Source organism: Hyalangium gracile (assembly GCF_020103725.1).
Lineage (GTDB): Bacteria > Myxococcota > Myxococcia > Myxococcales > Myxococcaceae > Hyalangium > Hyalangium gracile.
The window spans coordinates 115,343-171,847 of the sequence record NZ_JAHXBG010000015.1; the positions used below are offsets into that span (position 1 = coordinate 115,343).

The 56,505-nt window shown below is 68.7% G+C and carries 52 protein-coding genes and 2 tRNA genes (2 of these 54 only partly in view); 20 read left to right on the plus strand and 34 right to left on the minus strand.

Going from position 1 to position 56,505, the window contains the following annotated elements; all coding sequences use genetic code 11:
- The 3 genes from KY572_RS28225 to KY572_RS28235 all read right to left on the minus strand — a co-directional run.
- On the minus strand, positions 1–2,562 hold the start of the coding sequence (locus KY572_RS28225) for a DNA repair ATPase (RefSeq protein WP_224246089.1). 2,952 nt of this gene lie to the left of the window's left edge; only the first 2,562 of its 5,514 coding nucleotides appear in the window; the start codon lies at positions 2,560–2,562; its stop codon lies off the left edge, out of view.
- Positions 2,563–2,677: 115 nt separating this feature from the next.
- Positions 2,678–4,900 carry an SPFH domain-containing protein gene (locus KY572_RS28230; protein WP_224246090.1) on the minus strand — a complete coding sequence of 741 codons (2,223 nt, stop codon included), beginning with the start codon at positions 4,898–4,900 and terminating at the stop codon, positions 2,678–2,680.
- 113 nt (positions 4,901–5,013) lie between these two features.
- Positions 5,014–5,874, minus strand: coding sequence for a hypothetical protein (locus KY572_RS28235; RefSeq protein WP_224246091.1), 861 nt, complete (start codon positions 5,872–5,874; stop codon positions 5,014–5,016).
- Positions 5,875–6,022: 148 nt separating this feature from the next.
- On the opposite strand from KY572_RS28235, the gene KY572_RS28240 reads away from it, so the two are divergent.
- Positions 6,023–7,057: a DNA topoisomerase IB gene (locus KY572_RS28240; protein ID WP_224246092.1), complete on the plus strand. Its 1,035-nt coding sequence runs from the start codon at positions 6,023–6,025 to the stop codon at positions 7,055–7,057.
- A 116-nt stretch (positions 7,058–7,173) separates the two neighbouring features.
- Here KY572_RS28240 and KY572_RS28245 read toward each other — a convergent pair whose 3' ends face one another.
- Positions 7,174–8,736: a sensor histidine kinase gene (locus KY572_RS28245; RefSeq protein WP_224246093.1), complete on the minus strand. Its 1,563-nt coding sequence runs from the start codon at positions 8,734–8,736 to the stop codon at positions 7,174–7,176.
- Complete coding sequence (locus KY572_RS28250) at positions 8,733–9,407, minus strand: response regulator transcription factor (RefSeq protein ID WP_224246094.1); 675 nt, start codon at positions 9,405–9,407, stop codon at positions 8,733–8,735. The genes KY572_RS28245 and KY572_RS28250 overlap by 4 nt, the downstream gene beginning before the upstream one ends.
- A gap of 168 nt (positions 9,408–9,575) precedes the next feature.
- Here KY572_RS28250 and KY572_RS28255 point away from each other — a divergent pair, with 168 nt between their 5' ends.
- Entirely contained in the window at positions 9,576–10,577 is a 1,002-nt protein-coding gene (locus KY572_RS28255) for a hypothetical protein (protein WP_224246095.1), read from the plus strand.
- Positions 10,578–10,655: 78 nt separating this feature from the next.
- Here the strand turns inward: KY572_RS28255 and KY572_RS28260 are convergent, their stop codons facing one another.
- Both KY572_RS28260 and KY572_RS28265 read right to left on the minus strand, forming a co-directional pair.
- Positions 10,656–11,414, minus strand: a complete 759-nt coding sequence (locus KY572_RS28260) for a hypothetical protein (RefSeq protein ID WP_224246096.1) — start codon at positions 11,412–11,414, stop codon at positions 10,656–10,658.
- Between the two features lie 24 nt (positions 11,415–11,438).
- Entirely contained in the window at positions 11,439–14,690 is a 3,252-nt protein-coding gene (locus tag KY572_RS28265) for a TonB-dependent receptor (RefSeq protein WP_317987912.1), read from the minus strand.
- 188 nt (positions 14,691–14,878) lie between these two features.
- On the opposite strand from KY572_RS28265, the gene ppk1 reads away from it, so the two are divergent.
- The gene (ppk1, locus tag KY572_RS28270) at positions 14,879–17,044 is read left to right on the plus strand and encodes a polyphosphate kinase 1 (protein WP_224246097.1); all 2,166 of its coding nucleotides are present in this window, start codon (positions 14,879–14,881) and stop codon (positions 17,042–17,044) included.
- Between the two features lie 13 nt (positions 17,045–17,057).
- On the opposite strand, the gene KY572_RS28275 is transcribed toward ppk1, so the two are convergent.
- Positions 17,058–18,035 (minus strand): NAD-dependent epimerase/dehydratase family protein, encoded by a 978-nt coding sequence (locus tag KY572_RS28275; RefSeq protein WP_224246098.1) that lies wholly within the window; start codon positions 18,033–18,035, stop codon positions 17,058–17,060.
- 106 nt (positions 18,036–18,141) lie between these two features.
- Here KY572_RS28275 and KY572_RS28280 point away from each other — a divergent pair, with 106 nt between their 5' ends.
- The 3 genes from KY572_RS28280 to KY572_RS28290 all read left to right on the plus strand — a co-directional run bounded on the left by KY572_RS28280 (position 18,142) and on the right by KY572_RS28290 (position 19,763).
- Complete coding sequence (locus KY572_RS28280; RefSeq protein ID WP_224246099.1) at positions 18,142–18,789, plus strand: TetR/AcrR family transcriptional regulator; 648 nt, start codon at positions 18,142–18,144, stop codon at positions 18,787–18,789.
- Positions 18,790–18,867: 78 nt separating this feature from the next.
- Entirely contained in the window at positions 18,868–19,578 is a 711-nt protein-coding gene (locus tag KY572_RS28285; protein WP_224246100.1) for a 2OG-Fe(II) oxygenase, read from the plus strand.
- Positions 19,579–19,616: 38 nt separating this feature from the next.
- On the plus strand, positions 19,617–19,763 hold the full coding sequence (locus KY572_RS28290) for a hypothetical protein (RefSeq protein WP_224246101.1): 147 nt from the start codon (positions 19,617–19,619) through the stop codon (positions 19,761–19,763).
- Positions 19,764–19,790: 27 nt separating this feature from the next.
- On the opposite strand, the gene KY572_RS28295 is transcribed toward KY572_RS28290, so the two are convergent.
- The 8 genes from KY572_RS28295 to murJ form a co-directional block, all read right to left on the minus strand.
- Complete coding sequence (locus KY572_RS28295; RefSeq protein WP_224246102.1) at positions 19,791–20,303, minus strand: SRPBCC family protein; 513 nt, start codon at positions 20,301–20,303, stop codon at positions 19,791–19,793.
- Positions 20,287–20,622: an ArsR/SmtB family transcription factor gene (locus KY572_RS28300; protein WP_224246103.1), complete on the minus strand. Its 336-nt coding sequence runs from the start codon at positions 20,620–20,622 to the stop codon at positions 20,287–20,289. Before KY572_RS28300 ends, KY572_RS28295 begins: the two co-directional genes overlap by 17 nt.
- A 79-nt stretch (positions 20,623–20,701) precedes the next feature.
- Positions 20,702–20,839: a hypothetical protein gene (locus KY572_RS28305; protein WP_224246104.1), complete on the minus strand. Its 138-nt coding sequence runs from the start codon at positions 20,837–20,839 to the stop codon at positions 20,702–20,704.
- 449 nt (positions 20,840–21,288) lie between these two features.
- Positions 21,289–22,659 (minus strand): serine/threonine protein kinase, encoded by a 1,371-nt coding sequence (locus tag KY572_RS28310; RefSeq protein WP_224246105.1) that lies wholly within the window; start codon positions 22,657–22,659, stop codon positions 21,289–21,291.
- Positions 22,660–22,849: 190 nt separating this feature from the next.
- Positions 22,850–22,923, minus strand: a tRNA-Met gene (locus KY572_RS28315).
- Between the two features lie 75 nt (positions 22,924–22,998).
- Positions 22,999–23,072: transfer RNA gene (locus KY572_RS28320), tRNA-Met, on the minus strand.
- A gap of 66 nt (positions 23,073–23,138) precedes the next feature.
- Positions 23,139–25,205: a S1 RNA-binding domain-containing protein gene (locus KY572_RS28325; protein ID WP_224246106.1), complete on the minus strand. Its 2,067-nt coding sequence runs from the start codon at positions 25,203–25,205 to the stop codon at positions 23,139–23,141.
- Between the two features lie 216 nt (positions 25,206–25,421).
- The gene (gene murJ, locus KY572_RS28330; RefSeq protein ID WP_224246213.1) at positions 25,422–27,038 is read right to left on the minus strand and encodes a murein biosynthesis integral membrane protein MurJ; all 1,617 of its coding nucleotides are present in this window, start codon (positions 27,036–27,038) and stop codon (positions 25,422–25,424) included.
- Positions 27,039–27,201: 163 nt separating this feature from the next.
- Here murJ and KY572_RS28335 point away from each other — a divergent pair, with 163 nt between their 5' ends.
- The 5 genes from KY572_RS28335 (at position 27,202) to KY572_RS28355 (ending at position 32,606) form a co-directional block, all read left to right on the plus strand.
- On the plus strand, positions 27,202–27,690 hold the full coding sequence (locus KY572_RS28335; RefSeq protein WP_224246107.1) for a ferritin family protein: 489 nt from the start codon (positions 27,202–27,204) through the stop codon (positions 27,688–27,690).
- Positions 27,691–27,717: 27 nt separating this feature from the next.
- On the plus strand, positions 27,718–28,584 hold the full coding sequence (locus KY572_RS28340; protein ID WP_224246108.1) for a family 1 encapsulin nanocompartment shell protein: 867 nt from the start codon (positions 27,718–27,720) through the stop codon (positions 28,582–28,584).
- A 22-nt stretch (positions 28,585–28,606) separates the two neighbouring features.
- A complete protein-coding gene (locus KY572_RS28345) occupies positions 28,607–30,058 on the plus strand; it encodes a sigma-54-dependent transcriptional regulator (protein WP_224246109.1) in 1,452 nt (483 codons plus the stop codon).
- A gap of 73 nt (positions 30,059–30,131) precedes the next feature.
- Positions 30,132–31,166, plus strand: coding sequence for a M23 family metallopeptidase (locus tag KY572_RS28350; protein ID WP_224246110.1), 1,035 nt, complete (start codon positions 30,132–30,134; stop codon positions 31,164–31,166).
- Between the two features lie 150 nt (positions 31,167–31,316).
- Positions 31,317–32,606, plus strand: a complete 1,290-nt coding sequence (locus KY572_RS28355; protein WP_224246111.1) for a hypothetical protein — start codon at positions 31,317–31,319, stop codon at positions 32,604–32,606.
- 6 nt (positions 32,607–32,612) lie between these two features.
- Here the strand turns inward: KY572_RS28355 and rsmI are convergent, their stop codons facing one another.
- Both rsmI and KY572_RS28365 read right to left on the minus strand, forming a co-directional pair.
- Positions 32,613–33,440 carry a 16S rRNA (cytidine(1402)-2'-O)-methyltransferase gene (gene rsmI, locus KY572_RS28360; protein ID WP_224246112.1) on the minus strand — a complete coding sequence of 276 codons (828 nt, stop codon included), beginning with the start codon at positions 33,438–33,440 and terminating at the stop codon, positions 32,613–32,615.
- Positions 33,441–33,443: 3 nt separating this feature from the next.
- The gene (locus KY572_RS28365; RefSeq protein ID WP_224246113.1) at positions 33,444–33,821 is read right to left on the minus strand and encodes a YraN family protein; all 378 of its coding nucleotides are present in this window, start codon (positions 33,819–33,821) and stop codon (positions 33,444–33,446) included.
- Positions 33,822–33,891: 70 nt separating this feature from the next.
- On the opposite strand from KY572_RS28365, the gene KY572_RS28370 reads away from it, so the two are divergent.
- Positions 33,892–34,914 carry a DUF3592 domain-containing protein gene (locus tag KY572_RS28370; RefSeq protein ID WP_224246114.1) on the plus strand — a complete coding sequence of 341 codons (1,023 nt, stop codon included), beginning with the start codon at positions 33,892–33,894 and terminating at the stop codon, positions 34,912–34,914.
- 3 nt (positions 34,915–34,917) lie between these two features.
- On the opposite strand, the gene KY572_RS28375 is transcribed toward KY572_RS28370, so the two are convergent.
- Complete coding sequence (locus tag KY572_RS28375; protein ID WP_224246115.1) at positions 34,918–35,907, minus strand: phosphatidylglycerol lysyltransferase domain-containing protein; 990 nt, start codon at positions 35,905–35,907, stop codon at positions 34,918–34,920.
- A gap of 171 nt (positions 35,908–36,078) precedes the next feature.
- On the opposite strand from KY572_RS28375, the gene KY572_RS28380 reads away from it, so the two are divergent.
- A complete protein-coding gene (locus tag KY572_RS28380; RefSeq protein WP_224246116.1) occupies positions 36,079–37,668 on the plus strand; it encodes a B12-binding domain-containing radical SAM protein in 1,590 nt (529 codons plus the stop codon).
- 24 nt (positions 37,669–37,692) lie between these two features.
- Here KY572_RS28380 and KY572_RS28385 read toward each other — a convergent pair whose 3' ends face one another.
- Positions 37,693–38,319 carry a hypothetical protein gene (locus KY572_RS28385; RefSeq protein WP_224246117.1) on the minus strand — a complete coding sequence of 209 codons (627 nt, stop codon included), beginning with the start codon at positions 38,317–38,319 and terminating at the stop codon, positions 37,693–37,695.
- Between the two features lie 44 nt (positions 38,320–38,363).
- Between KY572_RS28385 and KY572_RS28390 the strand changes: the two genes are divergently transcribed.
- From KY572_RS28390 to KY572_RS28415, 6 genes are read left to right on the plus strand one after another with little or no spacing between them, the layout of a single operon-like run.
- Positions 38,364–39,146 (plus strand): SDR family NAD(P)-dependent oxidoreductase, encoded by a 783-nt coding sequence (locus KY572_RS28390; protein ID WP_224246118.1) that lies wholly within the window; start codon positions 38,364–38,366, stop codon positions 39,144–39,146.
- Between the two features lie 49 nt (positions 39,147–39,195).
- On the plus strand, positions 39,196–40,032 hold the full coding sequence (locus KY572_RS28395; protein ID WP_224246119.1) for a ferritin family protein: 837 nt from the start codon (positions 39,196–39,198) through the stop codon (positions 40,030–40,032).
- Entirely contained in the window at positions 40,032–40,649 is a 618-nt protein-coding gene (locus KY572_RS28400) for a hypothetical protein (protein WP_224246120.1), read from the plus strand. Before KY572_RS28395 ends, KY572_RS28400 begins: the two co-directional genes overlap by 1 nt.
- Complete coding sequence (locus KY572_RS28405) at positions 40,640–41,431, plus strand: lysophospholipid acyltransferase family protein (protein WP_224246121.1); 792 nt, start codon at positions 40,640–40,642, stop codon at positions 41,429–41,431. The genes KY572_RS28400 and KY572_RS28405 overlap by 10 nt, the downstream gene beginning before the upstream one ends.
- Positions 41,428–42,897, plus strand: coding sequence for a radical SAM protein (locus KY572_RS28410; protein WP_224246122.1), 1,470 nt, complete (start codon positions 41,428–41,430; stop codon positions 42,895–42,897). Before KY572_RS28405 ends, KY572_RS28410 begins: the two co-directional genes overlap by 4 nt.
- A gap of 14 nt (positions 42,898–42,911) precedes the next feature.
- A complete protein-coding gene (locus KY572_RS28415; protein WP_224246123.1) occupies positions 42,912–43,916 on the plus strand; it encodes a hypothetical protein in 1,005 nt (334 codons plus the stop codon).
- A 99-nt stretch (positions 43,917–44,015) separates the two neighbouring features.
- On the opposite strand, the gene KY572_RS28420 is transcribed toward KY572_RS28415, so the two are convergent.
- The 7 genes from KY572_RS28420 to rlmN all read right to left on the minus strand — a co-directional run bounded on the left by KY572_RS28420 (position 44,016) and on the right by rlmN (position 49,673).
- Positions 44,016–45,971, minus strand: a complete 1,956-nt coding sequence (locus KY572_RS28420; RefSeq protein ID WP_224246124.1) for an ATP-binding protein — start codon at positions 45,969–45,971, stop codon at positions 44,016–44,018.
- A 107-nt stretch (positions 45,972–46,078) separates the two neighbouring features.
- The gene (gene rplS, locus KY572_RS28425; protein ID WP_224246125.1) at positions 46,079–46,486 is read right to left on the minus strand and encodes a 50S ribosomal protein L19; all 408 of its coding nucleotides are present in this window, start codon (positions 46,484–46,486) and stop codon (positions 46,079–46,081) included.
- Positions 46,487–46,617: 131 nt separating this feature from the next.
- Positions 46,618–47,352 (minus strand): tRNA (guanosine(37)-N1)-methyltransferase TrmD, encoded by a 735-nt coding sequence (gene trmD / locus KY572_RS28430; protein ID WP_224246126.1) that lies wholly within the window; start codon positions 47,350–47,352, stop codon positions 46,618–46,620.
- Positions 47,352–47,879 (minus strand): ribosome maturation factor RimM, encoded by a 528-nt coding sequence (gene rimM, locus KY572_RS28435; protein ID WP_407660009.1) that lies wholly within the window; start codon positions 47,877–47,879, stop codon positions 47,352–47,354. Before rimM ends, trmD begins: the two co-directional genes overlap by 1 nt.
- On the minus strand, positions 47,876–48,169 hold the full coding sequence (locus tag KY572_RS28440; RefSeq protein WP_224246127.1) for a KH domain-containing protein: 294 nt from the start codon (positions 48,167–48,169) through the stop codon (positions 47,876–47,878). The genes rimM and KY572_RS28440 overlap by 4 nt, the downstream gene beginning before the upstream one ends.
- A gap of 22 nt (positions 48,170–48,191) precedes the next feature.
- Positions 48,192–48,449, minus strand: coding sequence for a 30S ribosomal protein S16 (gene rpsP, locus KY572_RS28445; RefSeq protein WP_224246128.1), 258 nt, complete (start codon positions 48,447–48,449; stop codon positions 48,192–48,194).
- 78 nt (positions 48,450–48,527) lie between these two features.
- Positions 48,528–49,673: a 23S rRNA (adenine(2503)-C(2))-methyltransferase RlmN gene (gene rlmN, locus KY572_RS28450; RefSeq protein ID WP_224246214.1), complete on the minus strand. Its 1,146-nt coding sequence runs from the start codon at positions 49,671–49,673 to the stop codon at positions 48,528–48,530.
- 149 nt (positions 49,674–49,822) lie between these two features.
- On the opposite strand from rlmN, the gene KY572_RS28455 reads away from it, so the two are divergent.
- On the plus strand, positions 49,823–50,389 hold the full coding sequence (locus KY572_RS28455) for a nuclear transport factor 2 family protein (RefSeq protein WP_224246129.1): 567 nt from the start codon (positions 49,823–49,825) through the stop codon (positions 50,387–50,389).
- Between the two features lie 47 nt (positions 50,390–50,436).
- Here KY572_RS28455 and ndk read toward each other — a convergent pair whose 3' ends face one another.
- The 7 genes from ndk to KY572_RS28490 form a co-directional block, all read right to left on the minus strand.
- Positions 50,437–50,880 (minus strand): nucleoside-diphosphate kinase, encoded by a 444-nt coding sequence (gene ndk, locus KY572_RS28460; RefSeq protein ID WP_224246130.1) that lies wholly within the window; start codon positions 50,878–50,880, stop codon positions 50,437–50,439.
- Positions 50,881–50,917: 37 nt separating this feature from the next.
- Positions 50,918–51,820, minus strand: coding sequence for a succinate--CoA ligase subunit alpha (gene sucD / locus KY572_RS28465; RefSeq protein WP_224246131.1), 903 nt, complete (start codon positions 51,818–51,820; stop codon positions 50,918–50,920).
- Between the two features lie 35 nt (positions 51,821–51,855).
- Entirely contained in the window at positions 51,856–53,016 is a 1,161-nt protein-coding gene (sucC, locus tag KY572_RS28470; protein WP_224246132.1) for an ADP-forming succinate--CoA ligase subunit beta, read from the minus strand.
- Positions 53,017–53,167: 151 nt separating this feature from the next.
- Positions 53,168–55,165 (minus strand): ATP-binding protein, encoded by a 1,998-nt coding sequence (locus KY572_RS28475; protein ID WP_224246133.1) that lies wholly within the window; start codon positions 55,163–55,165, stop codon positions 53,168–53,170.
- Positions 55,162–55,722 (minus strand): hypothetical protein, encoded by a 561-nt coding sequence (locus KY572_RS28480; RefSeq protein ID WP_224246134.1) that lies wholly within the window; start codon positions 55,720–55,722, stop codon positions 55,162–55,164. The genes KY572_RS28475 and KY572_RS28480 overlap by 4 nt, the downstream gene beginning before the upstream one ends.
- 101 nt (positions 55,723–55,823) lie before the next feature.
- Positions 55,824–56,297, minus strand: coding sequence for a chemotaxis protein CheX (locus KY572_RS28485; protein ID WP_224246135.1), 474 nt, complete (start codon positions 56,295–56,297; stop codon positions 55,824–55,826).
- Positions 56,298–56,302: 5 nt separating this feature from the next.
- Positions 56,303–56,505: the 3' portion of a GspE/PulE family protein gene (locus tag KY572_RS28490; protein WP_224246136.1), read on the minus strand. It continues 1,393 nt past the right edge of the window; 203 of the gene's 1,596 nt are visible here — the last part of the coding sequence; its start codon lies off the right edge, out of view; it ends in the stop codon at positions 56,303–56,305.

A 56,505-nucleotide genomic window follows, 5' to 3' on the forward strand; every position in this document is an offset into this window, starting at 1 on the left:
ATCCCTCAGCGCGCGCAGCGCGTCCTGGCGCGCCGTCTTGATCCGGGACAGCACCTCATCCGACCGGACGCTGTCCTGCAGCTCCATCAGCTGGTCGGCCAGCTGCCGCAGCTTCTGGACCATCGAGTCGGACGCGAAGTACGTGTTCAGCTCGTCGTCCGTCTTGAAGGACTTCCCCCGGCGCTGCACGCCCACGAGGATGCGCTCGGCGGCGCTGAACAGGTTCTGCGCGCGACGCTGACGCTCGTCCACCAGCGCCTGCTTCTTGGCGCCGAACGCCTCCAGCAGCTCCTCACGCTTCTGGGTGATGGGCCCCAGGAACTCGTCGAACTCGCCGAAGCGGCCCTCCAGCTCCTCGAGCTGGACGGTGATGCGGGACAGGCCCTCGTCGCACTTCTCGGGCGAGTCCGCCACCGCCAGGCCGCTCTCGATGTTCTGCGTGAGCAGCTTGAACTGGGCGCCGAACTCCGCGCGCTTCTCGCGGCCCACCAGCTCCTTGCGCTTCACCTGGAGCCCGGCGCGCACCCGGTTGAGCCGGGAGAACAGCTCGGACACACCCTCCAGGATCTTCGCGCGCGCCAGCGGATCACCCACCTGGAGCCCGCCCACCACCTCGCCCAGCACCTCCAGGCCCTTGCCCACCGTCTCGATGTCCTCGGCGAGCGGGGCCAGCTCCATCGTCGTCTGCACCGGCTCCAGCTTCGCCAGCAGCACGTCCAGCCGCTCTCCCACCGGCTGCAGCGCCTCGCCCTTCTGGAAGAAGGTGACGCACTCGGCGCTGACGCGGTCCGTCTCCTCGACGACCTGCTTCTCCAGCGCATCCACTCGCGCCAGATCGATATAGCGGATCTCCTTGAGGGAGATCAGGTGACCGCGCTGCTGGCGCAGCTCGGTGAGCGCGTGCATGTACGCGTCGGCGTTCGTCAGCTCCTCGGGCCGCACCTTCAGCAGCAGGGCCTGCTGCTTCGCATCCGCGCCGGCGATGGCCTCCACCGCGCGCTTCTGCAGCGCCTGGACCTTCTCGAACTCGTCGATGATGAGCTCGGAGGTGCGGCGCAGCGCCTCCATGGGCTCCTGCAGCTTCACCTCGGCGTGGCCCAGCCAGTAGTACGCGTCCAGCGCGCGCGTGACCGAGGTGATGAGATCCTCGTACGAGCGCCGCGTCGGCTTCTCCGACTTCGCGATGCGCTGGAGCGTGAGCGCGTCCGAGATGCCGCGCACCAGCTCCGCGTTGCCCACCTTGCCCAGGTACCCGGGCGCGGGCGGCAGGGTGGCGGCGTGCTCGGCGGAGACGAACGGCGTCTGCCAGATCTGCATCGGGTGCACGCGCGTGGGCTCGTTCGTCGCGGCCTTGAACACCACCAGGCAGCCGTCCCCAAAGAGGCTGTAGCCGTGCCCGATCAGCGGGTTCTGCACCTCCTTGCGCACCAGGTTGTACGGGAAGAGGACGTAGCTGCCCTCCTCGCGCCGGTGGAAGATGTAGAGCACGTCCTCGCCGTTAGGCGAGCGGATGGACCGGGTGAACTCCATCCCCTCCGAGGTGCCCTCGAAGACCTTGTAGTCCCCCGTCTGCAGGTAGAAGCCGCCGGGGAAGATGACGCCCTGATCCTCCGGGAGCCGGACGCAGGCCTGCCCGATGGCGTCGATGCGCACCACGTGCTGCGTGCGCGTGTTGAAGACCAGGTAGCGGTGCGCCTTCTCGCGGAACGGCAGCACGCGCAGCAGGATGAGGCCGCCCACCTTCGCGTAGGCGATCTCCGCGTCATCCAGCGACTGGTCCGCGTCCTCCACCGGCTCGCTATAGATGCCCAGGCCCGAGCTGGTGTTGTCCTCCACCTTGACGGTGAGGTCTCCCTTCACCGTCTCCACGAACACCTGATCCAGGATGTTCACGTGCGGGTGGGTGCCAAGCACGTAGTTCTCGCGCGACGTCACCGTCCACTCGAAGTCGTGCGACGGCGGGAGCACCAGATCGCGCTCGCCCTGGTTGTCGATGTAGGTGGCCTTGCCCTCGACGTCGATGCTGAAGCGGAACACCTTGATGTCCCGCAGCGTCTGCCCCGTCTGGAAGACGGCCAGCAGCCGAGACTCGGTGCGGCTGAGCTGCAGCAGCTTCGCGTCCTTGTAGTACTTGTAGAGCTCGCCGAAGTCCTTCACGAAGCGCGGATCGGCCAGGAAGCCGCCGCCCTCGGTGGGGGGCACGGTGGAGAGATCGAAGCCCTCCGCCGTCTTCTCGAACTTGTGCAGCGAGAAGACGTCCGCGACGACCGTCTCCTTCTTCAGTCCGATGAAGACGTTGTAGCCGAAGAGCAGGTACTTCCCGACGCTGATGATGTCGCGCGGGACGCAGTTGTTCTCCGTGCGGACACGCTCGTTCCCGATGACGGTCAGCTCGGTGCCGCCGAAGAGCGCCTTGCGCCGCGCGTTGAGATCCGCGGCCCGAGTGCCCAGCTCCTCCGCCTGAGCCAGCAGGCGGGCACGGATGACCTCGTAGCTGCCGCCCTCCAGCGTCGTCTCGCCCGCGGGTGCGGTGGCCGCGGGCTTCGCGCCGTCAGTTGCCATGGTGATTCACCGGGAAGAACAGGGATCGAGAGAACAAAGCACCCTCGCCTCCTGTCCGCTCCTCGGTGGAGGGACGGGAGGCAAGGGCTTCATGCGGCGCGACGACAGCGCGGGCCTACTCCTTGGACTTCTCCGCGGAGACCGGCCGGGCGCTGCTCTCCACGACGGGCGAGGGCTGCGCGGCCACGGCCGGCGGCGGAGCGCTGGTCACCATGCGGTGCAGCAGCGCGGCCACCGCCAGGTTCTGCGCGTCATTGGTCAGCCCCGGCTTGGAGAGGATCTCCTTGAGGTCCGCCGGCAGATCCTTCTCGCCGGACAGGTAGCCCTGCGTCACCGTGCGCAGCGCCTCACCGTGATCGAGCGCGCCATCCACCGACACGCCCACCGTGACGGCCTTGACGAAGCGATCGAAGAACTGGCCGTCGCCGCCGACGATCTGGAACTTGGCGTGGCTGAAGGCCTCGGCGAGCACCTTGGACTGAGCCTCGGCGACGTCCTTGCGGACCCGGATCGCCTCGAGCTCCACGTCCCGCTCCTTGGCCAGCCGCAGACGGAACTCCTCGTGCTCCTTGCCCACCCCGTCCAGCGCCTTCATGGACGCGGCCTTCTCGGCCAGGCCCTTGGCCTCGGCCATCAGCTTCTCCTGGATGGAGACCGCCTCGGCCTCGCCGCGCTTCTGGATGGCGGCGGCCTCGGCCTCGAGGGTGCGCGCGTGCGCCAGGCCCTTCTCCTGATCGCCCGCGGCCTCGGCCAGCATCCGCTTCTGGAGGGCAGCGGCCTCGGCCTCCTGGATGCGCGCCTTGGCCAACCCCTTCTCCTGCTCACCCGCGGCCTCGGCCAGCAGCCGCTCGCGGATGGCCTCGGCCTGCGCCAGGCCCTGCTTCTTGATGATCTCGGCCTCGGCCTCCTTCACGCGCACGTTGGCCAGGCCCTGCTTCTCGCTGGCCACGGCGTCCGCCTCGCGCACGCGCACGTTGGCCAGGCCCGGGGCGGCCGTCTCGGCCTGGACGCCCTCGGCCAGCCGCGTCTTCGCCTTGGCCGTCTTGTCCGCGGCCTCGAGATCGGCCTCGGCCAGGGTCAGCCGCTCCTTGGCCATGAACTTGGCCACCTCGTTGCTGGCCTCGGCGGCCTTGATGTCCTTGACGAGCTTCTCCTGCGCGTGAGCCTCGGCGGTGATGAGCAGCGCGTCCTTGTTGCGCTTGGCCTCGGCCGTCACGCGCAGATCCTTGATGCGCTCCTCTTCCTCGGCCACCGTCTTCTCCACGGCGATGCGCGCGCGGATGACGTCCGCGATGGCCTTCTTCTCCGCCTCGAGCGCCTTCTCCTTGGCGATGCGCTGCAGCTCCGTCTCACGCTCGCGGTTGATGGCCTCGAGCATCCGATCCTTCTCGACGCGCTCGCTCTCCACGCCCACCACGCGCTCGCGGTTCTTCTCGGCCACCTCGACCTGACGGTGCTTGTTCTGCTCGTTGATGAGGATCTCCTCCTCGGCCTTGATGCGCGCCAGCTCCGCCTTGGCGCGCTCCTCGGACTTCACGCGCTCGGCCTCGGCCGTCTCGCGGGCCTGGATGCTCTCGATCTCGCGCTTCTGCTTGGCGGCGGCCTCGGCGCGCTGGCGCTCGAGGGCGAAGATGGCCTCGTCCGACTCGACGTTGCGCTTGGTGATGGCCATGCGCTCGTCCTGGCGGAACTCGTTGGTGCTGACGTTCTGCACCGTGGTCAGCTCGGTGATCTTCCGGATGCCCTGCGCGTCCAGGATGTTGTCCTTGTCGAGCATCTCGACCGGGGTCTGCTCCAGGAAGTCGATGGCGCAGTCCTCCAGCATGTAGCCGTTGAGATCGCGGCCGATGACGCGGACGACCTGGTCCTTGATCTCCTCACGCTTGGTGTAGAGCTCCTCGAAGTCGAAGCTCTTGCCCACCGTCTTGAGGGCCTCGGAGAACTTGGCCTCGAAGAGGTTCTCCAGCGTCTCCTGATCGCTGGCGCGGGCGCAGCCGATGGACTGGGCGACCTTGAGCACGTCCTCGCGCGTCTTGTTCACGCGCACGAAGAACGTCACCTTGATGTCCGCGCGGATGTTGTCCTTGCAGATCAGGCCTTCCTTGCCACGCCGGTCGATCTCCACCGTCTTCAGGGAGATGTCCATCACCTCGGCGCGGTGGATGATGGGGATCACCACGGAGCCGGTGAACGTCACCACGGGCTCGCTCTTGAGCGTGTTGACGATGAGGACCTTGCCCTGGTCCACCTGGCGGTAGAACCGTGCAATGGTGAAGAGGGTGCCAAAGACGATGACGACGGCTCCGCCGCCGATGGCGAGTGCGCTGACTGGATCCATTGCGTTCCTTCTGGGGTGAGAACGGCGGGCTTTGTATTACGCGCCAGGAGTCCCCCGCAAACGGCCTTCCTGGAGCGGAGCAAGCAAGCGACGCGGGTGCGCCGCGGTGAGTCCTAGGGCACCCGGTCCCGGGCGCGAGCGGCGATCGCGGCGGCCTTCTCCGGATCACCAATCTGGGCCACTTCCTCGGGAAGCAGCCAGTCGACCGGCTCCACCTCGTACACGTCCCGGGCCGCGTCGTACCCGAGGATGAGCGCCTGATCGCCGCGCTTGAGCTGGTTGGCCTTGGAGCAGAAGACGTTGAGGATGAGGCCGGCACCCCCATCCTCGAAGGTGGCGTGGCCGAAGGTGCCGGAGACGCTGCCGCTGTTGATGGTGCACACACGGCCCATGAGCTCCTGACGGCCGGGAGCCTTCTTGGCGATGAAGATGGGGCGCAGCGGCCGCACGGCGAGCGCGGCCAGGAGCGTGCCGAGCACCAGGCTCAGCAGGAAGATGCCGCCGCTGAGGACGACGCCCGGCAGCACCGCGCCGAGCAGGTTGAACGCCGCGTCGCGGCTCAGGAAGGAGAGCGTCCAGGAGGCGAAGATGACGAAGCTGGAGGAGATCGTCACCGGGATGCCCGCGAAGCCGAGCGCGGAGAAGAGCCCCGCCGCGTCACCATCCACATCGTGATCGTGTCCAGGGGCATGGCCGTGGGCATCCAGCACACCGCCCGCGGCCTTGGCGCCGCCCTCCAGCACGCCGCCCGCCGCCTTGGCGCCGCCTTCCAGCAGGCCACCCGCCGCCTTGGCGCCGCCCTCGAAGACGCCGCTGGCGGCCTTGGCGCCAGCGGAGAGATCGACGTCCCCGTCCAGCACGTCGATCCCGACCGCGCCGATGATGACGAAGAGCCAATAGGTCAGCGTCACCCCCAGCAGGATGGTGAAGAAGACGGTTGGGAACGCCAGGATGGATTCCAGGAAGGTGCTCATCGGCCCCAGGACGTGGATTTCGCGGGAGTCTAGACCAGCCGGGGGGCTGACAGGGAAGCCCTCCCCCCCACTTGACTGCCTGCTCTACGTGCCACCGGCCTGTAGCGGATTTGCGGCAAGGAAGCAGGCTGCGCATCCCAAGTGGGCCATGACCTTGATCGAGCGCCTCCAGCGAGAGGGAATCCGACGGCTGGGCAGTCCGAAGCGGGGATTCCGGTACGTGCGAGCCGACGGGCGCCCGGTCCCTCGAGCGGAGTGCGAGCGCATCCAGGCGCTGAAGCTCCCCCCGGCCTGGACGGACGTGGCGATTTCACCCTCCGCGAAGTCGAAGCTTCAGGCGATCGGCAAGGACGGCGCGGGGCGGTGGCAGTACCGCTACCACGAGACCTTCACGCGGCGGCAGCAGGAGGAGAAGTACCGGCGCATCGTGGGCTTCGCGAGGGCGCTGCCCCGGATGAGGCGGAGGGTGAGCGCGGATCTGCGAAAGCAGGGCCTGGGGCGAGACAAGGTGCTGGCCTGCATGCTGCGAATCCTGGGCACGTGCTTCATCCGACCGGGCAGCCAGGTGTACGCGGAAGAGAACGGGAGCTTCGGGCTGGCCACGCTGCGAGCCCGGCACGTGAAGGTGGTGGGCGACACGGTGTACTTCGACTTCCCGGGCAAGAGCGGCCAGCAGCAGCACCGCGAGCTGAGGGATCGGCGGGTGGCGACGATCATCCGGCAGTTGCTGAAGGTGCCGGGACGGGACGTCTTCAAGTTCGTGCTGGATGACGGCTTCATCGTGGACGTGCGTCGGCGCCACATCAACGAGTACATCCAGGAAGTGATGGGCGTGGAGTACAGCGCCAAGGACTTCCGGACGTGGGCGGGGACGCTGATCTGCGCGTGCGCGCTGGCAAGGGCGCGGGAGCGGGTGAAGAAGGCGGCGGCCGAGGGCGGAGTGAAGGCGGCGAAGAAGACGATGGTGGCCGCGGTGCGAGAGGCCGCCGAGCACCTGGGCAACACGCCGGCGGTGGCGAAGTCCTCGTACATCTACCCCTCGGTGCTGGCGATGTTCGAGCAGGGCAAGGTGGTGGGCCGCTACTTCGAGTCCGTGGAGGAACTGGCGAAGCACGAGGGCCCCCACCTGCACTGCTCGGAGAAGGCCCTGCTGGACATGATCAAGGACGGCACCGTGGTGTGAGCCCACGCCTCCTGTCGGGCGCAGTTTGTCCGAACTGGTCTGCTTGTCATACCAGTTCGCAACCGGTCCGCCCACAGGGCACCTCCCTGGCTGGGCCGTTCCCTTTTGCGAGTGTGTCAGGCTGTCGTGGGAGACTCCGCGAGCACCTCGCCCGAGAAGGCCACTTCGAGCCCGCCGTACTCGGAGGGCGCCAGCGTCAGCGTCCAGCCATGCAGCTGCGCGACATTGTGGGTGATGTGCAATCCCAGCCCCTGTCCCTGCGGAGCACGAGTCCGTGCCGCGTTGCCTCGGAACCGACGCTCCAGCAACCGCGAGCGCTCCTCCTCGGGAATGCCCGGCCCATCGTCGATGACGCGCAGGTGGAACCGCCCCTGGCGCGTGGTCTCCAGCACCACCGCCACATGGCCGCCCTCGCGGCCGTACCGGATTCCATTGAAGACCACGTTGCTCACCGCCTGCTCGATCAGCGTGACGTCCCCGCGCACCCACGTGGACGCGGCGGGCACCCCGCTCTCCAGCGAGATCTGCTGCTGCCGGGCAATGGGCTGGTGCCGCCCCACCACCCGGGCGATCAGCGCGTTGAGATCCACCGGCGCCTGCTGGGCCTCCGGCGCCCCCGCCTCGAGCCGGGCCGCCGCGGACAGGTTGTGCACCAGCGAGGCCATGTAGTGCGCCTCGCTCATCGCCGAGGCCACCAGCGCTGACTCCAGCGGCTCTCCCCTCCCCGCCCGCTGCTCCATCGCCGACAGGTGCCCTTGCAGCACCGTGAGGGGCGTCATCACGTCGTGCGTGGTGTTGGCCAGGAAGTCACGCAGCGCCTGCTCCCGAGCCTCCTGCTGCGCCATCTGGCTCTGGATCTCCGTCCGCGCCTCCTGGAACGCGCGCGCCAGCTCACCGATCTCGTCACTGCCCCGGACGGAGATGGGCTGCTGGTACCCACTGCCCGCGGAGGTCCTCACCTCCTCCGTGAGCCGGCGGATGCGCCCCACCACGGGCCCCAAGGCCAGCACTACCGCCACGAGGACGATGAGCGTGGGCAGTCCCCAGAGCTCCAGCGACGGCAGGAACCCGAACGAAGCCCCCGAGGGCTCCATGCGCCGCGCGAGGATGTACGCGCAGGGCCCGCCCTCCCAGGGCATCCGCAACAGCACCTCCTGAACGATCATCCCGTCCGCTCGCGACTGGCGGGTGATCGTCGCCTGTCCCGAGCGCGCAGCCGCCCGCGTCTCCTCGTCCAGCCTGGGAGCCTGCGCGTTCCGCGAGACGAGCTGGCTGTCATAGGGGAAGAGCTGGACGGACCCGGGGCCTCTCCCCGGAGGCCTCCGGTCCCGATCCGGAGGAGGCCCGTGCGGAGGCTCCATGGGAGGCGGCCCTCGCTCCCTGCCCCCATGAGGAGGACCCGACGGCCCGAACAGGCCGAAGGGGTCGCCAGGCGGAGGCTCACCACGGTCATCCCTGGGAGGCGGCCGTCCCGGAGGGCGTCCTTCTCTCACCATCCAGGACTCGGGGGAAGCCTCGCAGCGCTCCCGCTCCCCCGCCTGCATCTGCGCGAGCGTGGACGCCTCGAGCACCTCCACCTGGGTGCGGCTCCGCAGCGATCTCTGCACGAAGCCCAGCCCGGCGATGAGCGGCACCGTCACCGCCACCGCCGTGAGCGCCAGGCGCAGCCGCAGCTTCACGAGCCATCCCCAGGCACGAGCCGATACCCCACCCCCCACACCGTCTCCACGCACTGCACGGGGCTGAGCTTGCGCCGCAGCCGCGACACATGGACGTCCAGCGTGCGCTCCGTCCCCTCCCGCTCCGGATCCAGCACGTGCTCGACCAGCCACTGCCGCGTCACCGCCTCGCGAGGCCGCCGGGCCAGCGCCGCCAGCAGCTCGAACTCCACCCGCGTCAGCTCCACCACCCGGCCCTGCACCCGCACCTCCCGGGCCTGGAAGTCGAGCCGCAGCGGGCCCACCTCCACGACGGCCTCCTCCTTCTGGAGCGAGGGCCGGCGAAGGCGCGCACGCACGCGCTCGACGAACTCCTCCGGCCAGAAGGGCTTGGTCATGTAGTCATCCGCCCCGAGCTTCAGCGAGCGCACCTTGTCCAGCGTGTCATTGCGCGCGCTGAGGATGAGGACAGGCACCTCGGAGAAGCCTCGGATGGCCTTGAGCATGTCCAGGCCGTACGTCCCCGGCAGCATCAGATCGAGCACCACGAGGCTCACGTCCGGCAACTCACCCGCCATGAGGCTCCGGCCCTCCTTCCACCACAGGGGCTCGAAGCCCGCGCCGCGCAGGTGCTCCACGATCTGAGCGCCCAGCTGCGGGTCGTCCTCCACCAACAGGATTCGCTCCCCCATGCCACACCTCCTCCCATCCACTGGCCGCGATGGCGCCGCGAGGGATGGATGGAACCGTACCGCCATCTTCGTAAGAGGTTCTTAAGATCCAGCCACTACCTTGAACATGGGACGCCGAGGGGCCGGTGGCGCTTCCCGGAAGTACCTGTTCCTCACCAGGAGCGTGTCATGAAGTTCAAGGTACACATCGTTGCCACGGCCGCACTGCTCGCGACCGGTTGTGCGCAGGAAGACGTCACCGAGAACGCCACGGTTACCGCCGCGGCCGCCATCACCGAGGCTCAGTCCACCGAGGTGCCCGTCCAGCTACAGCTGGCCATGGTGAACACCCGGCCCGTGGACCTCCGCCGGTGGACTCACGAGGGCCTCCAGTGCGACACGACGCCCACGAACACCCAGGTGGAAGTCTGCGGCAAGGAGTACCCCTCGGAGATCCACCTGGACTGGAGCGGCTGCCAGCTCCAGGGCTTCAAGCGCGAGGGTCGCCGAGGCCCCCCGCCCGCCCGAGACGGAAGCCCCCTCTCGAGCGGCGGAGGAGCCACCCGCTCCCCCGTCACCTCCACTGGAAAGGTGGACGTGGTGAGCACCACCACCGCGCAGGCGGCCTGCAGCGAGAGCACGCGGCTCGACGTCCAGCAGGAGGCCTCCTTCAACATCCAGCACACCCAGGAGGACGGTGAGCTCACCACGATCTCCGGCACCGTGACGTCCAGCAACTCCCACACCCAGGCCTCCGGCCCCCTGAGCCAGTCGAGCACCTTCGACACCACCCGGACGCGGGTGGACGCCTCCGGGAACACCGTCGACAGCGTACGCCTCACCGGGACGCTGGAGTCCTCCTTCAGCCAGTCCGAGGACGCGCGCACGCACACGAGCAACGGCACGCTGACGATGATCCAGGCCGATGGCAGTCACTCGACGGTGACGCTGACGGACGTGGTGCGGGTGCCCCGAGAGACGTGCGACTGGCCCATCTCCGGCAAGATCGCGCGCATCATCGACGGAGGCGCGAGCGTGCTCGTGTTCGGCCCCGAGTGCGGCCAGGCCACGCTCGATGGTGAGGCCATCACCCTGCCCTCGCACGGCGGTCCCGGTGGCCCGTGCGGCCGCGGTGACCAGGATGCCGGCGGTCGCGGAGGGCCGGGCGGCAGGATGGGCGGAGGGCGCTGATTCGCTGAACCGCTGAACCGGGCCGGGAGGAGCCGGACGTGGCGTAGGGGTTACCACGTCCGGCTTCGCTGTCCCGGCTCAGGGCTTCTCTTCGGAAGGCACTTCACCCGTCAGCACGCAGATGAGTGCGACGGGATCGCACTTCACCGGGAAGATTGGGTTGATGCCCGAGCCGCGCAGCCGGCCCACGCTGAAGTCCGGGTACGGATCGCACGCCGCCTCGTTGGGCTTGCCGCCACTGGCGCATCTCACCACGGGCCAGATGCCCTTCACGCGGTACTCCGCGCTGCAGCCGTTCTCCGTGTAGCGCAGGTCCGCGACGAACTGCGTCCCGGGGATCGCCGGCGTGTTGTAGATGCGCAGGTTGGACCACTCGTAGCGGAAGCTCTGGGCCGGCTGACTGTCGGCCTCGGGCACATCGAGGCTCGAGGCCGACAGCTCCGGCACGTCGCAGAAGTTGTCCTCGCCCGGGGACTCGGACGCCAGCGCCCCCACCGAGTACGGCTTGCCCAGCGCCTCGAGGTTGTCCTCGGGGGCGTAGTCCTCCGCCAGCCCTCCCAGCCGGGTCGTGCGGATCGCCACGGTGTCCGGCGCGGCGGGATCCTGGCTGAAGTACTTCTGCAGGCCCACCGGCTCCGCCGTCAACAGCGTGCACGGCCGGTCGGGGTTCGCCGTCCCTTCCTTCAACGTATAGGTGGCGGCGAACGAGCCGGTGGAGCCGTCCGACACGGCCCGAGCCACCGAGCACTGCCGCTCCGGATCCTGGGTGTTGCACGCGCTCAGCACGGTGGCCATGGCCACCGCGCCCACGCTCAGTCCCATCAGTTCACGCTTCATGGCAGGTGTTCTCCGGGCAGCAGGCTAGAAGCTGATCTTCGCGCCGAGGCGGATGGACCGCGGCGACTGGTAGGCGATCGGCCGCTTGAAGTTGGGGTTGACCTCATTCGGGGTGATGGGCTTGTCGTTGGCGGTCGCGATCACCCTGCAGTTGCCGCCCTCCACCCGGCAGGCCTCCACGTCCGCCAGCTTCTCCCCGTTCTCCAGGGCGTACACGCGGGTGAAGGTGAAGCTCTGGTCCACCGCCGTGTACTGCTGGAAGTTGAAGACGTTGAAGACATCCAGCGAGAGGCTCAGCACCATGTCCCGCGCGAGCTTCTGGTTGAAGCCCACGTGCGTGTCGATGTCGTGCACCCACGGCAGGCGCCCGGCGGTGCCGCGCGGCAGGATGAACGTCTCCGCGCCGCTGCGACGCGGGTGCGCTCCCAGCACGTTGATCACCGTCCCGGAGCGGCCACGGTAGCTGGCGCCGAGGTTGAGGCTCGTGGCGTTGCCGAAGGCGATCTCGCGCGCCCCGTAGGCCTTGACGTTGTGCGTGCGGTCGCCGGGCAGCAGGCCGTACCGGTTGGTCGTCAGCGAGAGCAGATCGAAGTCGCGCGTCAGGTTGGGCGACAGCTGGCCGGTGTCCGCGCGGAACAGGCCCGAGTAGTTCCCCTGCAGCCGCGACCAGGTGTAGCTGGCCTGGGCGAGCCACTGGTTGGAGAAGTTCTTCTGGTAGTAGAGCGACACCCCGTCGTACTTGCGCACGGCCCGCGGGAAGTCCGTCGAGTACCCCTTGCCGGGGTTGCCGATGAAGAAGGTGCTGCCGTCATCCCGGCTCATGTCCTCGATGACGTCGTTGAGCGTGCGCCGGGTGTACGTCAGGCCCAGGCGGCCCAGGAGCAGCTCGTACTCACCGCCGACGACGATCTCGTCCATGGACTGGGGCTTGATGTCGGGGTCCACGGGCACGCGATCGCCGCCCTCCACGTTCCAGAACTGGTTGGGGCTCTCGTCGTTGCCGATGGCCTGGCGGTACTCGTTGCTGGCGCAGGCCGTCCGCAGGGACACCGGATCGGCCGGGTTGCACGCCGGCGCGTCATAGGTGGCCGACATGAGCTGCTGCTGCGGGAACGAGAGGTCCGCCATGTCCAGCGTCATGCTCTCGTAGAAGCGCGCGAAGTTGACGAAGAGCTTGGAGCGGCCCTGCTGGGTGGGATCGTAGATGACGCCCAGGCGCGGGGACCACTGGTTGGGCAGATAGAGCCCCACCTTCCCGTCCAGCCCCCACACGGTCTGCGCGTCGTAGCGGACACCGACGTTGGCGGTGAACTTGTCGAGCACCGTCCAGCTGTCCTGGATGAAGCCACCCACCGTCATGGACTTGGAGGTGCCCTCCTTCGTCTCCAGGAAGACGGGCTGGTCCGGCGCGTCCAGGTAGCCGTACTGGGTGGAGCTGAACCAGCACGTGCCGTTGGTGCACTCCGTCCAGGGCGTCAGGCCGGTGCGCGCGCGGTTGTTGTAGAAGCTCAGCCGCTCCAGATCGAGGCCGGCCTTCACCACGTGGTGGCCCCGCCACTGGAAGAGGTAGGTGCCCAGCACCTTGCCCTGGATGCGATCCAGCTTCTGGATGCTGATGGTGCCGGGGCCTCCCGTCGAGTACGCGCTCACCGGGCAGCGCGTCGCGCGGCGGTCCGTCGTGGTGTCGGTGGGCAGCAGCTCCACCGGCGAGTCACACACCGACGGATCGGGAATCTCCTCGAACTCGGTGATGCTGTGGAAGTCCCGCCCCACGTCGCCCAGCCTCGTGGCCGGACTGCGGGTGCGCCGGTAGTTGATGCGCGGCATGCTCGACAGGCCCTCGCCCGAGTTCAGCCCCGAGTCATCCGACGGGAGGATCGTGTCCTCCTGGTGGTGCCAGCCCACCGTGGCGTCGACGAGCAGCTTCTTGCCGAAGAACGAGGAGGACTGCTTGGCCACCAGGTCCATCGCGTCGTTGCTGCGCAGGGTGGCGATGGAGTCATAGGAGCCCTGCACGAAGCCGGTGCAGGACAGGCCGGCGCACACCTCGGGGTCGCCGTCGTCGCTGAAGGAGTACTTGCCCCGCCCGCCCGACGAGCGCGGCGTGCCGAACACGGAGACCGAGAGGTTGTGGTCCGGGTTGAAGGCGTAGGTCAGCTTGGCCGTGTACTGCAGGCTCCGCTCGTCCGCGAAGCGCTGGGTCTGGGTGCCCTCGATGGGCGTGGCCAGCACGTACTTCGTCGCGGGATCCACCCGCGCGGCGCCCACGGAGTTGCAGCCGTTGGGCACATCCACCGCGGTGCAGATGTCCAGCGTGCTGAGCTGGCGCTCCACCTGGATGCGGTTGAAGGACGGCGCCACGCCCACGTAGAACCAGAACTTGTCCTTGAGGATGGGGCCGCCGAGATCGAAGCCGAAGTCTCCCAGGTTCCACGGCTTGCCCTGGGCGCTGATGACGGAGCCCGCCTGGAGGATCGCCGTGCCCGACTCCTGCATGAAGCCCGGGGCCACGTTGGCGAAGACGGAGCCGTGGAACTCGTTGGAGCCGGACTTGGTGACGACGTTGAGGATGCCACCGGTGGAGCGGCCATACTCGGGCATGTAGCCGCTGGTGATGACGTTGACCTCCTGGACGAACTCCACGGACAGCGGCGTGCCCACCGTGCCCACGCTGGGATCGTTCACGGACAGGCCGTCCACGACGTACTGGCTCTCCGGCGAGCTGCTGCCGCTGACGCTCACGCCGTAGCGGTCCGAGACGGCGCCGGGGGCCAGCTCGGCCAGCGACTCGAAGGAGCGCGACGCCGAGCCCTTGCTGCCCGGGCGGATGACGGCCACGTTGCGCAGGAACTCCTCGTCCACGCTGATGCCCACCGCGCTGGAGCCGACGTCCACGGTGAACGGCTGGCTGGAGATCTCGATCACCTCACTGAGGTTCTCCGGGAGCAGCTCGACGTTGACGCGGATGGTGCGGTCGATGCGCAGCGCGACCTCCGAGCGCGCGAAGGGCTTGAACTCCGCGGCCTCCACGCGGAGCGTGTACTGCCCCGGCGGCAGCTGCGAGATGCGGTAGGCGCCCGCGGCATCCGTGACGACGACCCGCTCGCCCTGGAGCTGGGGTGCGGTGGCCGTGATGACGGCGTCCGCGATCGGCTGCTTGGACTCCGCGCTGACGACGGTGCCGATGATGACCGAGTTGCCCTGGGCGAGCGCCCCGGACCCCAGCAGCATGGCGACGAGACACAGGCCCCGAGCCAGATACGCACGTTTCGACAAGTCGACCCCTCCGGAAATGGCGGGCGCACTTTGTCTCAAAGCGGACGGAAGCCCAAATCCCATCTGAGGACCGGTGGAAAAAGGGAAGTTGGGATGCGCTGCGGCAACGCCGGAGCGAAAGAGCCACACCCCTGGTGAGGCTCTGCTGGTACATCCAGGGCTCCACCACCCCTCCGAGGAGCCCGGGCATGGCCAAGCGCGCCTCCAACGGCCGAGGCAGCCAGAAGACCATCGAGCGAGACGTCATCCCCGAGGGGGTGGACGTGCCGGACCGGGCGCTGTTCTTCAACCGGGAGCTGTCCTGGCTGGCCTTCAACGATCGGGTGCTGCAGCTGGCCGAGGGCAGCTCGGTGCCGCTGATGGAGCGCGTGAAGTTCTGCGCCATCTACGCGCGCAACCTGGATGAGTTCTTCATGATCCGGGTGGCCCGACTGCACGAGCAGCACCGCGCGGGCGTCTCCCGGCTGGTGCCGGATGGGGCCACGCCGGGAGAGACGCTCGACAAGCTGCACGAGGGCATCCGGGCCCAGGGGCGGCGTCACAGCGACTGCTTCGAGCGGGTGCTGCGTCCGGCGCTGGCGGAGAAGGGCCTGCGCATCCTCTCCATGAAGGAGCTGGACACGGAGGCGCGGGCGCAGATGGACCAGCGCTTCCGCGAGCAGATCTTCCCGGTGCTGACGCCCCTGGCGATCGGGCTGGGACGGCACTTCCCGTACATCTCCAACCTCTCGGTGAGCCTGGCGGTGCTGCTGAGGGATCCGGTGGCGGAGGTGGAGAACGTGGCGCGGGTGAAGGTGCCCAAGGAGCTGCTGCCGCGCTTCGTGCCGCTCAAGAGCGGAGGCGGGACGGCGTTCGTGCCGCTCGAGGACATCATCGCCTGCCACCTGGGCACGCTGTTTCCCGGCATGGAGGTGCTGGACTACGGGCTGTTCCGGGTGACGCGGGACGCGGACTTCACGGTGTCCGAGGACGCCGAGGATCTGCTGGTGGCGGTGCAGGACGAGCTGCGCCAGCGCCGCTTCGGGGACGTCATCCGCCTGGAGCTTCAGGCGGGGATGAACCGGAAGCTGTGCGAGCCGCTGGTGGAGGCGCTCGGGCTGGAGCCTCGGCAGGTGTACGAGGAGCAGGGGCTGCTGGCGCTGGCGGATCTGCACGCGGTGGTGTCCACGCCGGGCTTCTCCGAGCTGAGGGATCCGCCGTGGACGCCCGTCACCCAGCCCCGGCTGCGCCCGGACCCGGACGCGGAGGGCGGCACGACGGTGATGGCGGCGATGCGCCGGGGCGATCTGCTGGTGCACCACCCCTACGAGTCCTTCACCACCTCGGTGGAGCGCTTCGTGACGGAGGCGGTGGAGGATCCGGACGTCCTGGCCATCAAGCAGACGGTGTACCGCACGTCGGACAAGTCACCGCTGGTGCCGGCGCTGATCCGCGCCACGGAGGGCGGCAAGCAGGCGGTGTGCATGGTGGAGCTCAAGGCCCGCTTCGACGAGCGCACCAACATCCAGTGGGCGCTGGCGCTGGAGGAGGCGGGCGTGCACGTGGTCTACGGCATCCCCGGGCTGAAGACGCACGCCAAGGCGATCCTGATCGTCCGCCGCGAGGGAGAGAAGATCCGCCACTACGTGCACATCGGCACGGGCAACTACAACCCGAAGACGGCGCGGCTCTACACGGACATGGGGCTGTTCACCACGGACCCGGAGCTGGGCGCGGACGTGGCGGACCTGTTCAACTACCTGACGGGGTTCGCGCGCCCGCAGACCTTCCGCAAGCTGCTGGTGGCGCCCATCAACCTGCGCGAGGGGCTGCTCGCGGAGGTCCGCCGCACGGTGGCCGCGCACTCGAAGGACAAGCCCGCGCGCATCCAGATGAAGATGAACGCGCTGGTGGATCCGGTGATGATCCGGGCGCTGTACGACGCCTCGCGCGCGGGCGTGAAGGTGGACCTCAATGTGCGAGGGATCTGCTGCCTGCGTCCCGGGGTGCCCGGGGTGTCGGAGAACATCCGGGTGGTGTCGCTCCTGGGACGCTTCCTGGAGCACCCACGCATCTATCTGTTCGAGCGCGGCGGCGAGGCGCGCTGCTTCATCGGCTCGGCGGACCTGATGCCGCGCAACCTGGACCACCGCGTGGAGGCGCTGGCGCCCGTGGAGGACGCGCAGCTGCTGGCCCAGGTGCGCGACGTGCTCGAGCGGTGCTTCGCGGACAACACCCACGCCTGGGAGCTCGCGGCGGACGGCACCTGGCGCCGCCGCAAGCAGCAGGACGGAGAGAAGCGCTGGGCTCAGGGCGAGCTGATGGAACGCGCGGTGCGGCTGGCACAGGCCGCCACGGGCCGCCCGATGCCTTGACGAGCGACGCGCTTCAGGTGCTCGCCACCCGCGCGGCCACGGGCTGAGCGGCGGGCCGCATCGCCGCGAGCGTCTGGCGGATGCCCTCCTCGTAGGGCGTCTTGCGCACCTCTCCCAGCAGCCCGCGCAGCGCCGAGTCGTCCATCAGCACCGGCGTGGTCTGCAGGTAGTGCATCTCGACGAGCTCGCGCATGAGCGGGTTGAACAGCCCCAGGGCCCGCACCAGCAGCGGGCCGGCGACGCGGAGCTTCGGAGGGCGCCCCACCTCCGCGAAGATGCGCTCCACGAGCGCTCGCTGCGTGATGACGCCCGCCCCAGCCAGGTTCCACGTCCGGCCGTAGGCGCGCGGCTCCTGCATGAGCGCGGTGACGACAGGCCCCACGTCGGGGACGAAGACGAACTCATGCGGGGTATCGATCGGCCCGATGAGGTTGGCGCGGGTGCCCTCCACGGCGGCCTTGAAGGCGCCGTGAAGCAGGCTGCGCTCGACTCCCGGCCCGTAGAAGTCCGGCAGCCGCAGGATGGTGGTCTGGAGCCCGCCGCGCCCGTGGGCCTCGAGCACCAGATCCTCCTGCTGCTTGCGCATCTGCCCCTTGAAGGTGTGGGGCTCGCGCGGGTGCGCCTCGGTGACCTTCTCGGTCTGGGGACGCCCGAAGGGATACACCGTGCCGATCTGCACCAGGCGGGAGACTCCCGCCGCCACTGCCCCCTCGATCGTCTGGCGCATGATCACCGGGTGGAGCTTGAACTCCCAGTAGGGCACGCCGACCAGGTAGACGAGCGTGTCCACACCCTGCGCCGCCGCACGCACGGAGGCGGGCTCGTCCGGGTTCCACGTGACGATCTCCGCCAGGGGATCGGCGCCGAACTCGGCCTGCAGCGAGCCTCTCGAGCGCCCCACCACCCGGTAGGGTTGGCCGGCTGCCCGCAGCGCCGCTGCCACACTCCTCCCGATAGCTCCCGCTGCTCCAACCAGTGCGACCTTGCCCATGACCTGCTCCTTCTTTCGAACACCCAAGAGAAGAGTGAACACCGTTCACTGAACGCCGTTCATTTAATGTTGGCCGTTCTGTTCGTCAAGCCTTAGAGTTCAGCCCATGGGCAGCGCCGAGCGAAAGCAGAGGCAGAAAGCGCAGTTACGCGAGCAGATCCTGGCAGCGGCGCGGGACATCGTGGTGCGGGAGGGATTCCGCGGGCTGTCGATGCGCAAGCTGGCGGACGCGGTGGAGTACGCGCCGGCGACGCTGTACCTGCACTTCCAGAACCGGGATGAGATCGCCCAGGAGCTGTGCGCGGGAGGCTTCCAGGAGCTGTGGAGCTTCCTGGAGCCCGCGGCCTCGGTGGCGGATCCGCTGGAGCGGCTGCGCGTGGCGGCCGAGCGCTACGTGCGGTTCGGCGTGAGCCATCCGGAGACCTACTCCTTCATCTTCCTGGAGGATCCGAAGATCACCAGCGCCGTGCTGCGAGGTACTCCCAAGGAGGGAGGCGAGCGGTCGTTCCACCTGCTGATCGGAGCCTTTCAGGAGCTCCACACCCAGGGCCGGCTGGCACCCGGCGCGGACCCGCAGCGGCTGGCGGAAGTGCTCTGGGCGGGGCTGCACGGGGTGGTGAGCCTCGAGCTCACGTGCTCGGACTTCCTTCAGACGCCGGCCGAGGTGCTCTCCGCGAGCATGCTCCAGAGCCTGCTCACCGGGATGCTCCTGCCGGGTTCTGACGCTCGAGCCGCCCGGACGCCTGGCTCCTGACGGGCGAGGCGGCGAGCAGGCACCTGTTCCCGCGCGTAGGCGCCCCTCCTCTCCTCCGAACCCGCTACGCTCGGGTCCGTGAGCGAGTACGTCACCCACCGCGACGCGCTGACGGGCCCCCGGCTGGAGTCCCTCCGGGAGGCCCTGCTGGCGTCACGCTTCGTGGCACGCAGCCCGCTCATGGGGACGTTCCAGGCCAGCAAGGGCTTCGCCTTCATCTTCACGGAGGCGGGCCAGGCCACGCTGCTGGAGCGCTTCCCCTTCCTGAGCGCCTACCTCTCGCTGGTGCAGAATCCGGCGACGACGCGCGGACTGCTGCCGTGGCGCGAGCGACTGTTCGGCGCGCGCAAGGATCGCCTCCGGCCGAACGCCTTCTATCTGAACCTGCTGCTGCTCGAGGCCGGCAAGAGCGTGGGGCGCCACATCGACGCCACGCTCCAGGATCCGAGCGGCGTTCCAGGCGCGGTCCCCGAGCACGTCAGCGTGCTCTACCTGGAGGTGCCGACGGGGGCCCAGGGCGGAGCGCTGCACCTGCTGAGGGAGGACCAGTCGGTGGGCAAGGTCCATCCCCGCCGCGGGCTCCTGGTGCAGTTCCGCGGTGACCTCCAGCACGAGGTCCAGCCCTTCACGGGCGGCCCGGAGGGAGCGCTCCGGGCGAGCCTCGTCTGCGAGCAGTACGCGTTTGGCCCGGAGGCGCTGGCGCGCATCCCAGCGTTCCGGATCCAGTCCAAGGCAGGCTTCGCCGCCTACCTGGACGCGCATCGAGATCGCGAATCGGCAACACAGTAGATGCGCTCTAGGCCGCCAAGGCGGACCGCATCGCCTGGGTGGCGTACCCGAAGGCGGGACAGCTCGGGACGGATCTCAATCGGGATGTGCTCTGGAAGCACCTGCTGAAGGAAGGCATCCAGGGCGTGCGCCAGGTCGCGCTCGATCCCGTCTGGAGCGCCATGCGCTTCCGCCCGGGGGCGTGAGCAACAAGCGCCCCACGGCAGGCGTCCTCAGCGAAGCGACGCGACGAGCTCGTCGAGCTGGTCCATCGTCTCGCGCATGCCGTGCTCCATGCCCGAGGCAAGAGCCCCCTCGCGAGCCTCCTTCGACGGATACAGCTCGTGCGAGACCAGGTGCGTCTTGCCATTGCGCTCGGTGAGCGTGACAGTGACGACCACCGGCGAGTCCGGGAACGGCTCGAAGATCTGCGTGTACACCAGGCGCGAGTGCGGAGTGAGCTCGGAGTACTCGCCATAGAACGAGAACTGGTCGCCCGTGTCGCGCCGCAGGGTGTAGCGATACTTGCCGCCCACCCGGACGTCGGCCTCGCACCCGACGACTTCGACGCAATGGGACTTGGGCGCCCACCACCGCTTCACCAGCTCGGGTCGCGTCCAGGCGTCGAACACGATGCGTGCCGGCCCGTTGAACGTGCGCGAGATGATGATCTCGCGCTCGGCCTTGAGCTCCATCGTGGTGAGGTTTCTCGGGGCGGCGGTCTCACTGCTAACGCTTGCGATCATCGTCCTTCTCCTTGTCCTTGAGCTCTTCAATGAGCTCGTCCAGTTCCCCGAAGCGCGCATCCCAGAGCTGGTGATAGCGCTCGAGCCATTCATGAAGTTGGCGGAGAGGCTCCGCGCGCAGCTCGTAGAGCCGCTGCTGGGCGCGCGGCTGCACCTCGACGAGCCCCGCCTCCTTCAAAACGCGTAGGTGCTTCGAGACCTGCGGCTGGTTGAGCTGCAGCCGCTCGCCGATCTCGTTCACGGGGCAAGGCCCGGAGCGCAGCAGCTCGACGATTCGGAATCTATTGGGCTCGGCAAGAGCCGCGAACGTCTCGACCATGATGCACATATGCCCATTCAGGCATATGCCTGTCAAGGCATATTCTAAAATGGGGGGACAGCCGAGCGAGCGCGCGCCCCTACCCCACCCGGATGCGAACCACGCGCGAGCCGCCCGCGATGAGGTCGTGCTTGCCCTGGCGGAGCGGGATGGAGCGGAGCGTCACGCTGATCACGATCCATCTGAAGACGCGAGCGGAAGCCACGGTGACAAGCATGGTTCTGGGGACCTCCTTGAACCGGCCCGACACCACCGAGGGGAGTTCTTCTCGAAGGGACTGCTTCCCGAGGACCGAAACCCGGGAAAGGTCCTGGCCTACGCGGTGGCCTGAGTCATTCCGAAGAAGAGCATGCATCCTGGAGGGAGGCGCCTGAGCCAAGACAACTGCCCGGCCAAGGAGGCACCCTGTGAGCGAACCGGTACCGAACTGGTATGACAAGAAGACCAGTTAGTACGAGGGATCCGGCTGAGGCGGGGACGTCAGCTTGAATGCCGCGAATACCACGAGCCCTCCCACCACCGCCGTCGCACTGGCCGAGAGCCACCACGGGACGACGAGGATGAGCCCGAAGGAGCCTCTGTCATGGCACTCTCGATCAAGACCGTCCGCGAGCGGCGACCTCCCCTGCCATGCAAGGCGTCGGAGGCCTATCAGGATACGCCGGCTCATGGCTCTCCCGAGGTGGGCTGGCGGGGAGCATCGTAGACAGGCATGTAACAGCCGCCCTCGTAGTCCACAGCGGTGGGTCCGCATGGTGGCTTCGCGGTCCCGATAGGTACCCAGCATCCACCGTTGATGACGCGCTGCAGGCGCGGCTCGCAAGGCGGCTTGCGCTGACCCGGTAATGGCGTGTTGGGCATTTTCGCTCCGAGCACATAGGAGGGCATCACCACTCGGCCCACATCATGCGCGCTCGACAGCACCTCATCCGCCACGCCGGCATCAGGGATCTCTGGAGAGGGCGATTGCCGCTGCTGTTCCACTACGAAGTACGAGGGATCCGGCTGAGGCGGGGACGTCAGCTTGAATGCCGCGAACACCACGAGCCCTCCCACCATCGCCGCCACGCTGGCCGAGAGCCACCACGGAATAACGAACTCCGGCGGCGGGCCCGGCTTGGATGCGCGCTCCGTCTTGGCTGCGGAAGTCGTTGGGACAATGGGCTTGGAGGCGTCCTTGTCGCCGGCCGCTTCCAAGAAGCCGACGGCCAGAGCCTGTGCTGGTGGGCGCGAGTGCCGCTCTTCGGAGAGCGCTGACAGAACAAGCCGCTCGAGGCCCTTGCTCACCGTGGCCAGGTCGCCAGGCGGAAGCACCCGCCGCTGCGGACCAGAAACCTCCTCAGGGACTGGCGGATACATGCGGGTGCACATCCGGTAGGCCGCCACTCCCAGCGCGTAGATGTCATCCGGAGGGCCGGCCTCGTAGGGCTCCCCTGTCTTCCGGTGCGCCCAGACCCAGCGGTGGGCCTCGGGCGTGCGGTAGCTGCTGGTGCCCGGAGGCAAGACCGAGTCCGTCAGTTCCTTCGCTCCGGCATAGGTGCCGCAACCCCAATCGAGCAGGACGGCGCGTCCCTCGACCGTGACGAGCACGTTGTTTCCCTTCACGTCGCGGTGCAGGCCGTCGGCGGCGTGCGCCACAGCCAGGGCCTCCGCCAGTTGCGCCAGGAGTTGCAGCACCTCTGCCGACGTGCGCGGTCGCTCACGCGCCCAGTCGTACAGGAGCACTCCCTCCACCCACTCCATGACGACATAGGGGAACAGCAACCCCTCCTCCCCCGTCCACCAGCCCCGATCCTCGAAGCGAGGCACCGAGGGATGCACCACGCGCTGCAACAGATCCACCTCGCGCACGAAGCGCGGGTCGTCGGGATGCAGGGCCAGCTTCAGCGCGAAGCTGCCGGCTTCGGGGTGGCCGGCTCGCTCCACTCGAAAGATGAGCCCGAAGGAACCCCTGTCATGCCGCTCTCGCACCACCCACGGGCCTATCCCCACTCCGGGGACCATCTCGGGATGCGGACGCGTGTCGCGAAGAGTCATGGCTGCCCTCCCAGGTCGGCAGCTCATGACCCTACCTCGCAAGGTGGGTCAGGCACCAGATGCGGCCCACGAGCACTGGGACGGGAGGGACCACAGCCTCGATCCCAAGGTGATTCCCCGAGGAGAAGCCCCTGAAACTGAAAACCCCGGTCTCCAGCGAGCTGGAAACCGGGGCCTCAGGACTGCGGAGTTGCGGGGGCAGGATTTGAACCTGCGACCTTCGGGTTATGAGCCCGACGAGCTACCAGGCTGCTCCACCCCGCGACACTGTGCTGCGACTCTCAGTAGAACGACGGAGCCCCTTCCGGTCATTCCCGGAAGGGGCTCCGGTGCTTCCAGTTGCGGGGGCAGGATTTGAACCTGCGACCTTCGGGTTATGAGCCCGACGAGCTACCAGGCTGCTCCACCCCGCGACAAAGGCGAGGGCTAAGTACCGCCCTCCCCCCAGTGCGTCAACACCTTTTTCCGGAGCCCACCCCTCAGACCTTCTTGTTCTTCAACAGGTCCGCGAGCGTGCCGAATCCCTTGCCGCCACCGCCGGTGGGCTTCTGGCTCTTCTGCCACGCGTCCAGCTCCGCGCGCTCCTCCGCCCGCTCGGCCGCAGTGATCGACAGCCGGATCTTCCCCGACGCGTCGATGTCCAGGATGGCCACCTTCAGCTCCTGGCCCAGCGAGTAGTGCTTGCGCAGATCCGTGCCGCGATCCGTGCCCGTCTCCGCCGCCGGGATGAGGCCCTTGCCGCCCGGGAACTGCAGGAACACGCCGTAGGGCTCGATGCGATCCACCTTGCCCACCACCACTTGGCCCACCTTCGGGCGCGGGGCCGCGGGCTCGGCCGGCTTGGCAGCCTTCGCTTCGGGGGCCGGACGCTCCTCGGGAGGACGCTGCGCCTCCTCCTCGGTGATCTTCCGCAGGCCGATCCGCTTCTCGTTCGGATCGATCTTCTCGATCACCACCCAGATCGTCTCGCCCTCCTTCACCACGTCACGCGGGTGCGCGATACGGCGATCGGACAGCGCGGAGATGTGCACCAGGCCATCCACGCCCGGCCGCAGCTCCACGAAGGCGCCGAACGCCTGCAGCCGGACGACCTTGCCCTGCAGCCGGTCGCCCTCCTTGAGGGTGGCCAGCGCCGCCTTGAACGGATCCTCCTGGCGCGAGCGCATGGACAGCGTGATGCGCTCCTTCTGCTTGGCCTTGTCCGGCGAGTTCGGCTGGGCCGCCTCGAGACGGAGGATCTCCACCTCCACCTCGTCGCCCACCTTCACCACCTCGCTGGGGTGGCCCACGCGCACGTGGGACAGCTCGGAGACGGGGATCATCCCCTCCACGCCGCCCAGGTCCACGAAGACGCCGAAGTCACGCACGCCGGTGACCTTGCCCTTGACGACCTTGCCCTCGGACAGGCCCTTGCGCGTCTGCTCCGCCAGCTTCTTCTGCTCCTCCTCGAGCAGCGCGCGCCGCGACAGCACCACGTTGCGCTCGCGCACCTCGGTGACGCGGAAGGTGAGCTTCTCGCCGATGAACTGATCCGGCTTCTCCACGAAGCGGATGTCCAGCTGGCTGATGGGGCAGAAGGCGCGCACATCGCCGATGGCCACCTCGACGCCGCCCTTGTTCACCCCCAGCACCATGCCCTCGACAGGCATGCCCGAGGCGCGCGCCTCGGCCAGCATGGCCATGTTCGCGCTGCCCTTGGTCAGCGCCCGGCTCAGCTGGATGCCGCGAGCGCCCGCCTCGATGACGTGCGCCTCGAGCGTGTCGCCCACGCCGTAGCGCAGGATGCCCTCGTCGTCCTTGAGCTCGCGCAGCTCGATCATCGCCTCGCTCTTGACGCCATCGAGCGACACGAACGCGGTGTCCGCGCCGAGCTGGAAGATCTTGCCCGTCACCTTCTCGCCGATGCGCACGCTGCGCCGGGCAGGGACGCCGCCCTCCTTCACCTGCGCCTCGAACATCTGCGCGAAGGACTCGCTCTCGGGCACCTCCTCATAGAGGGCGCTGCTCGGAGCAGGCGCGGGAGCCGGGCGCGGCGTGGGAGCAGGCGTCGGCGCGGGCGTCGGAGCGGCCGTGGCCTCGGCGGCTGGAGCCTCACCCGCCGGAGCCGACTCGGTCGCCGCGGCGGGCTGCTCGCCCACCGGGCCTCGCGTCTCGATGACGCCCGAGGCGCGCTTCACGACGACCATCGGGCCCTGGGGCTTGCGCTCACCCCCGCCCTTGCGCTCGCCGCCGCCGCCACCACCGCGCGGACCGCGATCGCCACCGCCACCGCCACGGGGACGCCGATCCTCGCGAGGAGCGCCAGCGGACGCGCCGCCATTCTCTCCCTCGGGCTTGGGACGCGCCTCGCGCTCACCGCCGCCACGGCGGTCCGGCCCACCACGGCCGCCCCGGTCTCCTCCCCGGTCGCCGCCGCGATCGCCGCCACGGCCCTCGCGCTCGCCACCGCGGCCCGAGGGGATACCGAGCATCACGTCACCGAAGGTGGCCTTTGGCTTCTTGGGGCCAAACCCACCTGCTCCAGAACCGCTCTTCTCGTCGCTCACTGCCGAGACCTTCCTGAAGGAAATCCTGGCCAGGTTTCAGGCCAAACGGGGCTGCTGAAAAAGGCGGCGCACTCTACACGGGCTCCACGCTCGGACGGAAGTCGCTTGAAGCGATTCGCATGCACCGCATCCGTTGCCCAACGCCGGAGGCCTGCCGCTCCATCCTTATGAAGCGTAAAGAATCCAGCCGTCCGGCTCCCCGCCTGCCCTCCGGGACTACCGCTTCACGAGCCTCCGGAACCGACGGAACACCGCGAGGGCCTGGGGCATGCCCAGGGCCGCCGTGAGAGCGAAATAGACGATTCCAAAGGGAAGAATGACGCCAGCGGCCGTGATGACCGGGTGCAGCGCGGGAGGTACGAGCACGCCCCCACCCCACTCCTCCGCCACCCCCGCCATGGGCCCCAGCAACCGCGCCAGCAGCAGCTTGACGCCCAGCGCCACGAGCCCGGCCCCGGCGGCACAGGCCCACAGCTTCGGCAGCAGCCCAGGAGGTGGACCTACATGGCCCCCTATGCGCCCAGCCAGGCTCCGGCGCAGCAGCCACGCCTCCAGCCAGGCGACCGCGCCCGAGACGCCCGTAATGAAGAAGCCACCCAGGTGCCGAGGCAGCCCCAGCAGGCCAGGCAGGTACAGGCCCAGGGCCCAGGTGAGGCCCGCGCTCACGGCCACTCGGAGGACAGCGAAGCGCAGGGGCGTGTTGGGATCCTTCAGCGCGTAGAAGGCGGAGGAGTAGAGCCGGCCCACCGTGGAGGACACCAGGCCCACCGCCGCGCCCATCAACAGGTACCAGACGAAGCGCGAGTCCGCGGCGGTGAAGCGACCCGTCTGCAGGAGCGTGGCGCCCACCACGTCACCAATGAAGAGGAACGCGGCGGCCGAGGGCACGACGAAGAAGGCCACCCGGCGAGAGGCGGCGTCCAGGCGCTCGCGCAGCTTCGCGCTCACCTCCTCGGGGGCCGCGCCGCCGGTGGTGCGAGACATCTCCGGCAGCTCGGCGGCGGACACCGCCATGCCGAACAGGCTCACGGGGATGAGGTAGATCGTCTGCGCGTAGAAGAGGGAGGACAGGGTCCGCTCGGACAGCAGCGACGCCACGGCCGTGTCCACATAGGCGCTGATCTGCACCACGCCCCGGCCAATCACCACCGAGACGAAGCTGCGCAGCACCCGGCGCACCGAGGCGCTCGCCACGGAGAGCGCGGGCCGGAACCGCCCCAGCAGCCGCAGCACGGACGGCACCTGCACGGCGAACTGGAGGAAGCTGCCCAGCACCACCGCATGGGAGAGCCACTCCACCAGCCGCTGCTCGCCGCTGCGCCCGCCCATGGCCACCAGCGTGGCGATGAGGACGAGGTTCCACGCCACCGGCGCCAGGTAGGACAGCAGGAAGCGGCGATGGCTGTTGAGGATGCCCAGGCACCACGCCGACATCACCAGCAGCCCCGTGCCGGGGAAGATGATGCGCACCAGCTGGATGGCCAGCGCGCGGGACTCGCCCTCGAAGCCCGGGGCGATGAGGTCCACGAACAGGGGCGTGGCGAGCATGCCCACCGCCACCACCGCGCTGACGGCCACCGCGAGCAGCCCGAAGATGGCCCCCGCCAGCCGGTCCGCCTCCTCCTGCTTCTTCTCTCCCAGGAGCTGGGCGTACACCGGGATGAAGGAGCCGGAGAGCACCCCCTCGCCGAAGAGGTTCTGCAGGAAGTTGGGGATGCGCAGCGCCGCTCGGAAGACGGCCGCCGCCTCCGCGTTTCCCAGGTAGTGGGCGAAGACGCGCTCGCGCACCAGGCCCATCAGGCGCGAGGCGAGGATGCCGGCGGCGACGAACAGCGCACCCCGGCCACTGCCCTGCTCGGGCTTCTGGGCGGTCGGAACGGAAGTGGTCAAGAGCGCGCGGCAATCTACGCGGGACGTTCACCGCCATGAAGCAAGAAGACAGCCTGCCACTGTTTTCCTTGACGGTGCCCCCTGCAGGCCGCAATGGTCCGGCCCGATGGCGGGTCCCGCGGACAGCGATCTGTTGAATGACGTGGCGCGCATCCGGCGTGTGCTGGCGCGCGAGCTGGAGACCATCAACGAGTACGAGGCGTTCGCCCAGGCCTCCTCGCACCCCGAGGTCCGCGCCTTCTTCCTGCACCTGGCCGCCGAGGAGAAGGAGCACGTCTCCGAGGCCACCCAGATGCTGCGCATGCTGGACAGCGCGCAGAACGCCCACTTCGCCAATCCCATCGAGCCGGGCCACTTCCAGAAGGCCATCGGCGCGGCCACCGCTCCCTCGGCTGCCACCTCTCCTCCCCCCGCGCCCACGCCTGCTGGCGGCGGGAACACCGCGGGCCGTCCTGTCGAGCCCATCTCCCACCTCCCCCCTCAGCGCGTCATCTACGGTCTGACCGCTCCTCCCTCCGAGAACGCCTACCCGCTCACCGTGGGTTCGCTCAGGCGTCCCGGCGGCGGGGGCGGTGGCCGGGGTGGCGGTCGCTGACGATTTCTCCTCTAGAGGAGCTTGCCGATGCCTGACTTCCTTGGACATGCAGAGAACCCGCTCCGTGAAGAGGAGTGGTCCCGCCTCAATGAGACCGTGATCCAGGTGGCGCGCCGCTCCCTGGTGGGCCGCCGCATCCTGGACATCTATGGTCCGCTGGGCGCGGGCGTGCAGACGGTGCCCCACGACGAGTACCAGGGCGTCTCCGCGGGCGCGGTGGACATCGTCGGCGAGCAGGAGACGGCCACCGTCTTCACGGATCAGCGCAAGTTCAAGACGATCCCCATCATCTACAAGGACTTCCTGCTGCACTGGCGCGACATCGAGGCGGCCCGCATCCACAACATGCCGCTGGACGTGTCGGCCGCGGCCGGCGCCGCCGCCCTCTGCGCACAGCAGGAAGACGAGCTCATCTTCTACGGCGATCCCAAGCTCGGCCACGAGGGGCTGATGACGGCCACCGGCCGGCTCACCGTGCCGCTCGGGGACTGGACGAACCCGGGCGCCGGCTACATGGCCATCGTCGAGGCCACCCGCAAGCTCAACGAGCACGGCCACTACGGCCCCTACGCCGTGGTGCTCTCGCCGCGCCTGTACTCGATCCTGCACCGCATCTTCGAGAAGACGGGCGTGCTGGAGATCGAGACCATCCGCCAGCTCGCCTCGGACGGCGTGTTCCAGTCCAACCGGCTGCGCGGGGACTCGGGCGTGGTGGTGTCCACCGGCCGCGAGAACATGGACCTGGCCGTGGCCATGGACATGGTCACCGCCTACCTGGGCGCCTCGCGGATGAACCACCCGTTCCGCGTGCTCGAGGCGCTCATCCTGCGCATCAAGCACCCGGACTCCATCTGCACGCTCGAGGGCGCCACCCCTCCTCCGCAGCGCAAGTAGGCCCGGGAAGCAGCACGCGCCCATGGTCAAGGTCCTGGTCCTCGACGACGAGGCGAACCTGCGCAAGGTGCTCGCCGCCATGCTGCGGCGAGAGGGCTATGACGTCACCGTCGCCATGGACGGCGAGCAGGGCCTCGCCGAGTTCCAGAAGAACGGCGCGGACATCGTCGTCACCGATCTGGTGATGCCCAAGGTGGGCGGCATGGAGGTGCTGTCCACCATCAAGGGCGCCAACCCGGACGTGCCCGTCATCATCATCACCGCCCACGGCACGGTGGACTCCGCCGTGGAGGCCATCAAGGCCGGCGCCTTCGACTACATCACCAAGCCCTTCGATCAGGCGGAGCTGTCGGCCGTCATCGCCAAGGCCTCCAAGGCCCACGAGAGCAACCGGCGCTCGGTGCGCCCGGACATCAAGGCGCGCGCGGCCATCATCGGCGAGTCCGCGCAGATCCAGGACGTCTACAAGATCATCGACAAGGTGGCGGACACGCCCTCCACGGTGCTGATTACGGGCGAGAGCGGCACGGGCAAGGAGCTCATCGCCACCGCCCTGCACGGCGCCTCCAGCCGCCGGGACAAGCCCTTCATCAAGATCAACTGCGCGGCCATCCCGCACAACCTCATCGAGTCCGAGCTGTTCGGCTACGAGCGCGGCGCCTTCACCGGCGCCGTCACCTCCAAGCCCGGCCGGTTCGAGCTGGCCGACGGCGGCACGCTCTTCCTGGACGAGATCGGCGAGATCCCCGTGGAGATGCAGGTGAAGCTGCTGCGCGCGCTCCAGGAGGGCGAGTTCGAGCGCGTGGGCGGCATCAAGACGACGCGGGTGGACGTGCGCCTCATCGCCGCCACCAACCGCGATCTCCAGGCGGAGATCGAGGCCGGGCGCTTCCGCAAGGATCTCTACTACCGGCTGGCGGTGGTCCCCATCGGGCTGCCCGCCCTGCGCGAGCGCCGCAGCGACATCCCCATGCTCGCGCGGCACTTCGTGGACAAGTACAACCGCCGCCTCAACAAGAAGATCGAGGACATCGGCGACGACGCGATGGCGCTGCTGCAGGCCTACAACTGGCCCGGCAACATCCGCGAGCTGGAGAACCTCATCGAGCGCGTGCTGCTCTTCGCGGACGGGCCGCTCATCACCGCCAGGGATCTACCGGAGCCGGTGCGGCAGGGCGCGGGTGCCCCGCATCCAGGCTCGCCCGCCAGCTCCTCGGGGGTGGAGGCGCCCACGGGTGAGGCAGGGCTCAAGGACATCATCCGCATGAAGGCGGCCGAGCTCGAGAAGGACCTCATCACCAAGGCCCTCGAGGAGACCGGCGGCAACGTGACGCGAGCGGCCAAGCTGCTGCAGATCAGCCGCAAGAGCCTCCAGACGAAGATGAAGGAGTTCGGCCTGCGCGACACCGCCCCCGAGGGCAAGGACGAGGGCAAGGACGAGGGGCCAGGCAAGGACGAAGGTCCGGACGAATGAACGGCAGTCGCCGAAATATCCCCGCGAAGACGGGGGTTTCGGCCCGGCGTACCGCTCGACACAGGGAGCCAGCATGCGGCCGTCTCTTCCCACACTCGGTGAACCCCCGAAGCGCAGCCGCTTCGGCTCCGTCGTCGTCTTCTCGCTGATTCTGGGCGGGGCGGCTGGAGGCGTGTGGTGGTGGAAGCAGAACAAGGGCGCGCTGCCGCTCCAGCAGCCCCCTGCCGCCGTCGCCGTCTCCCCGCAGGACGCGGGCACGACGACCGCCGCGGCGCCCACGCCTCCTCCGGCGCCGGTGGATCCGCTCGTCGCGGCCGGCCTGCAGCGCGCCTCGGTGAAGATCGACGGTCCGCTGGAGACGGCGCTCGTCCAGGCCTCAGGGCCCACGGTGGGACCCGCGCTGGCGCAGGTGGTGACGCGCAGCCTCGTGTGGTGGGTGCGGGTGCCCAACGAGATCCTCCGTGGGGACACCCTGGACGTGCTCTACCAGCCGCGCGAGGGCGAGGAGCCGCTCGTGCACGCCGTGCGCTTCGTGAGCGGCAAGACGGGCCAGACGCACCGCGCCTACCGCTTCGTGGTGGACGCCACCGCCCGCTTCTACCAGCCGGACGGCCAGGAGATGGAGGAGCGCCTGGAGCACTCGCCGCTGGACGACTACGAGCAGGTGACGTCCCTGCTGCGCGACGGCCGAGGCCACAAGGGCGTGGACTTCAAGGCGCCGGTGGGCACGCCGGTGAAGGCTCCCTTCACGGGAGTGGTGAAGCGCAAGAACTGGAACTTCAGCAGCAACGGCAACTGCATCGAGTTGGAGGAACTCGGCGGCAAGCGGCGGCGTGCGCTCTTCCTCCACCTCTCGGAGCTGCCGAAGAGCCTCAAGGCCGGCGCGCGCTTCTCCCTGGGCCAGGTCATCGCCGAGAGCGGCAACAGCGGCCGCTCCTACGCCCCGCACCTGCACTATCAGCTCATGACGCAGGATGACCGGGTGATCGATCCGTTCGAGAGCCACCGGACCTACCGGCGCACCCTGGACGCGGACCGGCGCTCGGCCCTCGATGCCGAGATCCGGCGGATGGACTCGCTGCTGAGCCCGCCCGTGGCTGGCAACTGAGACCCATTTCTTGACACCCCTGCGCATGGCGGCTAGCGTCGCTGCCAATTTCTCAACAGTTCTCAGGGGTTAGGCCACCGTCGTCCGCAGTCCCGAGGGGCTGCCGACATCCGCGGGCCCTGGGAGCTCCTAGGGGTTTTCGGAGGTCGGATGTCGAGGCTTCGCGCCACTCTCGCCGCGCTGCTGCTGGGCGCCCCGCTGGCAGCTCATGCCGCGGATGTCACCCGCATTGCTTCCTCGTTCGACGAGGACGATCCGTTCGATCTGTTCCTCGACGTCTCCTTCGAGCGCACGCAGACCCGCTCCAAGATCACCCGCGAGCAGCTCGATCCGCTGGGAGAGAACGGGCGCGCGGATGTCTCGGAGGTCTGGCACAAGAGCACCGACTCGCGCCTGAACCTCCGGATGGCGATCGGGCTCTACAAGGACCTCGAGCTGTCCTTCGGGCTGCCGCTCATCCTCCAGCAGAACGACAGCTACAGCTTCGTCTCGGGGACGAGCGCGGAGAATTCCACCCTCGTCCGCAACTGCATCAACCCGGACGGCACGATCATCGATCCCAACTGCACGACGGACCGCACGGGTGAGCGCGCCCTCTTCACGGTCCCGTCCACGCACAAGCGCGGCGGCCTGGGCAACATGCACTTCGGCCTGGCGTACGCCTTCTTCAACCAGCAGCGGGACGAGACCAAGCCGATGTGGATCGTCGGCCTGGACTACGAGGCGCCCACCGCCAAGATGCGCGATCCGAGCGAGAACAACACGGGCGACGAGCGCGGCAACGTGGGCGACCGCGTCCACAAGTACACCTTCTACACGACGCTCTCGCGGAAGATGGGCGTGGCGGAGCCGTACTTCAAGGTGCACTACACCCTGCCGGTGCAGGGCCCGGGCATCTACTCGAACTGCTTCAACCCGGAGACGCAGGGTCGCCCGGAGAACTGCTTCCAGGACCCGTGGAGCCGCAAGGAGACCGGCATCCAGGCTCCGCAGACGGGCGGCTTCCTGTTCGGCACCGAGTTCACCCCGTTCAACGACCGGACGAAGAACCAGAAGTTCGCGCTCGATTTTCGCATCATCGGCAACTACGTGGGCGATGGGCGCTACTACAACGAGCTGAGCGCGGGCCTGGGCAGGCTGCTGGCCACGCAGGACTACTTCCAGGTGGGCGGCCGGCTGGGCGCAGTGGCGAGCGCCGGTGAGGCCTTCACGCTGCGCGCCTCGGGCATGTTCCTCTACAACACGGACCACACCCTCACCAACGAGACCATCGGCCAGGATCGCGACCGCAATGGCGGGGTGGACGTGAACGGCGAGGGCGAGCCGTCGCCCGAGGTGAACCCCAACTTCGACTTCCGCACGGACCTGGTGTCCCGTCGCTTCCGGGCGACCGAGTCGAAGGTGTTCCGCCTCGAGCTGTCCGCCTCGTTCGCGTTCTGAGGCGGCTCAGCGCTTGAGGTTCAGGCCCAGGCGGTAGACGTCCTGGCCGGACCAGCCCGCGCGGCGGGCCAGCTCGGTGCTCAGCGCCTTGAGCTTCTCGCCGCGCGCCAGGCCCTCCTCCAGGGCCCGCCGCAGCTCCTCCTCGGACCAGCGGCGCTCACCGGTGCGCCCCTCCACCAGCACCACCACCTCGCCGCGGGGCTCCTCCGCCCCGTAGCGCGCGGAGAGCTCCGAGAGCGGGCCCCGCACGAACTCCTCGTGCACCTTGGTCAGCTCCCGGGCCACACAGGCGCGGCGATCGCCCCAGGCCTCCAGCAGATCCGCCAGCGTCTCGCCCAGCCGGCGCGGGGACTCGTAGAGCACGAGCGTGGCCGACAGCTGGGCCACCTCCTCCAGCATGGCGCGGCGCTCGGGGCCCTTGCGCGGCAGGAAGCCCAGGAAGTGGAAGCGCCCCGTGGGCAGCCCGGACGCGCTCAGCGCCGCCACCAGGGCCGTGGCGCCCGGCACCGGCACCACGGACACGCCTCGCTCCAACGCCTCGGCCACCAGGCGCTCTCCCGGATCGCTGATGCCGGGGCTGCCGGCGTCGGTGATGAGGGCGCAGTCCTCCCCGGCGGCGATGCGATCGAGGATGCGCCCGGCGCGCTGGCCCTCGGCGAAGGCGGGCAGGCTCACGGTCTCCGGAGCGAGGCCGAAGTGCTCCAGCAGCACGCGCGAGTGCCGCGTGTCCTCGCAGGCGACGAAGGCCACGCGTTTGAGGACCTCCAGGGCCCGGGAGGTGATGTCCCCCAGGTTCCCGATGGGCGTGGCCACGAGATAGAGCGTCCCGGACATGCGTCACATCCCCGCGTCGAAGGCGTTCGGAATGTGCTCCACGGTGGCCTTCTCCCCGTGGCCCACGACCGAGACGACGTCGAAGCGCATCATCTTCTCGCGCAAGTCATGCGCGAAGAGGTAGTGCAGCGCGGCTTTCACCACCCGACGCTGCTTGGAGAAAGACACCGTGTGCGAGGGGTCTCCCCACACGGCCGTGGAGCGCATCCGCACCTCCACGAAGCAGACGGTGTCGCCATGCTCTGCCACGATGTCCAGCTCGCCGTAGCGGCACCGGAAATTACGAGCGCGGATGCGGTAGCCCCGCGCTTCCAGGAAGCGGACCGCCGCCGCCTCGGCCTCGTTCCCATAGCTCCGCCTGTCCACCATCGCCCGTCCCATCCGCCCTCCTCCCATCTCCCATCCAGGCCCGCCCTGACGGGCAGGACATCTATCACAGTACACTGATGGGGTGCGCCGATCCGAGTTAGCACTGGCCCTCATCCTGCTGGTCCTGCTGCCCATGTCCTGCTTCGTCCTCTGGTTCGACATCCAGACGACGTACGACGTCGTGCGGCAGTTCCGCTCCGTGAGCTACCCGAGCGTCCCGGGAACCATCACCGTCAGCGAGCTGGACGCGTTCCGGAAGCCCAAGGGCGGTGGCCAGGCCTACGCCTTCCGGGTGCGCTACACCTACGAGGTCGGCGGCCAGAAGCTCGAGGGCAGCCGGGTCCGCTACGTGACGGGGCGCTCGCGCGAGCACGCCCCCGCGAAGGCCCTGTCCAAGCGCTTCCCGCTGAACGCCCAGGTGCCGGTGTACTACGACGCGGACGATCCCAAGGACGCGCTCCTGGATCCGGGCGGGAACGGACCGGACCTGCTGTACCCCATGTATCCCGGGCTGTTCACCATCCTGACGCTCATCGGCTGGTGCCTCGCGGCGATGATGCGGCGCGAGCCCACGGACATCCCCGAGTTCGAGCGCAACGGCCGCATCCACCTCACGGTGTTCGCCCTGCCCCCCTCCCTCATCGGCGTCTTCGGGGCGGGGATTGCCGTGTTTGTGGGGATGGGCTTCTGGTTCAGCGACTCCGTGTTTCCGATCTCCACGGCCATCACCATCTGGGCGTCCGTGTTCCTCGCCGGAGGAGCCGCGGCGCTCGTGCAGAAGCTTCGCCTGCGCTCGGGTGTGTACGACGTGATCCTCGACGATCAGACGGTCTCCCTGCCCGCGACCCATGGCCGGCGGCGGAGGGTCCAGGTGCCGCGGCAACAGATCGTGACGGTCAGCCTCGATCGCCAGGGCCAGCAGAAGAAGGCCTACCGTCCCACGCTGGAGTTCCTCCACCCGGGCGGAGGCTCTCGCCTCGAGCCCATCGGCCCGTGGATGACGGACCAGGACAAGGCCCAGGCTCTGGCGGACGCGCTGAAGATCCGGCTGAGGCTCATGGAGCGTCAGGCGAAGGCAGCTGCGCCGGCCCGCTCCGCCCGCTGAGCCTCACTCCAGGAAGGTGCGGCGGAGGATGCCCGTGAACGGCACGCGGCAGGCACGCAGCAGCGCCAGGAGTGTCGTCACGGCCCACGGGGACGGCGTCACGAAGTAGCGCTGGGGCGTCAGTCCCGGGAAGGCCTCCTTCATCGCCCGGAGTCGAGCCAGGTACTCGATTCCGGCGAGCTGGCGCTCCATCCAGCGCACCTGGCGAGCCAGCACGGGCGAGCAGCCCTCGGTGTCCACATCGACGAGCGGGCAGAACCCCAGCGAGAGCTGTCGGAGGCCCTCCTCCCTCAGGAGCGAGGCCAGCGTCGAGACAGCCGAGTAGTACACCCCCCACAGCCGGGTCCGCTCGAAGCGGATGAGGTTGAGCAGGTAGCCCTGGATGCGGCCGCCATCGAAGTACGGGTCGAGCACCGCGTAGCCGAACACCTGTCCCTCGGAGCCCTGCCGCAGGACGAACAGGCGGGCGAGCCCGTCATCGTCGAACGACAGCGGGCGGTTGAGGAAGTGCATCTCCACGGGCACCGAGCTCCGGCGCAGGTAGCTGCGAGTGATGGACTCGAGCCTCCCTCGCTCCTCGGCGCTCAGGGTGGCCGGTCGGACCTCGCGAACCTCGAAGCCGCCGCGCGAGGCCTTCTTGAGCGCTCCCCTCACCCTCGGGTGGACCTCCGAGCCGGAGGGGTCGAGCGCCATCACCTTGTCCACCCCCATGCCGCTGACGCGAAACCGGGGGCCTCCGCGCTCGGCCACGAGCATCGCGACGTCCCGGGGCACGTAGAAGAACAGCGGGCTGCGGCGGCTGCTCAGGAAGCGCTGGATCATCTCCGCGCGATCGCCGCTCGCGCAGACGGGAGGTCCGAGCGTCAGGTCGAACCCGAAGGCACGCTGGAAGGCCACATAGCCGAAGGAGGTCTCGAAGTAGGAGAGCCCGGCCTGGAGCGTCGAATAGGAGATCGGATCCGAGCCATGGGCTCGCACCAGGTTGTGCCTCACGCCTGCACCAGAGCTCCGAAGTCGGCGGTCATCCGCTGGGAGTGAGTTTCGTTGACGCTCCGTCCGATGAGCAAGCCCGCCCTGCCCCACCGCCAAGCAAGGGGCCAGGAGGTTGCGGTATCGTTAGAGCACTCACGCCTCGACTCCTTCGGGGCGGTTCAGGGGGAAGTAGTGAAGCGCCTCAAGGTCGGCGTCGTGGAGCTGCTGGCGCACTCGGTCACCACTCCGCACCTGCGCCGCCGCGTCATCGCTCCCGGGACGGCCTCGGTCATGCCGCAGGCCGTGGCGGTCTGGGCGGAGGAGCTCGGCTGCGAGGTGCATTACGCCGTCTGGACCGCGCAGGAGGCGCTCCTCCGGCTGCTCCCCGAAGAGATGGACGTCGTCTTCATCTCCGCGTTCACGCGAGCGTCGTTCGTCGCGTATGCGCTCTCCGGCCACCTGCGCTCGAGAGGCACGGTGACCGTGCTGGGAGGCCCCCACGCCCACGCCTTCGCGGAGCACGCGCGCGATCACTTCGACTACATCTGCCAGGTCACGAATCGCGAGCTGATCGCCGACCTGCTCCGAGCCCCCGAGCGCCAGGAGCGCGGCGTAGTCCTGTCCGCCGACGAGGGCCCCACGGACCTGCCCGGCGTCATCCAGCGCACGCGGTTCATCGACCACTGCATCCAGAAGGGCTCGGGGGTGCTGCGGGTGGTGCCGATGCTCGGCAGCCTGGGCTGTCCGTACACCTGCAGCTTCTGCGTGGACGCGCCCACGCGGTGGCGAGGACTGCCGGTGCAGCCCCTGATCGAGGATCTGCGCCACATCGAGCGCCGCTGGGGCGAGGACACGTTCGTGGGCTGGCACGACCCGAACTTCGGTGTCCGCTTCGATGAGTACCTGGGAGCCATCGAGGCCTCGGCCACGCGGCTGGGGCACGGCGCCCACATGAGCCTGTCGCTGATGAGCGGAGCGAATGCGCGCCGGCTCGGGCAGGCGCGGTTCGGGCTGCTGGGGCCGGGCGTCGAGTCGTGGTTCGACTTCTCCGACAAGTCGGGGCGCGCGCGGCTGCTGGGAGAGTCCAAGGTCCGCCACGTCGCCGAGACCCTGAACACCGTCCAGGCCGAGGTGCAGCACGTCCAGACGAACATGATCGTGGGGCTGGACACGGACCAGGGCGACCTGCCCTGGGAGCTGACGAAGCGGCTCGTGGAGCTCTCCCCGGGCATCTACCCGACGTACTTCCTGGTGACGAACTTCTACAACGCGCCGCTCAGCCGCGAGCTGCACGCCTCCGGACGCACGCTGGCCATGCCGTTCCCGCTGCTGGACACCAACTGCTTCGGCAACGTGCGACCGCTGCACTACTCCCCGACCGAGCTCTACGACCGGCTCATCGATCTGTACGAGTTCGCCTACTCCTGGCGAGCCGTCCTCCGCCGCACGCGAGTGACGCCCGGTGGCTGGGGGAAGGTGGTGAACTTCGGCCGCAGCGTGGACGAGGGGCGAGGCTTCATCGACTTCCACAAGCGCATCCGCGCGCGCCTGGACACGGACCGCGAGCTGCGCGAGTTCTACGAAGGCGCGCGCGAGGCACCGCCCACGTCCTTCATGAACGAGGTGAAGGAGCAGCTCGGGCCCTACCGCGAGCTCCTCCCCGAAACGCTCTTCTGGCCCGAGCGCTACGCCGAGTCGTTCCGGGCCTCCGCCGAGGCAGCCGTGCGAACGATCCGCGAGCCCATGGCAGGCACGGTTCCCCGGGAGCGCGCGGCCTCGTGACGGCGGGCACGAGCCCCGGAAGGCTCATCCGCCTGGCGTCGGGGCCAGCTCCGGCTCCACGGGAAGCTGGAGGCAGTACCGCCCGAAGCCGATGAGCGAGCTGAAGTGAGGATGGAGATCCGCCGGGTACTCGAAGCGACGGGCGGCTCGGGCGAGGTCCGCGAGGTGGCCGTGATACCCGCCAGCGATGGCCGAGAGCATGAACGCCAGAGGGTCCTCCCCGGAGGCAACCTGCTCCGCGGAGCGCTCGAGCAGCTCGAGTCCTCCGGGGTACGACTGGAGCAGCTGCAGGTCGTAGGCAATCACCCCGTCCTCATGGAAGGCGGACAGCAGGTGCCTGACCAACGTGTCCGGAGTGGCGAGCAACCCGTTCCAGACAATCGCCTGCTGCGGGCAGTAGAGGAGCTGCAGCGGCACCCGCAGCGGCACGTAGCCCCAGAGGCTCTGACGGTTGGCGGCGTGCTCGATGGGCGTCTCGTTGAACGCGAACGGCACCATCTCGACGGTGGCGAGCGTCACCTGCTTCGGATGAGGCACCGCGTCCAGCAGCCCATGCGAGACGAAGAACTGGAACCGGGCCTGCCAGCCATCGGCCTGCCACAAGCCGAGCCGATGCCCCAGCTCGAACCACCGCTGCACCTTGGATGTCATGGGAAGTTTGTCGCGCCTGCCCCCCTACTCTAGAACAGGGAGCCATGAGCCGAGAACCCCGCGTGCGGATGTACAGGACGGCGCTCGTCACCGGCGCCTCGAGCGGAATCGGGCGCGGGCTCTCGGCCTGGCTCGCCCGCCGTGGAGTGAAGGTGTTCGGCGCGGCCCGTCGCATGGAGGAGCTCGAAGCGCTCGCGCGGGAGCTCCAAGGACAGGGAGAGATCGTCCCGGTACGGATGGATGTGGCCAACGCCCAGGAGACCCGCGAGGCCATCCGCGCCATCGATGAGCAGTGTGGTGGGCTCGAGCTCGTCGTGGCGAATGCCGCGGTCGCGCCGGAGACGCCCGGGGATGCGCTCGACTGGAGCGCACTGGAGCAGATCCTCGACGTCAACGTGCGCGGGGCCGCCGCCACCCTGAGCGCGGTGGCGGATCGGATGGTGTCGCGAGGAGCGGGCCACCTGGTGGGCATGTCATCCCTCTCGGACGTGCGAGGGATGCCGCACAATGGCGCCTACAGCGCGTCCAAGGCCTTCCTCTCCACCTTCTTGGAGGGACTGAGAGTCGATCTGGCCCCTCGGGGAGTGAAGGTGACGACCATCCGCCCCGGGTTCGTGAAGACGCCCGGCACCGAGGGCAACCACTTCAAGATGCCCTTCCTGCTCGAGCTCGACGACGCCGTCGATCGCATCGGCCGAGCCCTGCTGCGCGGCGTGTCCGAGCACTCGTTCCCCTGGCAGGCAGCCACCGCCGCCAGGCTGTTCCAGGTGATTCCGAACGGGCTCTGGGACCGCGCGGCGCGCGGCTTCGACCCCGAGCGCGAGTAACGCACGAAGGATCCGTGGCATAGTCTCGGGGGAGATGAAGGGGGCAGAGTTGAAGACGAACGCACGGGCGTCATCTGGCGCGGGCCACTCCCCGGATGAGCCGCCGGATCCCTACCTCGAGCGCCTGTGCGAGCTGGCGGCACGCGATCAGTGGAAGCTCGAGGAGCTCGACTGGAGCTCGCTCGATCTCCTGTCCCTCCCTGAGCTGTTCAGGCAGACCGCGGCGGATGGCTTCGCCCAGCTCCTCTGGGGCGAGCGGACCGCGGAGCTCGCGGCGTCGCGCTTGATGGAGCTCCTCCCCGACGGCGCCGCTCGGACGTTCATCGCGACGCAGCGGACGGATGAGGCTCGCCACGTCGCCTTCTTCGAGCGGGTCATCCACCTCCTCGGCTGCGAGGGGCGGACGCGGCCCTCGGTCCAGCGGCTCATGCGCGAGGTGCAGGAGGCCGAGACGCCCGAGGAGCTGATGCTGGGCATGCAGATCCTCATCGAGGGCATCGCGCACTCCCTGTTCCTGGAGGCCGCGCGAGTGGTGGGCTCCTTCGGAGAGGGAGACGAGCTCGACCGGCCGCTCCAGGCGCTGAAGACGGTGATCGGCGGGTGGATGCCGCGGCTGCTGGCGCGCGACGAGAGCCGTCACATCGCGTTCGGGTTGCACGCCCTGCGCCAGAGCATTCCCCGGCTCGACCGCGCGGAGCGCCTCCGTCTCGAGGAGAAGGTGACGCTCTGGGGAGCGCTGGTGCTCGAGCAGGCGCGAGATCCGGACCTCGTCTACGGCGTCGGCGTGGATGGCGAGGAGGTCTGCCGGCGGCTGATCGACGATCTGAACCTCCGCATCGGTCAGGTCGGGCTCGAGACGCGGATTGCGCCCTTGAAGGCGGCGTGATGGGCACCGAGCACCTCCTCCAGGAGCGGATCGGCTTCTTCGTCCAGCACGGCTACCTGAAGCGCGTGCCGACGCCATGGCAGGTCAAGGTGGGCTGGTTCGCGATGCTCCCCGTCACCCTGAGCGAGAGCGATCGGGAGCGCGAGCGCAGCCGGAGCACGCTGATGGGTCAGGTGCCGATCCGCGTGCCGCTGCAGCTCCTCTACAACCCGCGACAGCTGCTCGTGGACACGGGGCTCACCAGCCGCCCGGAGCACATCATCCGGCACGTGCTGAGCGTGTACCACGAGGATGCATTCCTCGGTTACGACCTGCAGCTGCTGCAGTCCCACCCGGGCGGCCTGGCGCTGCTGCGCGAGGAGGCCACCAAGGTCGTCGAGGGCAGGACGCTCTGGGCGCCCTATCTGCGCAAGCTGGTGGGCTGGCCGGGCTACCACGCGCGCCTGGCCGAGCTGACCGAGGACGCCGAGCGCTTCATCTATCCGGACCCGCTGGACGTGGATCCGCGCTTCGCGTCGCTCGTGGGCTTCGCGGAGTTCTGTAACTCGATGCCCGACTGGCCCGAGCGTGGGTTCTACGGCTTCGATCTCGAGAGGATTGTCTCCCGGTGGAAGTGAAGCCCGGCGATCTGGAGGCGTGCGATCCGGAGTTCCAGCGGCGCCATGCCGGCTGGATCACGCGCGCCCTGCACACCTGGTTCCGGGTCGACGTGCGAGGCATGGAGCACCTGCCCCAGGGTCCGTTCGTCGGCGTGGGCAACCACGGCGGCGCGGCCCTGATTCCGGACACGCTGGTGTGGGTGGGCACGTACCACACGTCGGGCCGCAAGCCGCCGCTGGTGACACTGGCCCATGACGGGATGTTCGACGCGTACCCGCGGCCGCTCGCGAGCGCCCTGGCGAAGCTCGGGGCCGTGCGAGCCCGGCGGGAGATCGCGGTCGAGGCGCTCCGCCGAGGCTACGCGGTGCAGGTGTACCCGGGAGGAGACCACGACGCGTGCAGGAGCTTCTTCCGGAGGAACGAGATCGTCTTCGCCGGACGCAAGGGCTACGTCGAGCTGGCGCGTGAGGCCGGCGTGCCAATCGTGCCGGTGGTCTCGGTGGGCGGGCACGAGGCGCTGATCGTCCTCTGGGACGGAGTGCCGCTCGCGAGCAGGCTCGGACTGGACCGCCGCTTCCGCCTGAAGGCGTTCCCGCTGACCTGGAGCCTCCCGTGGGGGCTGTGGCTGGGGCCGCTGCCGGGTTACCTGCCGCTGCCCGCGAAGATCCGCGTGCGAGTGCTGCCGCCGATCTTCCCCGAGGGTGACGACATCGACGCAATTGACGCCCGCGTGCGAGCATCCATGCAGCACGCGGCCAACGAGCTGGCGAGGGAGCAACGCTTCCCATGGATCGGATGAAGCTCTTCAGGTTCGACGAGGCGCTGGACGTGAACACGGCGACGGAGCGCGAGCTCGGGGCGCGGCTGGAGCGGCTCTGGGACAAGGAGCCGCTGCTGCGTCCGCGGCCGGAGATGCATGACTACCAGCTCACCTACCCGCCCGCGGTGCAGATGGAGAAGCGCGAGGGGTACCGACGCGCGCCGAGTGACGAGGAGTACCTGCGCGACGCGGTGGGCGCCTTCGACGCGGCCGGCTACTACTTCCACTTCGGCTTCTGCAAGTACCGCTGCCGCTACTGCTTCCACTACGAGCTGCTGACGAAGCACCAGGACGCGCTGATGGCGCGGTATGTGGATGCGCTGTCGCTGGAGATGCGGCGCGTCCGCGAGCTGACGCCCACGATCAAGCCCGCGCTGTTCTTCCTGGGAGGCGGCACGCCCACGGCGCTGCCCACGTACCTGCTGGAGCGGTTCCTGCGAAACCTGCTGTTCCACTTCGGGCCACCGGCGACGACGATGAGCACCGTCGAGGCGAAGCCGGTCACGGCCTCGGACGACAAGCTCCAGGCGCTGGTGCAGGCGGGCTTCCGGCGCATCAACCTCGGGGTGCAGACGCTGGACCCGGAGCTGTACGCCTTCCACCACCAGAAGGAGGAGATGCGCGTCGCGCTCGACGCCATCGAGCGGGCCCGGCGCAGCGGGTTCGAGTTCATCAACATCGACATCATGACGGGGCTGGAGCGCCAGACGCCCGAGTCCTGGCGGAAGACGCTCGCGGAGCTGGAGCGGCTGGCGACGAGCGGCGCGGTGGACAGCGTCTTCATCTACCCGTACCACGACGATCCGCGCAGCGGCACCTACGGCAAGCCGGGGGCGGTGCCCTCCTTCGTGCAGACGGCGCACAGCGACGCGCAGGCGCGGGCGCTCTTCACGCGGCTGGGCTGGAAGGAGCTGGGAGCGCGGTTCTACCGCTCGCCCCGGCACGTGAGGCGCGAGCTGTTCGAGCTGGCCAGGGTGCGCGTGAACCCCGCGTATGGCGAGGTGCTGTACCACGGGCTGGGAAACTCCAGCTTCTCGATTGGCGACCGGGCCACGTTCCTGAACCACCGCGACGTGAACGACTACTGCACGGCGGTGGAGAAAGGCGGGCTGGGCATCGCGTACTGGCGGACGCTGGATGATTCTCAGCGGGCGACGCGGGATGTGACGTTCGACCTGCTCTACAGCCCGTTCACGCGGGTGCGCTCGCGCGCGAAGAAGTATGGCGCGGAGACGATGGCCCACCATCGCAAGCAGCTCGAGCGCTGGGCGGAGCTGGGGCTGGGCGAGGAGAACCGGCTGCTCGGCACGTTCTCGCTGACGCCCCTGGGCAAGCTGGTGCACCAGCAGATGCTCCCGCAGCACTACCTGGCAGAGGATCGCCGCGAGTTGGACGAGGCCATGCAGCAGCGCCAGCAAGCAGGCCGGCGCTACCGCGGCTACTGACGCCAGACCACCACATGACACGCATCATCGAGGACACCCTGCAGTGTTTCGTGTGCGGCGCGAAAAGCCAGCAGCGACAGCTCGCCAGCACCCACGAGCACGGCTCCCCCGACCTGGACGGCAGGCCCGCGGAGGAGGCGCGCTCGACCATGCCCGAGTGGGTCCAGACCTGTCCCCGGTGTGGATACTGCGCGCCCGAACTCTCTCGGGGCCACGAGTCCTCACGAGCCCTGGTGCGCAGCCCGGCTTACCAGGCGCAGCTCCGCGCACAGGACTCCCCGTTGCTCGCGAACCGCTTCCTCTGCGCGGCGATGGCGTGTGACGCGGCAGGGCGGGACGTGGATGCCGCCCATCACCGCCTGCACGCGGCCTGGGTCGCGGACGATGAAGGAAGGCCCGAGCTTGCCCGCCAATACCGCTCCGCCGTCGCGGACGCGTTGCTCGCTCGACGAGAAGCCCTACGCGCATGGAGGGCGGGCGATGGCGACTGGAAGGGCGCCGAAGTGACCTTCCTCGTGGACGTGCTGCGCAGAGCCGGCCGTTTCCAAGAGGCCCTGCGCGAACTGGAGAACGCGCTCCAGAAGGGAGTCTCCAGCATCGTCCGGGAGATCCTTCGCTTCGAGCGCTCGGCCATCGAGCGGGGTGATGCGGGAGGCCATCGCCTGGCCGAAGCCCTCTCTGGTTCCGTCCTGCGCGAGGATCCGCGCGACGACGACCCTCTGCTCGGCTACCTCCTCTCGCACTGCGGCGACTTCGTTACTCCACAGGAGAACAAAGCAGCCTTCACCGGAACGCTGCGGACACCCGAGGGCGAGCGCTGGGCCACGGATGATCCCCAGGTGCTGACGCTGCTGGCCCACGGAAAGAAGGCCTTCACGGCCGCTCTCGAGAAAAGGTTGCTCGCGGACCACCCGGACAAGGTCGTCATCAACCGCTGCCCGAAGTGTGGCGGCATCGCCCGGACGCCCAAGGCCCGGCAGTGCCGCTTCTGCCACCACTCCTGGCACGACAAGCGCTGAGCCGGGAGGCTCGACCCGCCGAGGACCTGTTCCGAACTGGTATGACAAGCATACCGGTTCGTGCGGACCGAGCCCGACGAGGCGCCTCCCGGGCCGCGCTCAGATGTTCACGGTCCCCTCGGCCAGCTGCGGCAGGCCGGGGTGGTTCGTGACGAGCAGCACCTGAGTCAGCGTGCCCAGGTGCTTGAGCATCCGGCCGATCAGCGGCAGCTTCACCTCGTCCATGCCGGCGAACGGGTGCTCCAGGATGAACGGGTACTTCACCCGGGCGCTCACCTTCTCCACCACCGTCATCCGCAGCGCCAGGTAGTACATGTCCATGTCTCGAGGAGGGATCTCCCCCACCCCGAGTTGCTGGCCCGGCACGAACACCGAGCCCAGGCCGTCCTTGTCCCACTCGACGCCCAGGTAGCGCCGATCCGTGAGGGCGCTCAGGTACTGGGTGCACCGGTCCCGCAGCAGCCCCGCCACCGTGGGCACGTCCATGGACAACAGATCCGCGGCCACCTTCATCAGCACCGGGGACGGGTCCTCCATCGGCCCCGAGGCCGCCCCCATGCCAGGATCCGCGGCTCCCGCCGCCATGGGCACCGCTCCGGACTTCGCCAGCGCGATGGACTCCTTCGTCCGGGAGAGCTCCCGCTCCACCTCGCGCAGATCGCGCACGAACGAGCCCTTCTTCCCGATCTCCGCGTTGAGCTGCTCGATCTGCTCCTTGATGGAGTCGCGCTGCTGCCCCGCTGCCACGTACTCCGGATCGGACTCCATGGCCGTGAGCTGATCGCGCAGCTCGGTGAGCCGCTGCTCCAGCAGCCCCTTGCGCTCGAACATGGCGGGGATCTCCTCGGGCGTCTCCACATCGAGCGCCTTCAGAGCCCTGCGCACCGGCGCGGCATCGACCTCGAACTCCTCGAGGATCTTCTTCTCGCGCGCGGAGAACATGCCCTCCTTGCTGCGCACATTCGACGTCTTCGACAGATCGTCCACGTACCGCAGCGCCACCATCGCCGCCCACCCGAAGGCGGGGATGTCCAGCAGCGTCAGGTAGCGCCACCCCGTGTCCAGCACCGCGCCCAGGATGATGCCCATCAGCAGGAACAGCGATCCGGCGCCCACCCCCACCCAGAAGAGGGGGTTCTTCTTCAACGGCTCCACGGCCACGGGCGCCGCCTGCGCCTCCTGCTCGCGCTCCTGCGCCAGCCGGTTCAGCGCATCCTCCCGCCGAGCCACCGCCTTGGGGTAGCGCTCCACGCGGGTGAGGATGTCGGCCGGCAACCCCAGCGACTCAGGCGTGGGCGCCGCGTTCCACGCGTTCTCCGCGTCGCGCACGGCCACCCGGAGGCCCTCGGTGCTCTTCAGCTTCCGCTCCACCTCGAAGAGCTGCGAGTTGAGGCCGTCCAGCTTGAACTGGAGATCCTCCATCACTCGCGACTTCACGAGCTCCTCCTCCAGCTCCTTGAGCTTCGCCTCGGCAGCGGGGATGTCCTCCGCGGGCGCCACGGCCTGGGTGCTGGCCAGTCCAGACAAGGAAGGGTTGCTGCCCAGGGCGGGCATGCCGGGATGACTCCCGCCCACGCCCGGCAGCGACGGACGCTTCAGATCCGGCTTGGAGGTGCGCACCCGTGGCTTGCGTGAGGGCATCTGCCCGGGCGTCAGCGAGTACACGTGCTCCCAGGCCGTGCGCGACGGCAGGCCCACCTGCGCTCGCAGGAACTGGGCGATCTCCGTCGAGTCCTGGGACACCAGCTCCGGCGGTTGGCCCGGCGCCGTCTGCTTGTGCAGCGTCCCCACCCCGCCCAGATCCCGCAGCAGGCGGTAGGTGAGGTTGTCCTGGCCCACCAGGGTGAGGGCCGCCTTGGCGGCCTTCTGGCCCTGTGCCGCGAACCGGGCGTCCTCGCCGCGCCCATCGGCATACAGGAGCGCCAGCGAGAGCGCCGCCAGCGGGCTGATCTCACCACCGGGCGGCTTGAGGACGAGGAAGCCCTGCTTGAAGGGGAAGCGGCCCTGCGGGGAGAAGCCCCGGACGTTCTGGACGGCGACCTCGGTGAAGTGCATGCGCGGCCCCATTCTAGCGCACAAAAGCAGAGAGGAGCGTCCTGGAACGGACACTCCTCTCGGTACCGCGAAAGGCTGTGACGTGGGGCCGTGAGGACCCCGGCCGACTAGGCCCCGGCGGCGGGCTTGGTGGCCTTCTTGCCCTCGGCGGACGGCGCCGGGGTGTTGTCCTCCTGCACGTCCACGCGGGAGGCCTTGCCCTTGAGGTCGCGGAGGTAGAAGAGGCGGTTGCGGTTCACGCTGCCGCGCGAGAGGACCTCGATCTTCTCGTAGCGGGGGCTGTGCAGCGGGAAGATGCGCTCCACGCCGACGCCGAAGGACACCTTGCGCACGGTGAAGCTGGCGCGGTTGTTGCCCTTCTTCTTGCGGATGACGACGCCCTCGAAAGCCTGGACGCGCTCCTTCTCACCCTCCTTCACCTTCCAGTGAACTCGAACCGAGTCGCCGGTCCGGAAGTCGACCAGCTCCTTGCGCAGGTGCTTGGCTTCGACGTACTCGATGGCGCTGTGACGCATGACGGACTCCAGAAATCTTGTGGTGCGAAAGACCAGTAAGAGGGGGGCCTAGTAGCAGAGAGAGGCGAGTCGGACAAGTCCGCAGATCGTCCTGTGTTTCGCCCTGCCCGTCCCGGAGTCCAACCCCGGCGCTACAGGTCTTCCTCCCTCAGGTTCAGCAGCTTCTGGTCCGCTGGCCCGAGCTCCAGGCGGGCGAAGAGGTCCGGCCGGCGCTCCCGGGTGAGCATCAGGGCCTTCCAGCGCCTCCAGCGGGCAATCCGGGCGTGATCCCCGGACTGGAGCACCGCGGGCACCTCCGCGCCCCGGAACACGGGCGGCCGGGTGTACTGGGGGTGCTCCAGCAGCCCCTCCTCGAAGCTCTCGCTGACGTGGGACGCCTGGTTGCCCAGCACCCCAGGGAGCAGCCGGGCCACCGCGTCCACCACCGCCAGCGCCGCGATCTCCCCGCCCGTGAGGATGAAGTCCCCCAGGGACAGCTCCCCGTCCAGGTACCCCATCACCCGCTCGTCCACGCCCTCGTACCGGCCGCAGATGAGGATCAGCCCCGGCGCGTGGCTGACGAGCTCGCGCGCCCGGGCCTGGGTGAACGTGGGCCCCCGAGGGCTCATCAGCAGCACCTTCGCGCCCGGGTTTCGGGCCCGCGCCGCCTCGATGGCCGCCACCAGCGGCTCCACCTTCATCACCATGCCCGCGCCGCCGCCGTAGGGCGTGTCGTCCGTGACGCGGTGCTTGCCCTCGGCGTACTCGCGGATGTCCGTGGCGGTGACGGCCAGCTTGCCCCGCTCTCGCGCCTTGCCGAGGATGCTCTCGCTCACGTACCCGGACACCATCCCAGGGAAGAGCGTGAGGATCTCCACCGGGTACATCAGCCCTCCTCCTCCCCCACGTACTCGGGCGGCTTGATGACGATCCGCCCTCCCGGCACGTCCACGGAGGGGACGAACTCATCGGCGAAGGGGACGATCAGCTCGGGCTTGCCCGGCCCTTGGATGACGAGGTTGGGCACCTCGCCGGTGGCCCAGAGCTCCACCACCTTGCCCAGCTCCTGGCCCGCCTCGTCCACGGCGGTGAGCCCCACCAGATCGCCCTGGAAGTACTCGCCCTCGGAGGGAGGCTCCAGATCCTCGCGGTAGACGAACACCGTGGAGCCGACCAGTCCCTCGGCGTCCTCGCGCGTCTCCACTCCCTCGAAGGCGATGATGTCCTCCTTGGGCGTGGGCCGCAGGGACTCGATGCGCAGCTCCCGCTCCTGGCCTGCGCGGGTGCGCACGCGCACGCGCTCCACGGCCGCGAGCGTCTGCGAGCCGGGATCGAACGGGCGCACGGCGATCTCGCCCCGGATGCCATGGGCCCGGGCCACATAGCCCAGCTCCAAGAGAGGCCGGGGCGTCACTGGGCGTCGGGGGCGGGAGGCGCCGCGGGAGCCGCCACCGGGGCGGGCGCCGCGCGCCGATCGTCGAGGATCTCGAGGCGGACCTTCTGCCCTTGCTTCTGGGCGGCGGCGCTCAGCAACGTCCGGAGGGCATTCACGGTCCGCCCGTCACGGCCGATCACCTTGCCGACGTCCTCGGGAGCGACCTTCAGCTCATAGAGCCGGGCGCCGTCCACCTCGGACACACGCAGGCCCACCTGGTCTGGTTGGTCGACCAGGGCCCGCGCGAGATAAGTGAGAAGTTGCTCCACGTCCGGTCAGATCCGGTCGGGATCAGGCCGTGGGAGGCGTGGCCTTGGCCGCGCGCTTGATGAGCTCGCCCACCGTCTCGGAAGGCGTCGCGCCCGTCTTCAGCCAGTACTGGAGCCGCTCCTGGTTGAACTCCACCTTCGGGGGGTTCAGGTTCGGATCGTAGGCCCCCACGGCCTCGATGAACTTGCCATCCCGGGGGTTCCGGGAGTCGGTGGCAACCACGTGGTAGTACGGCTTCTTCTTGGCGCCCGCGCGGGCGAGACGGAGGACGACGGCCATTGAACAGACTCCAGTGAAAACAGCAGGTAACGAAAATTTGTAGGAGGGCGCGCTATTAGCGTCCCTGCCTCGGGATTGTCAAGGAAGCTCGGTAGCTTGCGTCGCCTGCGAGGCATCCTGCCCGCCCCGGTTGGCGAGCTGCCCACAGGCGCCGGCGATGTCCCGGCCTCGATTCTGTCGGATGAAGGCGGCGATGTGGCCCTCGGCGAGGATGGCGCGGAAGGCCTCCGCCCGCTCCTCCATGGTGGTCTGGAAGCCCAGGCCGGGGTTCTCGTTGTAGGGGATGAGGTTCACCTTGGCGGGGATGCCCTTGAGCAGCTCGATGAGCCGGTAGGCGTCCTCGTCGCTGTCGTTGAAGCCCCTCAATAGTACGTACTCAAACGTAATCCGCCGGCCCTGGCGCAGGGGGAACTTGCGGCACGCCTCCAGCAGGGCGGCGATGTTCCACTTGCGGTTGACGGGCATCGTCTTGCTGCGCTGCTCGTCGGTGCTGGCGTTGAGCGAGATGGCCAGCTTGACGTCCGTCTCCTGGCCGAAGCGCTCGATCATGGGCACCAGGCCCACGGTGGAGACGGTGATGTGGCGGTGGGAGAAGTTGGGCCCTTCCTCGGACTGGAGGATGGAGAGCGCCGTCTTGAGGTTCTCGAAGTTGTGGAGCGGCTCGCCCATGCCCATGAACACCAGGTTGCTGAGCGGGCGGTAGGTCTCCAGGCCCTCGAGCTGGCGCACCTCGCGGTTGACGCGGTGCACCTGGGCGACGATCTCTCCGGGGGTGAGGTTGCGCTTGAGCCCCAGGGTGCCCGTCATGCAGAACGAGCACGCCATGGCGCAGCCCACCTGGGTGGAGACGCACAGCGTCTTGCGGTCCTCGGAGGGCATGTAGACGGACTCGATGTAGCGTCCATCGCGCGTCTTGAAGCGGTACTTGATGGTGCCATCCATCGAGCGCTGCTCGAGATCCTTCTCGAGCGGGACGATCTCGGCGCGCTCCTTGAGCTTCTGGCGCAGGGCCTTGGACAGGTCCGTCATCTCGTCGAACGAGGTGACGCCGCGCTGGTGGATCCAGCGGAAGACCTGCCCGGCGCGGAAGGCGCGCTCGCCCAGCTGCTCGGTGAGGAAGCGGGTCAGTCCCTCCAGCGTGAGGCTGGACACGTCGACGAGCTTCGCCGGCGCGGGCGCGGGCAGCGGCGTGGTGTCAGGAGTGGTGACGGAGGGCTCGGACATCATCAGGGTTCTAACGAGGGGTGTAGGGGGGAGCCTTCCCACATCTGGGGGCGGCAAGTCAAAGGCGCGCTCGCCAGGTCGCCAGCAGCCCCGCGAATTGGGAGAATGCGCCGCCGCCCTTCCCCGCCGTCCAGGAGCCAACCCACCTCATGAGCCAGGAAACCATCCACCTCGTGCAGAAGGCCTTCGAACTCACGATGAAGCGCGACATGGAGGCGCTGCGCGAGCTCGTCACACCGGACTACCACCTCTGGACCACCTACCCCGCCCACCTGCCCTTCAGCGGAGAGGCGCGGGGCCCGGAGGACAGCGCGGCGCTGATGCTGCGCCTGACCAATGCGTTCGAGATTCTCGGCGCCGAGGTGAGGGGCATCGTCACGCAGCCGGACATGGCCGTCGTCATCGTCGAGGAGAAGCTGCGCTCGAGGGAGACCGGGAAGACGACCACCAACAACGTCGTGAGCGTCATGACGCTGCGGGACGGCAAGCTCGCCTCCTCGCGCATCTTCGCGGACACCTTCGCCATCAGCGAGGTCCTCCGCCAGGACGCGCCCCCCGAGCGCGCCTCCCGCCCCAAGAAGAGCCCGGCGAAGAAGAACACCGTGAAGGCGGGCAAGAAGGCCGCGGCGCCGGCGAAGAAGAACACCGTCCGGGCGGCCAAGGCCCCGAAGGGCGCGGCCCGGGGCAAGAAGAGCACGGCCCGGGCTCGCGCCTGAGCGCGGGCACCGGGCCGTAGGTCCCATCGACATCGGGGCAGGAAGGACTACTTCTTGCCCTGGTACTCGTACGAGTGGATCTCGGTCTCGCGGAAGAAGTAGGCGACCTCGATCTTCGCGTTCTCGAGGCTGTCCGAGCCGTGCACCGTGTTCTTGTCGATGCTGGTGGCGAACTCCTTGCGGATGGTGCCCGGGGCGGCGTTGGCCGGGTTGGTGGCGCCCATGATCTCGCGGTTGGCGGCCACGGCGTTCTCACCCTCCAGCACCATCAGCACCACGGGGCCAGAGATCATGAAGCTGACCAGATCCTTGAAGAAGGGGCGCGCCTTGTGCACGGCGTAGAAGCCCTCGGCCTGCGCCTGGGACAGGTGCTGCAGGCGGATGGCGACGGGCTTCAGGCCCTTCTCCTCGAACTTGGAGATGATCTTGCCGATGATGCCCTTCTCCAGCCCGTCCGGCTTGATGATGGAAAGCGTACGCTCGATGGCCATGTGGTGGTCCTCGTGTCTTGAGTGAGAGGTGGAACGGCTAGCGGTTCTTCTTGGGGGCGCCGCGCTTGAGCGCCTCCTGGAGCGTGGTGCCCAGCTCCGTGGGGCTGGCGGCCATGAGGAAGCCGGCGGCCTCCATGGCCTTGATCTTCTCCGAGGCGGTGCCCTTGCCGCCGGAGATGATGGCGCCCGCGTGGCCCATGCGCTTGCCCGGAGGCGCGGACTGGCCCGCGATGAAGCCGGCGATGGGCTTGGTGAACTCGCGCGCCACGTACTCGGCGGCGGCCTCCTCGGCGCTGCCGCCGATCTCGCCGATCATGATGACGGCGTCCGTCTCCGGATCGGCGTTGAACAGCTTGAGGCAGTCGATGAAGTCCGTGCCGTTGACCGGATCACCGCCGATGCCCACCGCGGTGCTCTGGCCCAGGCCCAGCTGGGTGAGCTGGTGCACGGCCTCGTACGTCAGCGTGCCCGAGCGCGACACCACGCCGATGCGGCCCGGCTTGTGGATGTGGCCCGGCATGATGCCGATCTTGCACTTGGCGCCCGGGGTGATGACGCCGGGGCAGTTGGGGCCGATGAGGCGAATGCCCGGCTTGCCCTGCAGGTAGCGCTTGGCGCGCACCATGTCGTTGACGGGGATGCCCTCGGTGATGGTGATGATGAGGGCGACGCCCGCATCAGCGGCCTCCATGATGGAGTCCGCGGCGAACGGCGGCGGGACGAAGATGACGGAGGTGTTGGCGCCCGTCTGCTTCACCGCGTCGGCCACGGAGTTGAAGACGGGGACCTTGCCCTCGAAGTCGGTGCCGCCCTTGCCCGGGGTGACGCCGGCCACCAGCTTCGTGCCGTACTCCAGCATCTGCTTGGAGTGGAACGAGCCCGCCGAGCCCGTGATGCCCTGGCAGAGGACCTTCGTGTTCTCGTTGACGAGGATGCTCATGAGGTGACTCTCGTAAAGACGGGGTGACGGAGGGGCTACTTGACCGCGGCCACGGCCTTCTCGGCGGCCTGGCGCAGGTTGTCCGCGGGGGTGATGGCGAGCCCGGAGTTGCGCAGCAGCTCCTTGCCCTTCTCCACGTTGGTGCCCTCGAGCCGCACCACCAGCGGCACCTTGAGCTGCACCTCCTTGGCGGCGGCGATGATGCCCTCGGCGATGACGTCGCACTTCATGATGCCGCCGAAGATGTTGACCAGCACCGCCTTCACGTTCGCATCGGCGAGGATCAGCTTGAAGGCCGCCGTCACCTTCTCCTTGCTGGCGCCGCCGCCCACGTCCAGGAAGTTGGCCGGGCTGCCGCCCACCAGCTTGATGGTGTCCATGGTGGCCATGGCCAGGCCCGCGCCGTTCACCATGCAGCCGATGTTGCCGTCCAGCGCGATGTAGGCCAGATCGTACTCCTTGGCCTGCGTCTCACGCGGCTCCTCCTCGGCCAGGTCGCGGTACTCCAGCAGATCCTTGTGCCGGTAGAGGGCGTTCTCGTCGAAGTTCACCTTCGCGTCGAGCGCCACCACGCCGCCGTCCTTGAGGATGACCAGCGGGTTGATCTCCACGAGGGAGGAGTCCGTCTCGATGTACATCTTGTAGAGCGCGGAGCAGAACTGGACGAACTTGTTCACCGTGGGGCCAGAGAGGCCCAGGCCGAAGGCGAGCTTGCGGCCCTGGAAGTCCAGGAAGCCGACGGCCGGATCCACCGCCTCGCGGAGGATCTTCTCGGGGTGCTTGGCGGCCACCTCCTCGATCTCCACGCCGCCTTCCTTGGAGGCCATGAAGGTGATGCGCGAGGTGGCGCGGTCCAGCGTCACGCCCAGGTACAGCTCCTGGGCGATGGCGAGCCCCTCCTCGATGTAGACCTTGTGGACCGTCTGGCCCTCGGGCCCGGTCTGGATGGTCTTCAGCTTCATGCCCAGCATGGCCTTGGCCAGCTCCTTCGCCTCGGCGGGGCTCTTGGCGAGCTTCACGCCGCCGCCCTTGCCGCGACCGCCGGCATGGATCTGGGCCTTGACGACCACCACCGAGGTTCCCAGCTCCTTGGCCGCGGCCTCCGCGTCCTTGGGAGACAGCGCGAGGATGCCCCGCGGGGTGGGGACACCGTACTTCCTGAAGATTTCCTTGCCCTGGTACTCGTGGATCTTCATCGAGGCTCCGAGTGAACGGCCTTGGCTTGAGGCGTCAAGCGCGGGCTGCGTATTCGCGCAATCCGCGCCTGAGTGCAAGGACGTTCACCAGCCTGGGGTGACACGACCCCCTATGTAGGCATGAGCGGTGCTTCCCAGGTCCCCTTCAGAATCAACTGGCGGCCCGCATGGGCTCGAGGCTCCAGGGCCTGCTCACCGAGGAGCACAGCGAGCGCGGAAAGCGGAACTCGAACTCCGTTCCATGCCCTGGCTCGCTGCGGATGTGGATCGTCCCCCCCATCCGCTGGCATGCGGACCGGACGACGCCCAGCCCGATGCCACGCCCGGAGATGTCGTTGGGCGACTTCTTCGTCGAGAGCCCGTCGAAGAAGAGCGCCTCCAGCAGCTCCTCCCGCGTCTGGGCGGGCAGCCCCATCCCCCGAGCAGCTTCCCGCACCGACTCCCAGTCGATCCCACGGCCATCATCGGCGATCACGAGCCTCACCTGGTCAGACACGCAGTCCATCTTCAGGCGGAGCTGTCCCTTGGGGCCCTTTCCGCGCGCCACGCGCTCGCCGCGGTCCTCCAGACCGTGATCCACGGCGTTCCGGGTCACGTGGACGAAGCTTCCCCAGAAGTCCATCCACGGGCCCTGCGGCAGGTGAAGCCGGCCCGAGTCGACGATGACCTCGATCGGTCCCTTGCCCAGCCTGTCGGCCAGCGCCCTGGCCTGGTCGGCGATCCGGTGGAGCCGCTGGGCCGCGGGCTCGTCCTTCCAGGACTCGATCATCTGCGCGATCTCGGCCCGGTCGCCCCCCTTGCGGAGGGCGGCGAGGACCTCCTGCAGCTCGTCCGCGTCGACGAAGATCGGCGCGCGCTCCCCTTGCCCGATGAACCCGAGGATCCTCGAGGCCGCTCCGTCCCAGGCCTCGCCCAGTCGTCCCCGCTCGCTCGCGCTGAGCGCGCGGTCGCGCTCGAGCTGCTCTTCCATCTCCTGGCAGAGCCGCGCCACGCCGGTGATCCCGAAGAGCGCCGCATTGGCCTTCAGGGTGTGCACGGCGCGGTAGGTCTCCGCCACCGAGAGGGCCTGGGACGAGTCGCGGAGCACTCCGACCAGCGCTCGCGCCTCGGTGAAGAACTCCAGGAAGCCGACGCGGTCTCGACTCAGCCCCTGGAAGATGTGGATCAGCTCCCGCTGCTCGTTCTCGAACCGCTCGCGCTCCAGCCGAGCGGTGACGTCCGAGACGACGACCAGGAAGCTGCCGGTCGACGGGATCGGCTTGAACCCGAGCAGCAACTCCCGGCCCTGATGCCGCATCCGCTTGGGAAGGGCCTCGAGCACCGCGTCCGCGTCGACGATCCCGTCACCCAGCAGAGGCCAGGCGTCCTCCAGCTCGCGGCCGAGCTCCGGGTCCACGGCCCCCAGGTACTCCCAGAGGCTCATGCCGCCGCGGATCTTCCCCAGCCAGGTCTCGAGGATCCGGGAGAACGCGGGCGCCACCCTCCCGCTCGCGCTGACGGTCATGAACCCCTGATCGACGTTGTCTAGGATCAAGCGAAGATCCTTGTTGCGGGCGTCCAGCTGCCGGGTCCGCCGCTTGACGATCTTCTCCAGCCCCACGACGTTGAGGAAGAAGCCGCGCGCCGCGAAGGACGCCGCAACCGTCGCCAGCAGGATGAAGACAGCATGGACCGCCACGGCCCACAGCGAGGCCTGATAGTTGAACACGCTGCGCGGCAGGATGAGGAAGAAGAGCAGGTGGTGCGCCACCACCGCCAGGGCGGCGACGACGATGACGAGAGGGTTGGCGAACACCACCATCAGCGCCAGGGAGACGAGGAAATAGAAGTGCATCTCGATTTCCATCGGTCCCTGCCCGAAGTGGACCAGGAGCCCGCCCATGAACACCGAGGCCAGGCCCATGACGAGCGAGACGTGGCGAGGGTTCGAGAAGGTCTTGTAGGCGAGCAGCGGCCCGACGAGCACCAACCCAGAGAGGCCCAGCGCGTACACGGGCCCGGTCTCCGCGAGGAAGGCCACCCCGGCGAACACCGGCGGGTGCACGAGGAAGAAGAAGAGGGCTATCCGATTGACCTTGTGGAGGTAGCCTCTCTCGAAGTCGCTGATCTCCTCGGGGAGGATGACCTGCTCCAGCAGTCGCCTCATCATGGCGCGGCCTCCGGCTCTGGTGTGTATTTCAGCCCGAGAGGATCCACCTCTCGCTGAAGCTCTCTGGAGAGCGCGCAGCCATACAGGGGCAGCGCCCCCGGGCGCCCGCCGCTCTCGACGGCGCGAAGGATGGCGACATCCTCCAGCGTCCCCTGCCTCCTGCGGGAATAGCCCCCTGAGTACTCCAGCCGCCCCTCGTCTCCGAGCACCAGCATGAGCGGCGCGCCCTCGATGGCATAGCGGGCCTTCAGCTCCTCCGAGCTGATGCTCTCGAAGCCGAAGCCCCGGGCCGTGAGCCGTTCGCCGATGCCCTCATCGCGGCCGATCAGCAGGACCTTCTCCGCGTAGGAAGGCTGGGGCCCACGCAGCAGCAGGTGCTCGAGCACCCGCTGCGAGCAGCGACACCCGCTGGCGAGCACGTGGAGGACGTAGCCCGCTCCCGGGCGGCCCTCTCGCGCCGCGTCGGCCTGGAGCCGTCGCGTCAGCTCCGCCGCCGAGGTGGGCTCTGGCAGCGTCAACAGGTGGCCCGCCGTGAGCAGGCTGACGGGAACGAGCATCGCGGGGATCCACACCCCCACCAACACGCGGCCCAACCAGCGAGCCACTCTCTGGGACGCCACGGAAATCGTGCGAGACCGTTCCATGGAGCGCATGGGCATCATGCCTGTCGGAGAGCCAGGTGCAGCGAGAGCGGACCCGCCGAGGTGTTGAGCGACACGGTCAACGTGCGCTCCAGCAGCTTTTCCGCCGAGGTGGCGAACTCCGCCTTGGGTGGAGACAGATCCACCGGATAGCCCGCCTTGAGGAGGGCGTCGGTGGCGTTGCCCACCACGATGTTGGCGACCTCCGAGACGGCGTCCTTGACCTCGGCGGTGTCATAGGGAGGGGAGCTGGCGTTACCGAGCATCCTCGCCGTGATCTCCCCGGCAACCCCGGGGGTGAAACTCCAGATCGTCGGCCCGAACAGGGGCCCCCGGATCTGGATGCTGACGACGAAGGTGGGAGGCGGAGGCAGCTCGGTGGTGAGCGTGAGCGGGCTCAGCTCGCCCTTCAAACCCGTCGCGGCCTGGAAGATGTTCACCAGGGACGAGACGAATGCATTGACCACCTCGGCGCTGATCGCGGTCGACATGTCGATCATCCTTTCGTCACGCGAATGACTTCTTGAAGAGTCGTCACACCCGCGCACAAGGCCCTCATGGCCTGGAACCACATGGCGCGGAACCCGCTCGCGACCGCGAGCGCATGCAGCTCGTCGACCTGTGCTCCCCTGGCGATGGCCATCCGCAAGCTGTCGTTGAGCTCGAGGATCTCCCGCACGGCGATCCGGCCGCGATACC

Excerpts from the sequence above, each read along its gene's own strand:
- KY572_RS28230 (WP_224246090.1), bottom strand. The coding sequence starts at position 4,900 with ATGGATCCAGTCAGCGCACTCGCCATCGGCGGCGGAGCCGTCGTCATC.
- KY572_RS28235 (WP_224246091.1), bottom strand. The coding sequence starts at position 5,874 with ATGAGCACCTTCCTGGAATCCATCCTGGCGTTCCCAACCGTCTTCTTC.
- KY572_RS28240 (WP_224246092.1), top strand. The coding sequence starts at position 6,023 with ATGACCTTGATCGAGCGCCTCCAGCGAGAGGGAATCCGACGGCTGGGC.
- KY572_RS28250 (WP_224246094.1), bottom strand. The coding sequence starts at position 9,407 with ATGGGGGAGCGAATCCTGTTGGTGGAGGACGACCCGCAGCTGGGCGCT.
- KY572_RS28255 (WP_224246095.1), top strand. The coding sequence starts at position 9,576 with ATGAAGTTCAAGGTACACATCGTTGCCACGGCCGCACTGCTCGCGACC.
- KY572_RS28260 (WP_224246096.1), bottom strand. The coding sequence starts at position 11,414 with ATGAAGCGTGAACTGATGGGACTGAGCGTGGGCGCGGTGGCCATGGCC.
- ppk1 (WP_224246097.1), top strand. The coding sequence starts at position 14,879 with ATGGCCAAGCGCGCCTCCAACGGCCGAGGCAGCCAGAAGACCATCGAG.
- KY572_RS28275 (WP_224246098.1), bottom strand. The coding sequence starts at position 18,035 with ATGGGCAAGGTCGCACTGGTTGGAGCAGCGGGAGCTATCGGGAGGAGT.
- KY572_RS28280 (WP_224246099.1), top strand. The coding sequence starts at position 18,142 with ATGGGCAGCGCCGAGCGAAAGCAGAGGCAGAAAGCGCAGTTACGCGAG.
- KY572_RS28295 (WP_224246102.1), bottom strand. The coding sequence starts at position 20,303 with ATGATCGCAAGCGTTAGCAGTGAGACCGCCGCCCCGAGAAACCTCACC.
- KY572_RS28300 (WP_224246103.1), bottom strand. The coding sequence starts at position 20,622 with ATGGTCGAGACGTTCGCGGCTCTTGCCGAGCCCAATAGATTCCGAATC.
- KY572_RS28305 (WP_224246104.1), bottom strand. The coding sequence starts at position 20,839 with ATGCTTGTCACCGTGGCTTCCGCTCGCGTCTTCAGATGGATCGTGATC.
- KY572_RS28310 (WP_224246105.1), bottom strand. The coding sequence starts at position 22,659 with ATGACTCTTCGCGACACGCGTCCGCATCCCGAGATGGTCCCCGGAGTG.
- KY572_RS28335 (WP_224246107.1), top strand. The coding sequence starts at position 27,202 with ATGGCGGGTCCCGCGGACAGCGATCTGTTGAATGACGTGGCGCGCATC.
- KY572_RS28340 (WP_224246108.1), top strand. The coding sequence starts at position 27,718 with ATGCCTGACTTCCTTGGACATGCAGAGAACCCGCTCCGTGAAGAGGAG.
- KY572_RS28345 (WP_224246109.1), top strand. The coding sequence starts at position 28,607 with ATGGTCAAGGTCCTGGTCCTCGACGACGAGGCGAACCTGCGCAAGGTG.
- KY572_RS28350 (WP_224246110.1), top strand. The coding sequence starts at position 30,132 with ATGCGGCCGTCTCTTCCCACACTCGGTGAACCCCCGAAGCGCAGCCGC.
- KY572_RS28355 (WP_224246111.1), top strand. The coding sequence starts at position 31,317 with ATGTCGAGGCTTCGCGCCACTCTCGCCGCGCTGCTGCTGGGCGCCCCG.
- rsmI (WP_224246112.1), bottom strand. The coding sequence starts at position 33,440 with ATGTCCGGGACGCTCTATCTCGTGGCCACGCCCATCGGGAACCTGGGG.
- KY572_RS28365 (WP_224246113.1), bottom strand. The coding sequence starts at position 33,821 with ATGGGACGGGCGATGGTGGACAGGCGGAGCTATGGGAACGAGGCCGAG.
- KY572_RS28385 (WP_224246117.1), bottom strand. The coding sequence starts at position 38,319 with ATGACATCCAAGGTGCAGCGGTGGTTCGAGCTGGGGCATCGGCTCGGC.
- KY572_RS28390 (WP_224246118.1), top strand. The coding sequence starts at position 38,364 with ATGAGCCGAGAACCCCGCGTGCGGATGTACAGGACGGCGCTCGTCACC.
- KY572_RS28400 (WP_224246120.1), top strand. The coding sequence starts at position 40,032 with ATGGGCACCGAGCACCTCCTCCAGGAGCGGATCGGCTTCTTCGTCCAG.
- KY572_RS28410 (WP_224246122.1), top strand. The coding sequence starts at position 41,428 with ATGAAGCTCTTCAGGTTCGACGAGGCGCTGGACGTGAACACGGCGACG.
- KY572_RS28415 (WP_224246123.1), top strand. The coding sequence starts at position 42,912 with ATGACACGCATCATCGAGGACACCCTGCAGTGTTTCGTGTGCGGCGCG.
- KY572_RS28420 (WP_224246124.1), bottom strand. The coding sequence starts at position 45,971 with ATGCACTTCACCGAGGTCGCCGTCCAGAACGTCCGGGGCTTCTCCCCG.
- rplS (WP_224246125.1), bottom strand. The coding sequence starts at position 46,486 with ATGCGTCACAGCGCCATCGAGTACGTCGAAGCCAAGCACCTGCGCAAG.
- trmD (WP_224246126.1), bottom strand. The coding sequence starts at position 47,352 with ATGTACCCGGTGGAGATCCTCACGCTCTTCCCTGGGATGGTGTCCGGG.
- rpsP (WP_224246128.1), bottom strand. The coding sequence starts at position 48,449 with ATGGCCGTCGTCCTCCGTCTCGCCCGCGCGGGCGCCAAGAAGAAGCCG.
- rlmN (WP_224246214.1), bottom strand. The coding sequence starts at position 49,673 with ATGTCCGAGCCCTCCGTCACCACTCCTGACACCACGCCGCTGCCCGCG.
- KY572_RS28455 (WP_224246129.1), top strand. The coding sequence starts at position 49,823 with ATGAGCCAGGAAACCATCCACCTCGTGCAGAAGGCCTTCGAACTCACG.
- ndk (WP_224246130.1), bottom strand. The coding sequence starts at position 50,880 with ATGGCCATCGAGCGTACGCTTTCCATCATCAAGCCGGACGGGCTGGAG.
- sucD (WP_224246131.1), bottom strand. The coding sequence starts at position 51,820 with ATGAGCATCCTCGTCAACGAGAACACGAAGGTCCTCTGCCAGGGCATC.
- sucC (WP_224246132.1), bottom strand. The coding sequence starts at position 53,016 with ATGAAGATCCACGAGTACCAGGGCAAGGAAATCTTCAGGAAGTACGGT.
- KY572_RS28475 (WP_224246133.1), bottom strand. The coding sequence starts at position 55,165 with ATGATGAGGCGACTGCTGGAGCAGGTCATCCTCCCCGAGGAGATCAGC.
- KY572_RS28480 (WP_224246134.1), bottom strand. The coding sequence starts at position 55,722 with ATGCTCGTTCCCGTCAGCCTGCTCACGGCGGGCCACCTGTTGACGCTG.
- KY572_RS28485 (WP_224246135.1), bottom strand. The coding sequence starts at position 56,297 with ATGTCGACCGCGATCAGCGCCGAGGTGGTCAATGCATTCGTCTCGTCC.